The sequence below is a fragment of the Novosphingobium sp. SG751A genome (assembly GCF_013149295.1).
Classification (GTDB): Bacteria; Pseudomonadota; Alphaproteobacteria; order Sphingomonadales; family Sphingomonadaceae; genus Novosphingobium.
The window spans coordinates 56,645-113,346 of the sequence record NZ_JABGCB010000009.1 but is presented as its reverse complement, the minus strand read 5'-3'; the positions used below and the strand labels follow the sequence as shown (position 1 = coordinate 113,346).

53 protein-coding genes (1 of these 53 cut by a window edge) are annotated in these 56,702 nt (G+C 63.7%); 30 read left to right on the top strand and 23 right to left on the bottom strand.

What is annotated here, in order from left to right:
• Positions 1–101: 101 nt before the first annotated feature.
• From FHW96_RS13645 to FHW96_RS13605, 9 genes are all read right to left on the bottom strand, one after another.
• A complete protein-coding gene (locus FHW96_RS13645; RefSeq protein ID WP_172341133.1) occupies positions 102–296 on the bottom strand; it encodes a DUF4169 family protein in 195 nt (64 codons plus the stop codon).
• Between the two features lie 69 nt (positions 297–365).
• Positions 366–920, bottom strand: a complete 555-nt coding sequence (locus tag FHW96_RS13640) for a hypothetical protein (RefSeq protein WP_172341132.1) — start codon at positions 918–920, stop codon at positions 366–368.
• The gene (locus tag FHW96_RS13635) at positions 913–1,404 is read right to left on the bottom strand and encodes an ATPase (RefSeq protein WP_172341131.1); all 492 of its coding nucleotides are present in this window, start codon (positions 1,402–1,404) and stop codon (positions 913–915) included. The genes FHW96_RS13640 and FHW96_RS13635 overlap by 8 nt, the downstream gene beginning before the upstream one ends.
• Before the next feature lie 158 nt (positions 1,405–1,562).
• Positions 1,563–1,790 (bottom strand): F0F1 ATP synthase subunit C, encoded by a 228-nt coding sequence (locus tag FHW96_RS13630; RefSeq protein WP_168603674.1) that lies wholly within the window; start codon positions 1,788–1,790, stop codon positions 1,563–1,565.
• Positions 1,791–1,852: 62 nt separating this feature from the next.
• Entirely contained in the window at positions 1,853–2,611 is a 759-nt protein-coding gene (locus FHW96_RS13625; protein WP_216650904.1) for a F0F1 ATP synthase subunit A, read from the bottom strand.
• A gap of 119 nt (positions 2,612–2,730) precedes the next feature.
• A complete protein-coding gene (locus FHW96_RS13620; protein WP_172341129.1) occupies positions 2,731–3,051 on the bottom strand; it encodes an AtpZ/AtpI family protein in 321 nt (106 codons plus the stop codon).
• 339 nt (positions 3,052–3,390) lie between these two features.
• Positions 3,391–3,786, bottom strand: a complete 396-nt coding sequence (locus FHW96_RS13615; RefSeq protein ID WP_172341128.1) for a YdbL family protein — start codon at positions 3,784–3,786, stop codon at positions 3,391–3,393.
• On the bottom strand, positions 3,786–4,058 hold the full coding sequence (locus tag FHW96_RS13610; RefSeq protein WP_246404147.1) for a YnbE family lipoprotein: 273 nt from the start codon (positions 4,056–4,058) through the stop codon (positions 3,786–3,788). The genes FHW96_RS13615 and FHW96_RS13610 overlap by 1 nt, the downstream gene beginning before the upstream one ends.
• 47 nt (positions 4,059–4,105) lie before the next feature.
• Positions 4,106–7,270, bottom strand: a complete 3,165-nt coding sequence (locus FHW96_RS13605) for a YdbH domain-containing protein (protein ID WP_253950964.1) — start codon at positions 7,268–7,270, stop codon at positions 4,106–4,108.
• A gap of 85 nt (positions 7,271–7,355) precedes the next feature.
• On the opposite strand from FHW96_RS13605, the gene radC reads away from it, so the two are divergent.
• From radC to FHW96_RS13575, 6 genes are all read left to right on the top strand, one after another.
• Positions 7,356–8,165: a DNA repair protein RadC gene (radC, locus tag FHW96_RS13600; protein WP_172341126.1), complete on the top strand. Its 810-nt coding sequence runs from the start codon at positions 7,356–7,358 to the stop codon at positions 8,163–8,165.
• Between the two features lie 92 nt (positions 8,166–8,257).
• A complete protein-coding gene (purB, locus tag FHW96_RS13595) occupies positions 8,258–9,571 on the top strand; it encodes an adenylosuccinate lyase (protein ID WP_172341125.1) in 1,314 nt (437 codons plus the stop codon).
• 73 nt (positions 9,572–9,644) lie between these two features.
• A complete protein-coding gene (locus FHW96_RS13590; protein WP_172341124.1) occupies positions 9,645–9,983 on the top strand; it encodes a lipopolysaccharide assembly protein LapA domain-containing protein in 339 nt (112 codons plus the stop codon).
• Between the two features lie 9 nt (positions 9,984–9,992).
• A complete protein-coding gene (gene pyrF, locus FHW96_RS13585; RefSeq protein ID WP_172341123.1) occupies positions 9,993–10,670 on the top strand; it encodes an orotidine-5'-phosphate decarboxylase in 678 nt (225 codons plus the stop codon).
• A gap of 5 nt (positions 10,671–10,675) precedes the next feature.
• The gene (locus FHW96_RS13580; RefSeq protein WP_172341122.1) at positions 10,676–11,173 is read left to right on the top strand and encodes a GNAT family N-acetyltransferase; all 498 of its coding nucleotides are present in this window, start codon (positions 10,676–10,678) and stop codon (positions 11,171–11,173) included.
• A gap of 4 nt (positions 11,174–11,177) precedes the next feature.
• Entirely contained in the window at positions 11,178–11,822 is a 645-nt protein-coding gene (locus FHW96_RS13575; RefSeq protein WP_172341121.1) for a phosphoribosylanthranilate isomerase, read from the top strand.
• Positions 11,823–11,864: 42 nt separating this feature from the next.
• Here FHW96_RS13575 and FHW96_RS13570 read toward each other — a convergent pair whose 3' ends face one another.
• Positions 11,865–12,332: a hypothetical protein gene (locus tag FHW96_RS13570; protein ID WP_172341120.1), complete on the bottom strand. Its 468-nt coding sequence runs from the start codon at positions 12,330–12,332 to the stop codon at positions 11,865–11,867.
• 164 nt (positions 12,333–12,496) lie between these two features.
• Complete coding sequence (locus tag FHW96_RS13565) at positions 12,497–12,970, bottom strand: outer membrane protein (protein WP_172341119.1); 474 nt, start codon at positions 12,968–12,970, stop codon at positions 12,497–12,499.
• 335 nt (positions 12,971–13,305) lie between these two features.
• Between FHW96_RS13565 and trpB the strand changes: the two genes are divergently transcribed.
• Genes trpB through FHW96_RS13540 form a run of 5 tightly spaced genes read left to right on the top strand, consistent with a single transcriptional unit; the run spans position 13,306 to position 17,714 of the window.
• Complete coding sequence (trpB, locus tag FHW96_RS13560; RefSeq protein WP_172341118.1) at positions 13,306–14,571, top strand: tryptophan synthase subunit beta; 1,266 nt, start codon at positions 13,306–13,308, stop codon at positions 14,569–14,571.
• Positions 14,568–14,720 (top strand): hypothetical protein, encoded by a 153-nt coding sequence (locus tag FHW96_RS13555; protein ID WP_172341117.1) that lies wholly within the window; start codon positions 14,568–14,570, stop codon positions 14,718–14,720. Before trpB ends, FHW96_RS13555 begins: the two co-directional genes overlap by 4 nt.
• 2 nt (positions 14,721–14,722) lie before the next feature.
• Complete coding sequence (gene trpA / locus FHW96_RS13550; protein WP_172341116.1) at positions 14,723–15,523, top strand: tryptophan synthase subunit alpha; 801 nt, start codon at positions 14,723–14,725, stop codon at positions 15,521–15,523.
• Entirely contained in the window at positions 15,520–16,374 is an 855-nt protein-coding gene (gene accD, locus FHW96_RS13545; RefSeq protein WP_172341115.1) for an acetyl-CoA carboxylase, carboxyltransferase subunit beta, read from the top strand. The genes trpA and accD overlap by 4 nt, the downstream gene beginning before the upstream one ends.
• A gap of 23 nt (positions 16,375–16,397) precedes the next feature.
• Positions 16,398–17,714: a bifunctional folylpolyglutamate synthase/dihydrofolate synthase gene (locus FHW96_RS13540; RefSeq protein ID WP_172341114.1), complete on the top strand. Its 1,317-nt coding sequence runs from the start codon at positions 16,398–16,400 to the stop codon at positions 17,712–17,714.
• Positions 17,715–17,926: 212 nt separating this feature from the next.
• Here the strand turns inward: FHW96_RS13540 and FHW96_RS13535 are convergent, their stop codons facing one another.
• Positions 17,927–19,636 (bottom strand): MFS transporter, encoded by a 1,710-nt coding sequence (locus FHW96_RS13535; RefSeq protein WP_172341113.1) that lies wholly within the window; start codon positions 19,634–19,636, stop codon positions 17,927–17,929.
• A gap of 128 nt (positions 19,637–19,764) precedes the next feature.
• Here FHW96_RS13535 and FHW96_RS13530 point away from each other — a divergent pair, with 128 nt between their 5' ends.
• On the top strand, positions 19,765–20,823 hold the full coding sequence (locus FHW96_RS13530; RefSeq protein WP_253950950.1) for a pseudouridine synthase: 1,059 nt from the start codon (positions 19,765–19,767) through the stop codon (positions 20,821–20,823).
• Positions 20,820–21,380, top strand: a complete 561-nt coding sequence (gene rsmD, locus FHW96_RS13525; protein WP_172341112.1) for a 16S rRNA (guanine(966)-N(2))-methyltransferase RsmD — start codon at positions 20,820–20,822, stop codon at positions 21,378–21,380. The genes FHW96_RS13530 and rsmD overlap by 4 nt, the downstream gene beginning before the upstream one ends.
• A 223-nt stretch (positions 21,381–21,603) precedes the next feature.
• Here rsmD and FHW96_RS13520 read toward each other — a convergent pair whose 3' ends face one another.
• On the bottom strand, positions 21,604–22,881 hold the full coding sequence (locus FHW96_RS13520) for an MFS transporter (RefSeq protein ID WP_172341111.1): 1,278 nt from the start codon (positions 22,879–22,881) through the stop codon (positions 21,604–21,606).
• A gap of 106 nt (positions 22,882–22,987) precedes the next feature.
• Between FHW96_RS13520 and FHW96_RS13515 the strand changes: the two genes are divergently transcribed.
• The 5 genes from FHW96_RS13515 (at position 22,988) to FHW96_RS13495 (ending at position 29,898) form a co-directional block, all read left to right on the top strand.
• The gene (locus FHW96_RS13515; RefSeq protein ID WP_172341110.1) at positions 22,988–25,285 is read left to right on the top strand and encodes an ATP-dependent helicase; all 2,298 of its coding nucleotides are present in this window, start codon (positions 22,988–22,990) and stop codon (positions 25,283–25,285) included.
• Between the two features lie 96 nt (positions 25,286–25,381).
• Positions 25,382–25,912, top strand: coding sequence for a flavin reductase family protein (locus FHW96_RS13510; protein WP_253950949.1), 531 nt, complete (start codon positions 25,382–25,384; stop codon positions 25,910–25,912).
• 91 nt (positions 25,913–26,003) lie between these two features.
• Positions 26,004–26,444: a chemotaxis protein CheW gene (locus FHW96_RS13505; RefSeq protein ID WP_172341109.1), complete on the top strand. Its 441-nt coding sequence runs from the start codon at positions 26,004–26,006 to the stop codon at positions 26,442–26,444.
• A 119-nt stretch (positions 26,445–26,563) separates the two neighbouring features.
• The gene (locus FHW96_RS13500; protein WP_253950948.1) at positions 26,564–27,442 is read left to right on the top strand and encodes a CoA ester lyase; all 879 of its coding nucleotides are present in this window, start codon (positions 26,564–26,566) and stop codon (positions 27,440–27,442) included.
• 146 nt (positions 27,443–27,588) lie between these two features.
• Positions 27,589–29,898, top strand: coding sequence for an EAL domain-containing protein (locus tag FHW96_RS13495; RefSeq protein ID WP_172341108.1), 2,310 nt, complete (start codon positions 27,589–27,591; stop codon positions 29,896–29,898).
• On the opposite strand, the gene FHW96_RS13490 is transcribed toward FHW96_RS13495, so the two are convergent.
• A complete protein-coding gene (locus FHW96_RS13490) occupies positions 29,889–30,956 on the bottom strand; it encodes an AI-2E family transporter (RefSeq protein ID WP_172341107.1) in 1,068 nt (355 codons plus the stop codon). The two genes, FHW96_RS13495 and FHW96_RS13490, sit on opposite strands and share 10 nt — an antisense overlap.
• 273 nt (positions 30,957–31,229) lie before the next feature.
• On the opposite strand from FHW96_RS13490, the gene FHW96_RS13485 reads away from it, so the two are divergent.
• On the top strand, positions 31,230–33,686 hold the full coding sequence (locus FHW96_RS13485; RefSeq protein ID WP_172341106.1) for a TonB-dependent receptor: 2,457 nt from the start codon (positions 31,230–31,232) through the stop codon (positions 33,684–33,686).
• Between the two features lie 41 nt (positions 33,687–33,727).
• Here the strand turns inward: FHW96_RS13485 and alr are convergent, their stop codons facing one another.
• A complete protein-coding gene (gene alr, locus FHW96_RS13480) occupies positions 33,728–34,801 on the bottom strand; it encodes an alanine racemase (protein WP_172341105.1) in 1,074 nt (357 codons plus the stop codon).
• A gap of 135 nt (positions 34,802–34,936) precedes the next feature.
• Between alr and FHW96_RS13475 the strand changes: the two genes are divergently transcribed.
• From FHW96_RS13475 to FHW96_RS13450, 6 genes are read left to right on the top strand one after another with little or no spacing between them, the layout of a single operon-like run.
• Positions 34,937–38,293: a DUF2126 domain-containing protein gene (locus FHW96_RS13475; RefSeq protein WP_172341104.1), complete on the top strand. Its 3,357-nt coding sequence runs from the start codon at positions 34,937–34,939 to the stop codon at positions 38,291–38,293.
• A 1-nt stretch (position 38,294) separates the two neighbouring features.
• Positions 38,295–40,778 (top strand): circularly permuted type 2 ATP-grasp protein, encoded by a 2,484-nt coding sequence (locus FHW96_RS13470; RefSeq protein WP_253950947.1) that lies wholly within the window; start codon positions 38,295–38,297, stop codon positions 40,776–40,778.
• Between the two features lie 7 nt (positions 40,779–40,785).
• On the top strand, positions 40,786–41,664 hold the full coding sequence (locus tag FHW96_RS13465) for a transglutaminase family protein (protein ID WP_172341103.1): 879 nt from the start codon (positions 40,786–40,788) through the stop codon (positions 41,662–41,664).
• Between the two features lie 45 nt (positions 41,665–41,709).
• Complete coding sequence (locus FHW96_RS13460; protein ID WP_172341102.1) at positions 41,710–43,326, top strand: SulP family inorganic anion transporter; 1,617 nt, start codon at positions 41,710–41,712, stop codon at positions 43,324–43,326.
• A 19-nt stretch (positions 43,327–43,345) separates the two neighbouring features.
• Positions 43,346–43,963 (top strand): ParB-like protein, encoded by a 618-nt coding sequence (locus FHW96_RS13455; RefSeq protein ID WP_216650895.1) that lies wholly within the window; start codon positions 43,346–43,348, stop codon positions 43,961–43,963.
• Between the two features lie 7 nt (positions 43,964–43,970).
• On the top strand, positions 43,971–44,948 hold the full coding sequence (locus tag FHW96_RS13450) for a quinone oxidoreductase (protein WP_172341101.1): 978 nt from the start codon (positions 43,971–43,973) through the stop codon (positions 44,946–44,948).
• Positions 44,949–45,041: 93 nt separating this feature from the next.
• Here FHW96_RS13450 and FHW96_RS13445 read toward each other — a convergent pair whose 3' ends face one another.
• The 4 genes from FHW96_RS13445 to FHW96_RS13430 form a co-directional block, all read right to left on the bottom strand.
• Positions 45,042–45,674: a LysE family translocator gene (locus FHW96_RS13445; protein WP_172341100.1), complete on the bottom strand. Its 633-nt coding sequence runs from the start codon at positions 45,672–45,674 to the stop codon at positions 45,042–45,044.
• The gene (locus FHW96_RS13440; protein WP_172341099.1) at positions 45,671–46,195 is read right to left on the bottom strand and encodes a DUF4337 family protein; all 525 of its coding nucleotides are present in this window, start codon (positions 46,193–46,195) and stop codon (positions 45,671–45,673) included. The genes FHW96_RS13445 and FHW96_RS13440 overlap by 4 nt, the downstream gene beginning before the upstream one ends.
• A 78-nt stretch (positions 46,196–46,273) precedes the next feature.
• Complete coding sequence (locus FHW96_RS13435) at positions 46,274–47,644, bottom strand: class II 3-deoxy-7-phosphoheptulonate synthase (RefSeq protein WP_172341098.1); 1,371 nt, start codon at positions 47,642–47,644, stop codon at positions 46,274–46,276.
• Positions 47,645–47,889: 245 nt separating this feature from the next.
• Complete coding sequence (locus FHW96_RS13430) at positions 47,890–50,775, bottom strand: pitrilysin family protein (RefSeq protein ID WP_172341097.1); 2,886 nt, start codon at positions 50,773–50,775, stop codon at positions 47,890–47,892.
• Between the two features lie 137 nt (positions 50,776–50,912).
• Between FHW96_RS13430 and FHW96_RS13425 the strand changes: the two genes are divergently transcribed.
• The 5 genes from FHW96_RS13425 to FHW96_RS13405 all read left to right on the top strand — a co-directional run bounded on the left by FHW96_RS13425 (position 50,913) and on the right by FHW96_RS13405 (position 53,824).
• Complete coding sequence (locus FHW96_RS13425) at positions 50,913–51,488, top strand: NifU family protein (RefSeq protein WP_172341095.1); 576 nt, start codon at positions 50,913–50,915, stop codon at positions 51,486–51,488.
• 8 nt (positions 51,489–51,496) lie between these two features.
• Positions 51,497–52,165: a tRNA (adenosine(37)-N6)-threonylcarbamoyltransferase complex dimerization subunit type 1 TsaB gene (gene tsaB / locus FHW96_RS13420; protein ID WP_172341267.1), complete on the top strand. Its 669-nt coding sequence runs from the start codon at positions 51,497–51,499 to the stop codon at positions 52,163–52,165.
• A gap of 51 nt (positions 52,166–52,216) precedes the next feature.
• Complete coding sequence (locus FHW96_RS13415; protein WP_172341094.1) at positions 52,217–52,663, top strand: GNAT family N-acetyltransferase; 447 nt, start codon at positions 52,217–52,219, stop codon at positions 52,661–52,663.
• A 172-nt stretch (positions 52,664–52,835) separates the two neighbouring features.
• A complete protein-coding gene (locus FHW96_RS13410) occupies positions 52,836–53,279 on the top strand; it encodes a MucR family transcriptional regulator (protein ID WP_172341093.1) in 444 nt (147 codons plus the stop codon).
• Between the two features lie 116 nt (positions 53,280–53,395).
• A complete protein-coding gene (locus FHW96_RS13405; RefSeq protein ID WP_172341092.1) occupies positions 53,396–53,824 on the top strand; it encodes a Fur family transcriptional regulator in 429 nt (142 codons plus the stop codon).
• 36 nt (positions 53,825–53,860) lie between these two features.
• Here FHW96_RS13405 and FHW96_RS13400 read toward each other — a convergent pair whose 3' ends face one another.
• The 4 genes from FHW96_RS13400 to FHW96_RS13385 all read right to left on the bottom strand — a co-directional run.
• Positions 53,861–54,853 (bottom strand): aldo/keto reductase, encoded by a 993-nt coding sequence (locus FHW96_RS13400; protein ID WP_172341091.1) that lies wholly within the window; start codon positions 54,851–54,853, stop codon positions 53,861–53,863.
• A gap of 264 nt (positions 54,854–55,117) precedes the next feature.
• On the bottom strand, positions 55,118–56,068 hold the full coding sequence (locus tag FHW96_RS13395) for a Gfo/Idh/MocA family oxidoreductase (protein ID WP_172341090.1): 951 nt from the start codon (positions 56,066–56,068) through the stop codon (positions 55,118–55,120).
• A 42-nt stretch (positions 56,069–56,110) separates the two neighbouring features.
• Positions 56,111–56,503: a hypothetical protein gene (locus tag FHW96_RS13390; protein WP_172341089.1), complete on the bottom strand. Its 393-nt coding sequence runs from the start codon at positions 56,501–56,503 to the stop codon at positions 56,111–56,113.
• A gap of 80 nt (positions 56,504–56,583) precedes the next feature.
• Positions 56,584–56,702 carry the 3' portion of a class III extradiol dioxygenase subunit beta gene (locus tag FHW96_RS13385; protein ID WP_172341088.1) on the bottom strand. 721 nt of this gene lie beyond the right edge of the window, so 119 of the gene's 840 nt are visible here — the last part of the coding sequence; the start codon falls outside the window, past its right edge; it ends in the stop codon at positions 56,584–56,586.

The window sequence follows — 56,702 nt, the reverse complement described above, 5'->3', positions numbered from 1 at the left end:
ACGACGTAGTCCTGCTCATCCCTCCGCCTCAACGATAGCAACCATAAGGCATCGTTGTATTTTTGGCATTAAGTAGTTATTTTATATGAATTTTAAAGGCGTCACGACTTGGGACTGTCCTGCTCTTCCCGCTTAACGCCATCGAGCAAGCGTTCGGCCCGCTCCTTATCGGCCTTGGCGATCGCCCGCGCAGTCTTGGTTTGACCATGCAGGGTGCGGTTGGCCTGCGCCTGCTTTTCCGCCTCGCCGCGCGCCCGCGCCTTGCGCGCCATGCGCAAATTGATGATCTCCGCCATAAACCCGCCTCCAAACGCAAAAAGCCCCGCCGGAGCGGGGCTTTTCACCAGATCCGCCAAGGATCAGGATTACAGACCGGCGATCGCCGCGTCCACCTGAGCCTTGTCGGCATCGACGCCGTAACGGCCAGCGATCAGACCGCGAGCCGCCGTGGCAGCCGCTTCGGCTGCCTTGGCCTGAAGCTCGGCCACAGCCGCGCGTTCCGCCGCCTCAATCTTGTCGCCGGCGATCTTTTCCCGGCGCGCAATCACAGCGGTGGTGTCGGCTTCGGCCTTGGCGATGATCGCCTCGGCTTCATGCTTGGCATGCTCGACCAGTTGCGCGGCTTCCTTTTCGGCACCGGCAATACGGGCGGCATATTCTGCGCGCAGCTTGTCGGCTTCGGCGCGCAGCGCCTTGGCTTCGGCGAGCTGCTTGCGGATTTCGGCAATGCTGCCGTCCAGCCCCTTGGTGATCACCGAGGGAACCTTGAGCACGATGGCGATCAGGATCAGCACCGCCATCGAAGCAGCAACGATCTGCGGCGCCGAGGCAACACCCAGCATCAGCGGTTCGGCAGCTTCGTGCCCGCCATGTTCGGCAGCACCGGCAGCCAGAACGGCCAGAGTAGCAAGATCAGCCATGGAGGACCTCCTTCACGGCGGCGCGGGCAGCATCGCCTTCCACGCTCAGACCGGCAAGGCGGGCGACGATGTCGCTGGCCGCTTCGCTGGCAACGGTTTCGATTTCGGTCAGCGCCTGTGCGCGGGCCGTGGCAAGGCGCGCATCGGCCTCGGCCATACGGGCGTCGATCACAGAGGCAGCCTGAGCCAGACGGGCTTCGCTCGCCTTGGTGCCTTCGGCCTTGGCCTTGGCGATCAGGGCCTGAGCTTCGGCGCGCTGCTTGTTGCTGGTCGCGGCCCAATTGGCCTCTTCCGATTCAGCGGCGCGGCGCGCGGCTTCGGCGGCGGCCAGATCATCAGCGATCTGCTTGTCGCGATTTGCCACCGTTGCCTGAACCTTGGGCACAAAGCCGCGGCCAACAACAAAGAAGACAAATCCGAAGAAGATCAGCGCCCAGAAGATCTGGGACGCATAGGTTGCGGATAGCTGCGCAATCTGAGGCATCACTTAGGTTCCGGTCGCTGTGCGTCGGGCCGGATGGACCCAAACGGTATCACCGCAAGGCCGCGGCATTGCCCCATAAGGCAAGATCCGGGCCGGGAAAATCAAAGGCGATCCCGACCGGGGCAAAGCGCCCCGGCCAGCATCACCTTGGTATTCGTTCAGGCGACGAAGATCAGGATCATCGCCACGACGAACGAGAGCAGACCCAGAAGTTCAGCAGCCGCGAAGCCGATGAACAGACGGCCCTGCTGGCCATCAGCGGCGCCGGGGTTACGCAGAGCGGATTCGAGGAACGAACCGAACACGTTGCCCACGCCCAGAGCAGCGACACCAGCGCCGATAGCAGCCAGACCAGCACCGATGAGCTTTGCGCTTGCAGGTTCCATTTCCATAACTCCTTTTGAACGAATTTCGTTGGTTGAAAGGCTTTGATGTACGTCTTGAAAACTTAGTGCAGGTTTTCGGCGTCGTTGAGATACAGCGAGGTCAACAGAGCGAAAACATAGGCCTGGATGCCAGCCACCAGAATTTCCAGCGCGCAAATGGCGATCATCAACCCAAAGCTGGGCAGGCCGACAACCGCGCCCCACAGCACGCCCGAATTGGCCGAGCTGATGACGAAGCTGGAGAGCACTTCGAGCAGCACGTGGCCCGCCATCATCGCCACGAAAAGACGCAGCGCGAGAGAGAAGGGACGCACGAGGAACGAAATCAGCTCGATAAAGGGAATCAGCCACAGCAGCCATGCAGGCGTGCCATGTGGCACGAACAGGCTGAAAAAGTGCAGGCCATGGCGGGCAAAGCCCACGATCAGCACGATCGAGAAGGACAGGATCGCCAGAACGCCGGTCACCGTAAAGTGGCTGGTCGCGGTGAAAGGATGGATCCCGAACAGGCCCAGCGGCAGCAGGCCCAGAACGTTCGAGAAGAGAATGAAGCTGAACAGCGAGAAGATGTAGGGCACATACTTCTTGCCCTTGGGGCCAACATTGGCGGCCAGCAGGCTGTCAATAAAGCCAACCAGACCTTCAACCATCACCTGCCAGCGGCCGGGAACGGTCTGCCCCTTGGCGCCGCCCGCGACAAACGCGAAAAGCACGCCAACCGAGATCAGCATCCACAGCGCCGAATTGGTGAAAGCAATGTTGTGCCCGGCAATGGTCCACTGATCGGTGCCAAAAAGCGGCTCGATCAAGAACTGGTGCATCGGATCGACTTTGCCCTGTTCGGCCACGCTTTATGCCCCCTTGCCTATGCATCGTAAGCGGCCGTTTAAAACCCCTTCGTTGGGGCGACCTTGTTCAGAGGCCATGCTCTGTTCAAGGATCATTCAGACCGCCGGGTGGAAATCCGGATAATGTTCCTGAAAGCGGCGAAGGTGCCAAGCCCCATCACCACCAACAGACCCCAATGGCCGCGCCCGATCAACTGGTCGATAGTCCAGCCTATGAACGCACCGCCACCGATCCCCGCGATCAGTTCGGCCAGAACCCGGTTGCCCAGACGATAGCTATCGTCAGATTGCGCCCCCGCATTCGGCGTTTTACGCATTTCCTCCCGCTCTCGAACGGCGTTAATCCGTTCATCAAGCGATGCGAGGCGCGCATCCTCACCGCGTTGATCCTGTGCCTCCGGCTCGTCGCTCAACTCTCTCTCCCGCCTACCTGTCCTTTGAACCGGACTGTGGGGCCAAAAAGAGCCTTGTGCAACGGCTGTCCGCTCAGGGCGCCTGCCCCTTAGGCGGGGGGTTAGCCCAAGTCAACCGGTCGCTAGGTAGTAGTAAGGTAGCATAAAGCCGTTCGCGCCATTTTCAGGCGGGTACGTATGCGCAGAAAATGCGGGAACCGGCAAATATCGCGCAATTGTCCGACATCTGCGCGGCCTTGCGCGAATCACCTGTACCAAAGACCGATCCGGCAAAGGGCAAAGAAAAACCGCGCGGGAACCATGCCCCACGCGGTCTATCCTAACAACGGTTATGCCTGTTTACGCAGGACAGCGGCTGTCACGCACCGGCGCGGCCCCGCCCCTCACCTGCCAACTGCCGTCGGGGGTCTGATACTTTTCCCCCGGCTGGGTCTGCATCACCAGCTTGCATCCGGTGGTGAAGGCATATTCCTCGACGGTGGCATGCTGGGCCTGGGCGCGTTCGGCATAGACCGCCTTGCGCTTGATGTTGATGTCATCGACAATCCGCTTGAGATCGGGCGTCGAGGCACCCACGATCCCCAGATAACCGGTGGGCATTTCGCCCACCTGTCCGGCCGAACGCGCGGCGGCATAGGCCGGATCGCGAACCTGCGCCATGGCATCGCCCGCCATTGCCGGAACAAGCAGCGCGGCGGCCAAAAAGGGCGAAACAGAAGCAAAAACGCGCGACATCAGAAGATATCCTTATTGCTATCAATCGTTTTGCCCGCATCAGCGGCCAGACGATAGATGACTTCCTGTTTGATGTTGATGTTCAGCTCGATCACGATCGGCTTATCAGGCGCGCTTACGGTGATACACCCCGAGAGCGCACCGGTCATTCCCAGCAAAAGAGCCGAAACCCCCAGCCGGACGGGTCGTTTGCGCCAGAACACTGGCATTTCTGGCAACAGACGTCCGCCCGGCCCCTGTGCCCTGCCATGTCGTGCTTCCCGCTGGTCCATACGGGAATCTTTTGCCACGGCGGGGCGGTGGGTCAATCTATTACGCTTCATGGACGATGCTCGCTGACTGAAGGCTGAATGGTTGCGGTTTTTGGCAGAGGGTTCTGCGTCGGCATGATCCGCATGGACGGCAGGGTCAGGCCCTTGTCACGCGGATCGCCGATATAGTTCGAATCGTAAAGCGAACGCAGCGACCCGATCAGTTGATAGAAAGGCGCGCGGATGTTCACATTGAATTGCAAAGGCAATTTGGCCACCTGACGAGTCAGGAAATTCTTCGAGGCGCCCTTGCCCTGCCGCAATCCCTTCATGGAAACCCGCGTCACCACCTCGCCGGCCAAATCGCCATCGAGCCCGATTCGCATTTCCTTGAATTGCACATCGCGCAAGGTGCGGAACGCCAGATTCGCCATCGGCGTCAGATCGCGATAGCTCAGCTCGCCCACATAGGACACCGACCCGCCGCCGGGCCGCGAAATCAGCTCGCCGCCCGAAACGCGCCCGCCGTTCTGGTCGAAAACCAAGGGGATGCGCCCGTCGAACAGGCCCGTTGCCGCCAGATTGGACACGTCCATATGCGTGATCAGCTTGGCCGCGTTCACCGACGAAAGCTTCAATTCGAATCGGCGCACCGCCGCCCCGCCCAATTGCAGTTTGGTCGGCAACATCTCCATCTCGCCATCAAGGAAGGGCCAGCGCGCATCCTCGATTTCCAGCAGATAGCCCGGATGCATGGTAAAGCGCATCTTGCCATCGGTGGCCTCGATGCCCGGATTGATCGAACCGATGCGCAAGGTCTGGTGCGGCGCGGTGACAAGGCCCAGCAGATCTGTGAACTCCACCGTCCCGGCCAGGCCCTTGACCGGCCCGGCCATACCCGCAAAATCAAAGCTCTGGGTGGTGATCCTGCCATGGCTTGTCACCTTGCCGTCGGCCCAGTCGATCCGCCCCGTGCCGTCGAATCGCCCGGCCGCATTGGCAATCGTGCCCAGCGCCAGCGCGGTCAGTCGATCAGGCTGCAACCCGGCATCAAAGGTCAGCCCGTCCAGCGTCAGATCGGCAAAACCCTTGGCGCCCGCCAATTCATGCGTGATCGCCACCTGCACGATCTGCCGGTCGCTCTTGGGTTCGCGCAGCACAGCATCGGCGCGAATCATCCCATCCTTCATGGTCAGACTGGCGCCATGCGCGGAAAGCGGGGCAAATCGCGCCTTGGTCGGCGATGGTTCCACATCGCTCACCTGCATCGCCACATCGCTGAGCACCAGCGCGCCGCCAGCATAGCGCCATTGCCCCGCGCCATCCTTGATCAGCATCGGCACCGCAGCCAGCGATCCCTCCAGCCCCTTGAATTCGCCTGCGGCCCCCGCGCCCATCAGCACCGTCACCGAGGCCAGCTTCAGGGCCGTCCCTTCGCCCGCCTTGCCCAGTTGCACGGAAAGCGCCTGGGCGTTGAGCGCCGCGTCACGTCCGGCCCCGGCGCGCAGCTCCAACGGCCCGCTGTTCAGCTTCAACGGCGAATCGCCCAGCCGCCCGTTCAGATCCAGCCCCGCCAGCCTGACGCCCGCGCGCCATCCGCCCCGATCCAGCGCCAGCAAAGGCCCGGACAGCGGACAGGCCGCAACCTTGCCCGCGCTCAGGCTAACCCCATTGGCGTCCAGCCCGGAAAAGCTGAGCGGCACGCAGGACGACCACAGGCGCGCCCCGCCCTTATCGCCCACGCCGTCGAGCGGCAGGCGCAAAGCCGCCACCTTCACCCCCGGCGCCAGCGCGCCCGAGGCCAGAGCCTCGCCCCGCCAGCGGATTTCGCCGCCCTTGGTCGTAATCTCCATCCGGGGCAGCGCCAAAGCCGCGCCATTGTCCGCGCGATATTCAGCCATGCTCAAGCGAATCGGTCCACCATTCTTGGGAATTTCGGCCAGAATGCGTGGCAACCCCGGCGCCGCGCTGCGCAGCGATCCGGTAAAGCGTGGCACCTTTGCCGAATCGCTGATCAGCGTCAGCCGGTCGCCATCAAGCAAGGGCATGCCCGATTCTCCGATCAGCCGCAGCAGCGGCGCGACCAGACTGAAGCGTCCCTCGCCCGCATGGAGGTTGAACCGGCCCTCGATACGGCTGCGCGGAGTTTCCTTGCGCAGGCCCGCCTCGATCCGCGCGATCAGCGGCTCGGCCAGCGTCCCCGCCGCCCCGGCCCGCGCCTTGGCCAGCGCGGCATAGCTGGCCTTGTCGGGTACAATGCCCTGCCCCGAAATCGTGCCGTCGCCATCGATCCGCGCCATGGTCAAAGGCGCGCGCAGGCGACCCTCGATCCCCACTTCGCGCGCAGCAACGCCCGTGGCGGTCAGATCATGCGCGGCGATCCGCCCCATCGCATTGACCGCCGAATCGCGCAGCGCCAGTCGCAAAGGCCCGGTGATCGCCCCGATCCGCGCGCCCGGCATATCCAGCGCGCCGGTCCGCAGCGCCAGATCGACCTGACCGCCATCAAGCAATTCGTCCAGCCTGCCCTTCACCCCAACCTGCGAAGCGCCCAGCCGGATCGCCCCGCAAGAAGCGGGCAGCAGATGCGCCGTGCCGTCCAGCATCGGCGATCCGCCCTTCACGGCGATCCGCCCGATCATCCGCCCGCCGCCCGCGCATCCCCCGCCGCGCAAATGCGGCGCCGACACCACCAGCGCGCCGCCAAAGCCGCCCGCCAGATTGCCCCGGCCCGACACCACCGCGCCCACTCCGCCCGCAGGCGTGGCCAGAGCCATGACCCCATCGGTAATCCGCAGGTCGATCGCGGGCAGGCCCGAAGGCTTGCCACCGCCCTTCATCAAAGTATCGATCACGCCGAAACTGATGCGCCCGTCCTTCATCGCGGCAAAGATGCGCGGCGATGAAACGTCCACCCGCGAAATGCCCGGCGTCAAGCCCACCATCCCGGCCCAGACCTCGATCCGGGGAATCACCGCATCGGGATGACGAGCATCGCCCACCACCACATCGGCCAGCACCGCATGGCGCGTATCAAGATCGACCACCTTATAACTGGCCGCCAGCCCCAGACGCACCAATTCGCGTCGCAGCACCGCATCGGCAATCGACAGCCTTTCGGCCCAGCCCAGACCCAGCGCGAGCGCCACCAATCCCGCCCCGGCAAGGGCCAATTGGCGTCCGCGCCCACGCGGCGGGCTCGTTACTTCATCATCGGTGGGCAATTCATCCATCACCTACAGACTCTTGCGCGAGGGGGCCGGGAAAGGCAATGCTTATACGCAATTGCCGCGATCAGTCGCCGCGAGGGACCGGGGGATGGATGTGACCAGCGATGATGATGCCTTCAACACCCGCCCGTCCCCCGACCGCCTGCGTGAGACGCATCTTGGCACTTTGTTTTCTGCACAGGACCTGAATCCCGCCCCGCCCTCGGGCGAAAAGCTGCAACAGATCGCCCATGGTCCCTCGGGCCACCGCGCGCGTTTGCGCAAGAGATTGCTGGAGGGCGGCGAAGGGGCGCTGGCCGATCATGAGATCGTGGAATATCTTTTGATGACCGCCATTCCCCGCCGCGACACCAAGCCGCTGGCGCGCAGCCTGCTGGCGCGGTTTGGTTCGCTGGCCGGGGTGTTCAATGCCGATTCGGCGGCGCTGGCCGCACATCCCGGCATGGGCGAAACCAGCGCGGCCGCCATCCGCATCGTTGCTCTGGCCACGCGCCGCTTTGCCCGCCATCAGGTCAGCGAGCAGCCGATCTTCAATACGTGGCAGATGCTGATCTCTTATCTGACCGTGGACATGGCGCATTTGAAGGTCGAACGGGTGCGCGCGCTTTATCTGGACACCAAGAACCGCCTGATCCGCGACGAACATCTGGGCGACGGCAGTCTGGACGAAGCGGCGATCCACCCGCGCGAGGTGATCCGCAAGGCGCTGGATCTGGGCGCCGCCTCAATGATTCTGGTCCACAATCACCCCTCCGGATCGCCCGAGCCCAGCCGGGCCGATATCCAGATCACGCAGAAGATTGCCGAGGCGGGCCATCATCTGGGCATTAGCGTGCATGATCATGTCGTGATCGGGCGCGAGGGGCATGTATCGCTCCGCCAACGCGGCCTCTTATAAGGTGCCGGCGGGGGCTTTTGTAACGCAAAACTTGCCTTTCGGCGCATGAGGCCCTAGCGGCGCGAGCAAGAGAATCTGCGCCGGAGACACATATGGTACCCCGTTACGCCCGCCCCGCGATGACCGCGATCTGGGAGCCCGAAGCCCGTTACAAGATCTGGTTCGAGATCGAAGCCCATGCCACGCAAAAGCTGGGCGAGCTGGGCGTTGTGCCCGCAAGCGGCCCCAAGGCGCTGTGGGACTGGTGGGCGACCAATCCGGTGATCGACGTTGCCGCCATCGACGCCAAGGAAGCCATCCTCAAGCATGACGTGATCGCCTTCCTCGACTGGGTTGCCGAACAGGTCGGCCCCGAGGCGCGCTTCATGCATCAGGGCATGACCTCCTCGGACGTGCTGGACACCACGCTTTCGGTGCAGCTGGCCAAGGCCGCCGACATCCTGATCGAGGACATCGACGCGCTGCTGGCCGCGATCAAGCGCCGCGCGTTTGAACACAAATACACCCCCACCATCGGGCGCAGCCACGGCATCCACGCCGAACCGACCACCTTCGGCAAGAAGCTGGCCGAGGCCTATGCCGAATTCACCCGCAACCGTGCGCGTCTGGTTGCTGCGCGTGAAGACATCGCCACCTGCGCGATTTCGGGCGCGGTCGGCACTTTCGCCAACATCGACCCCAGCGTCGAAGTCTATGTGGCCGAACAGATGGGCCTGTCGGTCGAGCCGGTCTCCACGCAGGTCATCCCGCGCGACCGCCATGCGATGTTTTTTGCAACGCTGGGCGTCATCGCCAGCTCCATCGAACGCCTCGCCGTGGAAATCCGCCACCTTCAGCGCACCGAAGTTCTCGAAGCGGAAGAATATTTCTCGCCCGGCCAGAAGGGTTCGAGCGCGATGCCGCACAAGCGCAACCCGGTGCTGACCGAAAACCTGACGGGTCTGGCCCGCGTGGTGCGTTCGGCGGTTACGCCCGCGCTGGAAAACGTGGCGCTCTGGCATGAGCGCGACATTTCGCACTCCTCGGTCGAACGCTACATCGGCCCGGACGCCACGATCACGCTCGACTTTGCCCTCGCCCGTCTGACCGGCGTAGTCGACAAGCTGGTGATTTACCCTGAGCGCATGCAGAAGAACCTCGACCGCATGGGTGGTCTGGTCCATTCGCAGCGCGTGCTGCTGGCCCTGACACAGGCCGGTCTGGAGCGCGATGCTTCCTACCGTCTGGTGCAGCGCAATGCGATGAAGGTGTGGGAATCGGACGGCCAGCTTTCGCTGCTCGAACTGCTCAAGGCCGACCCCGAAGTGGCCGCTGCCCTCACCCCGCAGCAGCTCGAGGACAAGTTCAACCTCGACTATCACTTCAAGGCTGTCGACACGATCTTTGATCGCGTGTTCGGCGCCTGAAACGATCAGGGGGCGCCTTAGATAGGCGCCCCTTTTCATCCGCATCATTACGGCCTAGCATGCTTGTTCATGAATGGCCGCGCAGGAGGGGATGACCTTGCAGATCTTACGGACGGCACTCTGGATCCTGGCGGCGGTGTTGATCTCGTCTTTTTTGGCGATCAACTGGCAAAAGACTTCGATCAATTTGTGGCCGCTGGAAAATAGCTATCTGCATGTTGATTGGCCGGTGGGGCTGATTGCGCTGGCCGCTTTTGTGGCGGGCATGGTGCCGGTGTGGCTTTTGGCCAAGGCGAAGATCTGGCGGTTGAACCGCCGCATCGCGGGGCTTGAAAACACGCTGCGCGCCGCCACCCCCACGCCTCCGATCGCCACCGCAACCCAGCTCGACGCCGCTGCCGAGAAGAATTGAGACGCAAAGATGAACCATAATCCGATCTATGTCGCCCTCGACCTGCCCCGCCTTGACGCCGCCGAAGCGCTGGCGCGGCGGATCAAGGATCATGTGGGCGGGATCAAGTTGGGGCTGGAATTCTTCTGCGCCCATGGCCACCACGGCGTGCATGAATTGGCCAAGGTGGGCCTGCCGATCTTTCTCGACCTGAAGCTGCACGATATTCCCAATACGGTGGCGGGTGCGATGCAGGCGATCCATGTGCTGCAACCGACCATCGTCACGGTCCATGCCTCGGGCGGGCGGGCGATGCTGGAGGACGCCAAGGCGGCCGCGGGCGAGCATACCAAGGTGGTGGCCGTGACCGTGCTGACCAGCCTTGACGATGATGACATGGGCGCCATCGGCTATGCCCATCGTGCCAGCGATCAGGCGCTGCGTCTGGCCGAGCTGGCGCATGGCGCGGGCGTGGACGGCATCGTGTGTTCGGGCCATGAGGTGGGCGATATCCGTCGCCAGTGGAAGGATGGCTTCTTTGTCGTGCCCGGCCTGCGCCCGGCCGATGGCGTTCTGGGCGATCAGAAGCGTTCGGTCACGCCGCGCGCCGCACGCGATGCCGGAGCCAGCGTGCTGGTCATCGGTCGCCCGATCACGCGCGCCGAAGACCCGGTGGCCGCCGCGCGCGCCATCGAAGGCACGCTGTAAAACCCATGGTCCGTCTGGCTCTGCATGACGACCTGTCCGCGCTCCATGCGCTGGTGGAAAGCGCCTATCGCGGCGATTCGGCGCGCGGGGGCTGGACGCATGAGGCCGACCTGCTGGAAGGGCAGCGCACATCGCAGGCCGAACTGGCGCAGGCTCTGGACGATGTGGACAATCGCGTGCTGGTGATGCACCGCGACGGCGCGCTGATCGGCACGGTAACGGTCACGCGGCGCGCGGACGGGATTGCCTATATGGGGATGCTCTGCGTCGATCCTGCCTTGCAGGCGGGCGGCATGGGCCGCAGCCTGATCGCGGCGGCCGAGGAGCAGGCCCGGCGCGATTTTGGCGCGACCATCATGGAAATGACCGTTGTGGCCCCCCGGACCGAACTGATCGCCTATTACGAACGGCGCGGCTATGCGCAAACCGGCGAGATCCGCCCCTTTCCGCTGCCCCGGTTCGACCATCTGACGATGGTGGTGCTGGCCAAGCCGCTGGCGTAAAACCATGGCGCGCATCGGGATCAAGATCTGCGGCATTTCGGATCGCGCCAGTCTGGACGCGGCCATCGGCGCGGGCGCGGATCACATCGGGCTGGTGTTTTTCGCCAAGAGCCCGCGCAATGTCGGCATCGAACAGGCCGCCGCGCTGGCGCATCATGCGGCGGGGCGCGCCAAGATCGTCGGCCTTTTCGTCGATCCCGAGGGTGATTTCCTTGGCCAGATCCGCCAGAATGTCCACCTCGATGTGATCCAGCTTCACGGCAAGGAAAGCCCCGCCCGCGTGGCGCAGGTGATGGCCGCGCAAAGCCTGCCGGTGTGGAAGGCGATTGGCGTGCGCAAGAGCGCCGATCTGGACGCAGCGCGCGATTATCAAGGCGTGGCACGCATCCTGTTCGACGCCAAGCCGCCCGAGGGGGCCGATCTTCCCGGCGGAACAGGCTTGCGAATCGACTGGTCGCTGATGGCCGGCTATCGCCATTCCATCCCGTGGATTCTGGCGGGCGGTCTTGATCCGCGCAATGTGGGCGAGGCCATCCATGCCACGGGGGCCGATTTCGTCGATGTCTCCTCCGGCGTCGAAAGCGCACCCGGCGTCAAGGACGCGGCCCGGATCGCCGCCTTTTGCAAGGCCGTGCGAGCGGCAGGATAATCGCCGTGCGGGCGGCAGGATAATCCCGCCGCCCTCGTTTCATCAGAACTTCACGCCAAAGCCCAGCGTCACCGTATCGCCCGGACGCCATGCGCCCTCGTTGATATAATGGCGATATTCGACCTTGCCATAGACCGGCCCCAGCCCTTGCTGATAACCGGCGCCGATCGAGGTGGCGTTGGGCCCCGAGCCATAGTGATAGCCCGTGATGCCATAGAGCGCGCCCAGCGAGAGCACCTTGATCCCCAGCCGCGCCGAAGTGGCCCAGCGCGTCCCGCTGCCCCCGGCCGAGCGGTCCACCGATTCCTCGATGCCCGCAAAGACCCCGTTGCCCAGCGCGCTGACCGCCGTGTCATAGCCGATGGCCGCGCCCGCCGTGCCCTTGGTCGAGCCATTGCCCTGCCAACTGACTCCGCCGCGCCCTTCTATCCGGATTTCGCCGGCCTGCGCCGCGCCCGAGGCCAGGCAAAGGGCCATCGCGGCCATGATGGGAAGTGTGAGACGAGGCATAGTATTGTTTCCTGTTTATCAAAGCCATCGGCCTTGCAGGATGGTCCCCGTCCTTGTCCAGAGCAAGCCGGTATAAACCGCAAACGCCCCCGCCTGCCGCAAAAAACGGGCGGCCCGCATGATGCAGACCGCCCGCTCTTTATACGTAACCCGTCAGGGCTGGATCAGAAGCGCATACCCACGCCGACCAGCGCAGCATTGCTGTCACGGGCATTGTCTTCGTTGAAGGTGTGACGGTATTCCACCTTGGTGAAATACTGCTGGCCAAGGCTGTGTTCGACGCCCGCACCGATATGCGCACCGTTCGGACCGGCGCCATAGGTGTAGCCGGCAAGGCCATAGACCTTGTCATTGGGGGTAGCCTTGACACCAAGGCGGGCGGTCGTGCTGAAACGAGCCTTGTCCTGGCTGGTCAGCACCTTGTCGACCGATTCTTCGAGGCCGACGAAAGTGTTGCCGCCCGTGGCAATGTCGTAGCCCAGCGTGGCGCCGACGGTGCCCTGGATCGAACGGCCATCATTCCATGCGGCGCCGGTGTGAACGTCAAAACGGGCCCCCATGCCATTGGTTTCGCCCTGGGCCATGGCAGGCGCGGCAACAGCCAGCGACGCGGCGAGCGAGAAAAGAACCAGACGCATAATCGTTACTCCGTTTGTTATCCCTGGGCGCCAAAGAATTTCATCGTTGATCGGCGCCTGCATCCCGTCTGGACCCCTGCGCCTGACGTCCAAGTGAACAGGAAAGTCAGGCAAATGTCAGATTTCGTTCATAAAACTATGCCAGTATGGTTATTCGCCGCAGAAATCCGGCATTGAGGCACCCCCGCGCCGCATTTGTCGCGAAATGTATCGCCATTGGGGCACCCTGCCTTGCCGATGATACATCCATGCCTTTAGGCGGGGGGCCATCCATGCAATTGCCCTTTTGGCGGGACTGGACTTGGAGGGCTCGGCGTGGCAGGCGTTTTTCCACTATGAACACCGCCACCATCCCCAATTCGCCCCTGCCTAATTCATTGCGCACGCAACCTGATGAACGCGGCCATTTCGGCCAGTTCGGCGGGCGCTATGTGGCTGAAACCCTGATGCCGCTGATCCTCGATCTGGAGCGCGAGTATAAGGCCGCCAAGGCTGATCCTGCGTTCAAGGAAGAATTCGACGATCTGATGAAGCATTTTGTGGGCCGCCCCAGCCCGCTCTATTACGCGCCGCGCATGACGGAACATTTCCGCGCAGCAGCAGCAGCGCAGGGCAAGCCGGAGAATGGTGCGCAGGTCTGGTTCAAGCGCGAAGAACTGAACCACACCGGCGCGCACAAGATCAACAATTGCATCGGTCAGATCCTGCTGGCCATCCGCATGGGCAAGACCAAGATCATCGCCGAAACGGGCGCCGGCCAGCATGGCGTGGCGACTGCCACCGTCTGCGCGCGTTTTGGCCTGCCCTGCACGATCTTTATGGGTGCGACCGACGTGGCGCGTCAACAGCCCAACGTGTTCCGCATGAAGCTGCTGGGCGCGGAGGTGATCCCCGTTACCAGCGGGGCGGCCACGCTGAAAGATGCGATGAACGAAGCGCTGCGCCACTGGGTCGCCCATGTGCATGACACGTTCTATATCATCGGCACGGCGGCGGGTCCGCACCCCTATCCCGAGTTGGTGCGCGATTTCCAAAGCGTGATCGGCAAGGAGGCGCGTGCGCAATTGCTCGAACGCACCGGACGCCTGCCCGACCTGCTGATCGCGGCGGTGGGCGGCGGATCGAACGCCATCGGCCTGTTCCACCCCTTCCTTGACGACACCGATGTGCAGATGCTCGGCGTCGAGGCGGGCGGCCATGGGCTGGACAAGGAACATGCCGCATCGCTGACCGGAGGCAAGCCGGGCATCCTGCATGGCAACAAGACCTATCTGCTGCAGGACGAGGACGGCCAGATCACCGAGGCCCACTCGATCAGCGCGGGTCTGGACTATCCCGGCATCGGGCCTGAGCATAGCTGGTTGCATGACATCGGCCGCGCCAAATATCTGCCCATCACCGACGATCAGGCGATGGAAGCCTTCCAGCTGTGCTGTCAGCTTGAAGGGATCATCCCTGCGCTCGAATCGGCCCACGCCCTTGCCGCGCTACCCGAAGTGGCGCCCAAGATGGGCAAGGACCAGATCATCATCGTCAATGTCTCGGGTCGCGGCGACAAGGACATTTTCACCGTGGCCGAAAAGCTGGGCGTGAAATTGTGAGATTGAACCTGCGCCAGGCCGCCACGTCCGCGATTGTGGCCATGGCGGTTTGCGCAGGTATCGACTTTTCGCTGCATAACACGGTTAGCCAGACCGCGCTGATGATCGGTCTTGCCATTGGGGCCTCGCGCCTGATCGAATGGAATTGAGAATGACCCAACGCCTCTCCGCTGCCTTCGCAAAAGGCCGTCCCGCCCTTGTCACCTTCATCACCGGGGGCGATCCCACGCCTGATGCCACGCCTGCCATCCTTGATGCGCTGGTCGCGGGCGGGGCGGATGTGATCGAACTGGGCATGCCCTTTACCGATCCTATGGCCGATGGGCCCGCCATTCAGGCCGCCAATCTGCGCAGCCTGGCTGCGGGCACGCGCACCGCCGACATTTTCCGCATCGCCAAGGATTTCCGCGCGCGGCATCCCGAAACGCCGCTGGTGCTGATGGGCTATGCCAATCCGATGGTGGCGCGGGGCAGCGAGTGGTTTGCCGCGCAATGCGCCGATGCGGGCGTCGATGGCATCATCTGCGTCGATATTCCCAGCGAGGAAGACCCCGAAATCGGCCCCGCCCTGCGCGCCCATGGCATCAGCTTCATCCGCCTTGCCACGCCCACGACCGACACTGCGCGCCTTCCCGCCGTGGTCGATGGTTCGTCGGGCTTCCTTTATTACGTCTCGGTCGCGGGCGTGACGGGCAAGCAGCAGGCTGCCGTGGATTCGATCAAGGAAGCCGTGGCGCGCATCAAGTCGGGCACCGATCTGCCGATCGCGGTGGGCTTTGGCGTGCGCACGCCAGAGCAGGCCGCCGCCTTTGCCGCCCATGCCGAAGGCGTGGTGGTGGGCAGCGCGTTGGTCGATCTGGTGGCCCAGCATGGCGCCGATGCGGCAGGGCCGGTGCGCGAATTGACCGCCGCCTTGGCAGATGCCGTCCATAACGCTAAGGCGCTGGTATGAGCTGGCTTAACAAAGTTCGCAACTCGCTTTCCTCGCTCACCGCGAAGAAGGACGATACGCCCGACAACCTGTGGATCAAGTGCAAGAACTGCAACGAGATGCTGTTCGCTCAGGAATATGAGGCGAATCTCTCGGTCTGTCCGCGCTGTGATCATCATGGCCGCATCGGCACCGACGCGCGTTTCGCGCATCTGCTCGATCCCGGCTTTTCCGTGCTGCCCACGCCCAAGGTCAAGGACGACCCGCTGAAATTCCGCGATACGAAAAAGTATCCGGACCGCATGAAGGCCGCCCGCGCCGCCAATCCGCATCCCGATGCGCTGACCAATGCCCTTGGCAAGATCGAGGGCAACAAGGTCGTGCTGGGGGTTCAGGACTTCGGCTTCATGGGCGGCTCGATGGGCATGGCTGTGGGCGCGGCTTTCGTGGCCGGGGCACAGCGGGCGCTCAAGGAAAAATGCGCCTATGTGATCTGCACGGCGGCGGGCGGCGCGCGGATGCAGGAGGGTATCCTCTCGCTGATGCAGATGCCCAAGACCACGGTTGCGGTGCGCCGGCTCAACAATGCGGGCCTGCCCTATATCGTCGTGCTTACCGATCCGACGACAGGCGGCGTGACGGCCTCCTACGCCATGCTGGGCGATGTGCAGATTGCCGAGCCGGGCTGCCTGATCGGCTTTGCCGGACAGCGTGTGATTCAGGACACAATCCGCGAAAAGCTGCCCGAAGGGTTTCAGCGCGCGGAATATCTGCATGAGCATGGCATGGTCGATATGGTCGTCCACCGTCACGCGCTACGTGAGAAACTGGCGCAGGTGCTCTCCTATCTCAGCCCCGCCAAGGCGGCCTGACACGCGACGAACGGGGTGATTCGGTGAAGGATTTTGCCATCTCGGACCACCCCGGCGTGGCCGCGCAACTGGCTCGTCTGGAGCAGCTTTCCGTGCCGCAGGGGCGGCTGGGGCTGGAAATCATCGAGGGCCTGCTGGCGCGGCTGGGCAATCCGGAACGGCGCCTGCCCTCGGTCTTCCATGTTGCGGGCACCAATGGCAAGGGCAGCACCTGCACCTACCTGCGCATGATGCTGGAGGCACAGGGACTGGTGGTGCACAGCGCCACCAAGCCGCATCTGGTGCGCTATAATGAACGTATCCGGCTGGCCGGGCGGCTGATCGAGGATGATCTGCTGGCGGACCTGCTGGCCGAAGTGCTGGACGCCAATGATGCGGGCGAAGATCTGGGGCCGAGCTTTTTCGAGGTAACGACCGCCGCGATTTTCCTCGCCTTTTCGCGCATTCCGGCTGACGCCTGCGTGATCGAGGTCGGGCTTGGCGGGCGGCTGGACGCCACCAATGTCATCCCCAACCCCGCCGTCACCGGCATTGCCACGCTGGGCATCGACCACGAAGGCTTTCTGCTGCGCCCGGAGGAAGGCGCGCCGGAGGTTCCTCTGGCCCGCATCGCTTGGGAAAAGGGCGGAATCGTGCGCCCCGGTGCGCCGATGGTTACGCTGGACTATCCCGCGCTGGCCGAGGAGCAAATCGCGGCGCTGACCGCAACAGCGGGTGCGCCATGGATTCGGCGCGGGCGCGACTGGTTTGCCGATATTGGCGAGACGATTGAATATCGCGATGCGCGCGGCGAACTGTCGCTGCCCCTGCCGCAGCTTGCCGGGCGGCATCAGGCGGAAAATGCCGCGCTGGCTGTGGCGCTGATCCGGCATCAAACGGCGGTGGTGGTCAGCTCCGAAGCCATGGCCGCAGGCATTCGCGCCGCACGCTGGCCCGCACGGTTGCAGCGCCTTGGCGATGGCCCGTTGACGGCGCTGGTCGGGGGCCGCGCGGTGTGGCTGGACGGCGGACACAATCCCGATGCGGGCCTGGCCATCGCGCGCCACTTTGCCGATGCGCCGCCGTTTCACCTCATCACCGGCATGTTGGCCAATAAAGACCCCAGCGCGATCATCGCCCCGCTGGCGGGCAAGCTGCTCTCGCTCTCGGTCGTCCCCGCGCCTGGCCATGATGCGCATCGGCCTGAGGATTTTGCGCCCTTCACCGCCCTGCCCGCCCGTCCGTTTGTGGATGTGGAGCAGGCGTTGCGGGCGTTGCCGGCACAGGGCGATGTGTTGATTGCCGGGTCGCTGTATCTGGCCGGGGATGTGTTGCGGCGGAATTTGGAGTTTCCGGATTGAGGGTTCGAGGGGTTTAAAATGCCTCCGGCGGGCAAAGGGACTTGTCCCTTTGCAATCCCGTTACTGTCTGCGCGGTGTTGAAATAGTAAAGCCTGCGGCGCCTTCTAACTGCGCTGCAGCGCTTTAATTATTATAATGCAAGGCCGCAAACCTCCCACCACCCCAAAAATGGGATTGCAAAGGGCCCCCGCCCTTTGGCCGACGAAGGCGAACTATGACTTCTTAACCGCCCGAGCCTCCGCCCGGCTCACCCGTACCCATTCCATCAACACAAACGACACACTGACCACGCCCGCCAGCGCGGTGGTGCGAAACACGGGGCCATAGCCATAGGTGTCGAAAGCCTCGCCCGCCACGCCGCGCCCCAGTGTACCCACCAAAAACGTCAGCGAGGAGAGCAGCGCATATTGGATCGCGGTATAGCGCTTGGACACCACGCTGGAGACATAGGCGACGAAGGCGGTGCCCGCCAGGCCGGTGGCGATGTTTTCATAGACGATGGCCAGCAGCAGGCGGAGCATCCGCGCGTCCGCCCCCAGAGCTGCGCCGAGGCGATCGAGCGCGATGGCATGGGCAAAGGCGTCGATCACATGGCCGCCATCGGCAAGATCGGCATAGAGCAGATTGCCCAGCGGCGGCAGCATCGCACCCAGCAGAACGGTGGGGAAACGCCCGATCCTCAGGAAGAGGTATCCGCCCAGCGAAATGCCGAACATCGTCATGATAATGCCGAAGATTTTGGAAGCGAAGGCCACCTGATCCTTGGTGTAATGCAGATAGTCCAGATAGAAGGGAAAAGCGAAGCTGGACCAGATATTGTAGCAGAACGCATAGGTCAGGATGAAGCCGAGCACCACCAGCACACCCGCCCGCAGCCGCCCCGCCAGTTCGGCCAGAGGCGTGACCAGCGCGGCATAGATATGGTTGGCGATGGTGCGCGAGAGGCCATGGGCGTGATCCTCCGCCGCCAGCACGCCCAGCGCGCGGGCCTTCATGTGGTTCGCCACGCTGGCCACGATCAGCGGCACGAACACGGTGGCGGCCACGATCCACGGCCCCTGCGTTTTCGTAAATTCGGCCACCGAGGGCAATTTGCCCCCTGGCGCCACTGGGGCCAGCATGGCGATCATAAAATGGGCAATCGTGGCAATCGCCCAGACCCAGCTGGCCAGCACAATAAAGAGCAGCACGGCCCGCACGCCCGGCGCCAGTTCACCCGGCTGGCCCAGATCGGCGTGCAGGCGCGCGGTGATCGTGCGCTCGGTATCGGGCGCGCGCAAAGTCACCAACGTCATCACCGCCATCAGCCCCGCCATCGCGCCGAACACCTGCGGCCAGGAAACACGTGCCGCCAGCATCAGCGCCAGCGCCCCGCCCACGATCGAGGCCGTGCGATAGCCGAACTGATAAAGCGCGGTCAGCAATTCGAGGCTGGTGTCCTCGTCCGCATTCTCGATTCGCCATGCGTCCAGCGCGATGTCCTGGGTGGCGCTGGCAAAGGCGGCGATGAAGGCGATGATGGCGAAACTGCCGATGGCGCGGGTGGGATCGGTGATGGCCAGCCCGGCAATCGCGCAGGCCAAGACCGCCTGACACAGGATGATCCAGCTGCGCCGCCGCCCCAATGCCTCCAGACCGGGCAGTTTCAGCCGGTCAACCAGCGGCGCCCAGAGGAATTTGAACGAATAGGACAGGCCGATCCATGACAGCACGCCAATCGTCGCCAGCTTGATCCCCACCTCGCCCAGCCATGCGTTAAGCGTGCCGATCAGCAGCGCGAAAGGCAGGCCCGAGGAAAAGCCGAAGCCCAGCATACACCCGGCCTTGCGCGTGGAAAGCGCCACGCGCAGCAACGCCAGCCCCTTGGGCCGGGGCGGCTTTTCCGCATCCGCCGGGGTATTGTTCTGGGCGCTGATGGCCATGCGGGGTGGGTCCTGAATAACGGGAATGAAGCAACGAGATTAGGCGGTATGATGAATAAAAAGAAAGGGCAAATCGCCGCGCATCCCCCGCTTTTGACCTGTGGCCCGAAGAAGAGTAAGGCGGCCCCATGTCTTATACCAAGAATCCCGGTGGCCCCTCGAAAGGTGGCCCTTCTTCGCGCGGCCCCGGCTCGCGCAATGGCCGCGCGTCCGACGCCGCCCCCCGCGGGAAACCGCAATTTGACCGCAGCGGCAAGCCGCAGGCCGAACGGAGCGGTAAGCCCTCGTATGGCGGCAAACCCTCCTATGGCGACAAGCCTTCCTATGGCGACAAATCGAGGGCGGGCGGCAATGCCCAGTCCACCGGCAAGCTCCATCCGCCGCGCATCCCCCGGCCCCCGCGCCCCGCGCCCGAACCAATCAACAAGCTGGAAGGCGAAGGCGAACGTATCGCCAAGCTGCTGGCCCGCGCGGGCGTGGCAAGCCGCCGCGAGGTGGAACGCCTGATCGAGGCGGGTCGGGTGAAGATGGGCGATATCACAATCACCACGCCCGCCACGCTGCTGACCAGCCTTAAGGGCATCACGGTCGACGGCAATCCGGTGAAAGCGCCCGAGGCCGCGCGCCTCTATGCGTTCCACAAGCCCAGCGGGTTGATCACCGCCGAGCGCGACCCGGCAGGGCGTCCAACTATCTATACCGCGCTGCGCAACGCGCTGCCCGAAGGGACGCCGCGTCTGATGCCCATCGGACGGCTCGACCTTAACACCGAAGGTCTGCTGCTGCTGACCAACGATGGAGAGCTCAAGCGCGCGATGGAATTGCCCAGCAGCGGCATCCCGCGCACCTATCGCGCCCGCACCTTTGGCGACATCTCGCAGGACCGGCTTGAAGAGCTGATGGAGGGGATCGAGGTTGACGGCATCCGCTATGGCCGGATTGACGCCAATATGGAGCGCCGCACGGGCCGCAACCAGTGGATCGAACTGACGCTGAGCGAGGGCAAGAACCGCGAAGTGCGCCGTGTGCTGGAGGCTCTTGGGCTTCAGGTCAGCCGTCTGATGCGCACCAAATACGGGCCGTTTGAGCTGCTCGATCTGCCGCGCGGACAGGCGATCCAGATCCCGCAGGTGCAGGTCGAACGCTTCCGCAAGGGGCTGAAATTTGCCAAGGCGCGCGGGGAATGATCCGTATCATTGCCGGCGAATGGCGTGGCCGTAAACTGGCCGCGCCCGAAGGTGACGACACCCGCCCCACCGCCGACCGCACACGCGAGACGCTGTTTTCCATGCTCAACAGCCGCCTTGGCGGGTTTGAGGAGTTGCGCGTGGCCGATCTGTTCGCAGGATCGGGCGCGCTCGGCCTTGAGGCGCTGAGCCGGGGCGCGGCGCATTGCCTGTTTGCCGAACAGGCCGCCCCCGCGATCCGCGCGATCCGCACCAATATCGCCAACCTGAAGGCCCACACCCGCTGCGACGTGCGCGCGGGCAGCGTGATGGCCCTGACCGCCACCAAGGAGCCGCTCGACCTCGTGCTGCTCGACCCGCCCTATAACACCGGTGCGGGACAGGTGGCCATCGACAAGCTGCGCCGCCTTGGCTGGATTGGTGAAGGTACATGGGTTGCGCTGGAAACCGCCGCGACCGAGAACCCGCAGGTGCGCGGGTTTACGGTCGATGCCGAGCGGAAGGTCGGTAAGGCGAAGATTACCTTGTTCAGGATGGAAGAGAAGCAGGAAGGGTAAGATGCGAGGGACTCGTCCCTCGCGCTCCCGTTACTATATAGGTTGCCTGCGCCATCAGCGAAGGCTCCCGACACGCAACGTTGGAAAATTAAAGCCTGCGGCGCAGTTAAATGGCGCCGCAGGCTTTAATTGTTTGGGCTATAGCAAATCGCTTCAAACCTCCCACCACCCCATTAACGGGATTGCAAAGGGCCCCCGCCCTTTGCCCGCCGGAGGCAAACCTTCACTTCACCTTCAACCGCCGCGTCCACCCGATCCCGATCAACGTCACCACACCCGCCACCGCCGGGATAATCCCGATCCAGTTGCCATGCCCCTTTTCGATCAGTCCCTGCGCCAAAACCGGCGTCAACGCGCCGCCAATGATTCCGCCCGCATTAAAGGCCATCGAGATCCCGGAATAGCGCACTTCGACCGGGAAGAGGCCCGAGAGCCAGCCAGAGAGCGGACCATAAGCCATGCCCATGGCGAAGAGCGCGGCCGAGAGGGTGATGAAGACGATGACGAGGCTGCCCGAGGAGAGGCCCGCCCAATAGACCGCCCCGATCACCGCGCCCAGCGATGCGCCCCATGCCAGAATGCGCCCTGAACCGAAGCGGTCGGACCAGACGGCGGCGAAACCGATCCCGGCCGCCAGCATCAGATTGGCCGCCAGTTGCGCGACCATGAAGCCGGTGCGCGGATAGTGGAGCGGCCCGGTGCCCTGCGCCAGCGCGAAGGCGGTGCAAAGGTAAAACAGCGAGAAGCAGGAGACGACGCCCGCGCTACCCGCGATCAACGGCTTCCAGTGTTGCGAGAGCAGCAGGCCCAGAGGCACTTCGGGCGGCTTTTCATGCGCGCGCGCCTCGGCAAAGGCGGCAGTTTCGGTGATTTTCAACCGCACCCACAGGCCCACGCCCACAAGCACGACCGAGAGCAGGAAGGGAATGCGCCAGCCCCATGCCTTGAAATCGGCCTCGGGCATGACAAGGCCGAGGACCAGGAACAGGCCATTGGCCGCCAGAAAGCCCACCGGCGCGCCAAGCTGGGGCGCGCAGCCAAAACGTGCCTCCCAGCCGCGCGGGGCATTTTCCACCGCCAGCAGCGCCGCCCCGCCCCATTCGCCGCCAAGGCCAAAACCCTGACCAAAGCGGCAGACGCACAGCAGGATCGGCGCCAGCACCCCCGCCTGCGCATAGGAAGGCAGGAAGCCCACCGCCAGCGTCGAGCCGCCCATCAGGATCAGCGAGGCCACCAGCGTGGATTTGCGCCCGATCTTGTCGCCGAAATGGCCAAAGGCGATGGCGCCAACGGGCCGCGCGACAAAGGCGATGCCAAGGCTCATGAAAGCCAGCAGCAATTGCCGCCCCGGCGCCGCCTCGGGAAAGAACATCGGACCGAACACCAGCGCGGTGGCCGTGGCAAAGATATAGAAATCGTAGAATTCAACCGAGGTGCCCACAAGGGCGGCGGTCAGAATTCGGGCGTTCTTAATGATGGGGTGCGGATTGTTCTGGCTCATGGGCGCAACGGGTTGATGGCGGATTGGCCTCAGGTCAACCCAAAATGCAGTTTTCCGCCCAAAAGCCCCTCTTGCGCGGGGGCTTCATGTTCTCTAGGCGTTCCAGATGACTATGCCCGAGACCCCTGCTCATGACGCCCCCTGGCTGGCCAAGCTGAACCCGCCTCAGCGCGAAGCGGTGCTGACGACCGAGGGGCCGGTGCTGATGCTGGCGGGCGCCGGCACGGGCAAGACGGCAGCGCTGACCGCGCGTATGGCGCAGATCATTGCGCAAAGGCTGGCTTGGCCGTCGGAAATCCTGTGCGTGACCTTTACGAACAAGGCCGCGCGCGAAATGCGCGAGCGTGTGGGCCATCTGATCGGGCCTGCGGTTGAGGGCATGCCGTGGCTGGGCACGTTTCATGCGATTGCGGCCAAGATGCTGCGCCGCCATGCTGAATTGGCGGGGCTTCAGAGCAATTACACGATCATAGACACCGATGATCAGTTGCGGCTGCTCAAGCAATTGATTCAGGCCGAAGGGCTGGATGAAAAGCGTTGGCCCGCCAAGGCTTTGGCCGGGTGTATCGACCGGTGGAAGAACCGGGGCTTTGGTCCGGGCGATCTGGATGCGGTGGAGAATGAAGCCTATGCCAATGGGCGGGGCGCGCATTTCTATCGGCTGTATCAGGAACGGTTGAAAGCGGTGAACGCCTGCGATTTCGGCGATCTGCTGCTGCATATGCTGGATATTTTCCGTCGCCACCGCGATGTGCTGGAAGAATATCAGCGCCGTTTCAAATATATCATGGTGGACGAATATCAGGACACCAACTCGGTCCAGTATCTCTGGCTTCGCCTGCTGGCACAGGGGATTGAAGGGCGGCGGCACAATATCTGCGTGGTGGGCGACGATGATCAGTCGATCTATTCGTGGCGCGGCGCAGAAGTTGCCAATATCCTGCGCTTTGAAAAGGATTTTCCCGGCGCGAAAGTGATCCGGCTGGAGCAGAATTATCGCTCCACCCCGCATATCCTTGGCGCGGCCAGCGGCCTCATCAAGGAAAACAGCGAACGTTTGGGCAAGCAGCTCTGGACCGAGGCGACCGGCGGCGACAAGGTGCGCGTGATCGGCGTGTGGGACGCGCCCGAGGAAGCGCGGCGCGTGGGCGAGGAAATCGAAAGGCTGGAGCGCGAGGGGCTGCCCCTCGACAAGATCGCCATTCTGGTGCGCGCGCAGTTTCAGACCCGCGAGTTTGAAGACCGGTTTATTTCCATCGGTCTTGCCTATCGCATCATTGGCGGCTTCCGGTTCTATGAACGCGCCGAAATCCGCGATGCGCTGGCTTACCTGCGCATCATCACCCAGCCCGCCGACGATCTGGCGTTCGAGCGGATCTATAACACGCCCAAGCGCGGCCTTGGCGACAAGACGCTGGAAAAGCTGCACCGTTTTGCCCGCGCACATGGTATGCCGCTGGCTGCTGCCGCGCTGGCCATGGCCGATACGGATGAATTGCCGGCCAAGGCGCGCAACACGCTGCTGGCGCTGATGCGCGATATGGCGCGCTGGCGCGAGCTGGCCAAGGCGGCAACGCCCGCCGAACTGGCGCGCGTGATGCTCGACGAATCGGGCTATACCGCCATGCTTCAGGCCGATCGCAGCGCGGAAAGCGCGGGGCGGCTGGAAAATCTTTCCGAACTCGCCCGCGCGATGGAGGATTACGAATCGCTGGGCGATTTCCTTGAGCATGTCTCTCTGGTCATGGACAATGAGGCGAATAATGACGCCGAAAAGGTCACTATCATGACGATCCATGCAGCCAAGGGTCTGGAATTTGATCATATCTTCCTACCCGGATGGGAGGAAGGCGTATTCCCCAGCCAGCGCTCTCTGGACGAAGGGGGCCTTGCCAGTCTGGAGGAGGAGCGGCGTCTGGCCTATGTGGCCATCACGCGGGCGCGGCGCCATTGCACGATTCTGCATGCGGCCAACCGGCGCATCTATGGCCAGTGGACCTCCTCCCTGCCCAGCCGTTTCATCGGCGAATTGCCCCCCGCCCATATTCACAGCGAAAGCACGATGAGCGGCGGGGCTTCGCTCTGGCGCGCGCAATGGAGCGAGCGGGACGACCCCTTTGCCCATGTCGCTCAGAATAAGCCCCAGCGCATGGAAACGCGCGGCCCCGGCTGGCAACGCGCCAGCCAGACCACCTTTGCCCCCGCCCGCAAGATCGCCGAAAGCACCCGCAGCGCGGCAAGTTTCGCCGCCACGCCCCGGCTCGACATCCGCATCGGCGACAAAGTGTTCCACGAAAAATTCGGCAATGGCACGGTCAAAGCGCAGGAAGGCAACAAGCTGGAGATCGAATTCGACAGCGGCGGGTTCAAACGCGTGCTGGACAGTTTCGTAAAACGCGTATGATCTGCGCAATTGGCTATCCGAAGAGCGTCTATAAGTAATTCCCATGAGGCCCTGCCCCATCACGCACTTGCAGCATCGCGCGCGCTCTGGCACGGCATGGCGCAGACTTTCACGGTGGGGACAGGACAGACCATGACGCAAGCGGCCACGGCCATCGAACCGGCAGACTATCGCCGCGTGCTGGGCCATTATCCCACCGGCGTGGCCGCGATCACCTCGACTGGGACGGACGGCGCGCCGCTGGTGCTGGTGGTGGGCACGTTTACCTCGGTTTCGCTTGATCCGCCGCTGGTGGGTTTTCTGCCGACCAGCACTTCGGCCAGTTGGCAGGCGATTGCCGCCACGGGCAAGTTTGCGGTCAATGTGCTGGGCAGCGATCAGGCCGCGCTTTGCGGGCAACTGGCCGGGCGCGGTGACAAATTTGCCGGGGTGGAATACGCGCTTTCGGAGGATGGCCTGCCTTTGCTGACGGGCGCGCTGATCACGATCGAGGCCGATATCAGCGCCACTTTGCCCGCAGGCGATCATGATTTCGTGCTGGGCGCCGTGCGCCGGATGAATGTTGGCCGCGAGGGCGATCCCCTGCTGTTTCATCGCGGAAATTATGGCGGTTTTGCCGCGCTGTAACCGGGAATCGTCAGCGCCAATTTGAACCTATCTGGCGTTGCGCCACGCCGCTCTGATGCGCCAAAGGCTGGTGCGGAAGAGAAAGGGTGGCATGACGCGCGAACTGATAACTTTCGAAGTGTCGCGGCAATTGTTCGGGCTGGATATTGCCGCGATCCGCGAAATCCGCGCCTGGTCGCCGGTCACGCGGATGCCCGGCACGCCGCCCTATATCGCGGGCATGGCCAATCTGCGCGGCACGATCCTGCCGATCATCGACCTGGGCGCGCGGCTGGGCTGGGGCACTACCCAGACCACCGAGCGCCACGCGATTATCGTGGTGCAGATGGACGTGCTGATGGCGGGGCTGATCGTCGAAACAGTATCCGATCTGGTTACCTTGGCCGAAGCCTCGCTGCAACAGCCGCCCTCGTTGGGGGTGGAGGATATGACATCCTTTATCGACGGACTGGCGCCGGTGGGCAATCGTATGTTGCTGGTGCTCAATCTGGCGCAACTGGTGGGGCGCGAATGGTTGCGCGGCGAGGGATAGAACCACGACCTAATGCTGGCTTGACGCATCGGAACGTTGTGAACAAAATCGCGCCTGTTCAGCCCTATCAAGGTCGCGGCGCCCCCCCAAGCCATGGCCGAACCAGCAGAGGATCATCCATGCCCGCCCTTCGCCTCGACCGCCCCCGCCGCAGCGCGCTGTTCATGCCCGCCTCCAACCCCAAAGCGCTGGCCAAGGCGCGCGAGGTGGATGCCGATGTCATCATCCTCGATCTGGAGGATGCCGTCGCGCCCGAGCAGAAGGAGGCTGCGCGCGAGGCGGCGGTCCGGGCGCTCTACACCGGCGGATTTGGCCATCGCGAGGTGGCGGTGCGGGTCAATGGGCTGGACACCGAATGGGGCGCCGATGATCTGGAAGCGCTGGCCCGCGCGGGCGCCGATGCGCTGTTGGTGCCCAAGGTGTCCAGCCCGCAGGATGTGCTGCGCTATCACGAGGCGCTGGTCGATGCGCCTTCGGATCTGCAACTGTGGGCGATGATCGAAACGGCCGGATCGGTGCTACGGCTCGACGCCATTGCCTCGCTGACACGGCAGACGCGGCTGGCGCTCTGGGTGATCGGGCCCAACGATCTGGCCCGGGAATTGCGCGCAAGGCCCGATGCTGCGCGCACGTTCCTGCAGCCCTTCCTGTCGCTGGCCGTAGCGGCTGCGCGGGCGCACGGTCTCTCAATTCTGGATGGTGTCTGCAATGAATTCAAGGATATGGACATTTTCCGTACCGAGGCCGAGCAGGGGTTGATGTTCGGTTTCGACGGCAAGACGCTGATCCATCCGGCCCAGATTGCGCCCTGCAACGAAGTGTTCAGCCCCTCTCCCGCCGAACTGGAATGGGCCGGGCGAGTGATCGCGGCCTTTGCCCTGCCCGAACATGCCGGCAAGGGGGCGATCAAGCTGGACGGGCGGATGGTGGAATTGCTCCACCGAGATCAGGCGCAGGGCCTGCTGGCGCTGGGCCGGCGGATTGCAGCGCGGGGATAAACGGTTCCTTCGCACATGCGTCATCGAAAGCATTCATTGAATTGATAAATTCTTTTTCACCTCCACCTATGTATTAACACTTTGGCGCTAGACTCGCTCAATCTGGATCAACAAGAGTAGGCTTGCCGAGCGTGCCAATACCGAGAGTGACCCATTGGCTGCTTAGCACCAGAGAGCAAGTCTCGGCTTCCATCGCCGCGCAACTGGCCAATGGCTTGTTCGGATCGCTGCCCATTTTCATTGGCGGGGTGATCAACAGCGTGGCCGTGGCGGCCGTGGCGGCGGGGCGGATGCATACCGCTCCCTTCATCGGCTGGCTGGTGTTCGAGGCTTTGCTGGGGTTGGTGCGGATCGGCGTGGTGCAATCCTCGCATAGCGCAACGCCCGAAAGGCTGGAGCGGCTGCGCCATCTGGCCAGCGTGCTGTCGGTGGCATGGGCGACGTCGGTGGGTGTCGGCGCCCTGCTCTGCCTGACCAGCGGCGACTGGGTGCTGGCCACGATTGCCTGCCTTTCAACTGCGGCGATGGTCTGCGGCATCTGCCTGCGCAATTTCGGCACGCCGCGTCTGGCCGCCGTGATGACCTTTGCCGCGCTGGCACCCTGCGCGCTCGGCGGCCTTATGACGCAGGAGCCCTCGCTGCGCATCATCAGCGTGCAATTGCCGATCTTCATGGTCACCATCTTCTCGGCCTCTTTCGGGCTGCACCGGATGCTGGTGTCATGGATGACCACGACGGCGGAACTGGAGCGCAGCAAGGCGCTCAACGAAACGATCCTGCAATCGAACCCCGATCTCACGCTGATTCTGGATGCGGACCATCGGATCGTGTTCAGCAATCGCCAGCCCGAAGAACTGGTGTGTCAATCGGTGTTGACGGGGCGCGATTTCTATTCGGTGCTGGAGGAAAAGGACCGCCCGGCCGCCGCAGCCGCGCTGGCGCGCGCGCAGCGCGGCGAACTGACCAGCTTCACCACCTGCTTCACGCGCCCGACCGGCGAGAAATTGTGGTTTGACACGGTGGTCAACGAAACCTCGGACGCATCGGGGCGGTTCATCGTGGTGGCGCGCGACATCACCCGGCAAAAGCATTCCGAAGAGCGCGCGATCTGGATGGCGCACCATGATACGCTGACCGGCCTGCCCAACCGCGCCGTGCTTCAGGACAGGCTGGACGCCGCGCTGATGCAGGGGGGCGGGCGCATTCTGGCCGTTGATGGCGATGCGCCGGGTCATGCGCTGCTGATCGTGGATGTCGATAATTTCAAGATCATCAATGACACGCTGGGCCATGACGGCGGCGATGTGCTGCTGCGTGCGCTGGCGGCGCGGCTGCGCGCGGCGGTGGGCCATGGCGATCTGGTGGCGCGCACGGGGGGCGATGAATTCGCGCTGATCGTGGCCGCGCGCGACGATGAGGCGCTGCATCGGATCGCGGCGCGGATCTATGAAGAATTACGGGAACCGATCCTTCATGGTGATCGGGTGATGGAATGCGGGGCCAGCATCGGGGCCAGCTTTATCCCGCTGGATGGGCCGGGCCGGTCCGAAGTGATGAAGGCCGCCGACATCGCGCTCTATGCCGCCAAGGCCGCAGGCCGGGCGCAGATGAAGATCTTTGAGCCCGCCATGATGGACGAGGTGGAGCGCCATCAGGCGATGATCACCGCAGCCCGCTTTGCCCTGAAGCGCAAGACCATCTTGCCGCATTACCAGCCCAAGGTCTGTCTGACCGGCGAAGGACGGATCGTTGGCTTTGAGGCGCTGCTGCGCTGGCGCGACCGGGATGGGCATGTGCGCGGCCCCGATACGATCACGGCCGCCTTTAACGATCCGATCTTGAGCGTGGCGATCAGCGATTACATGCTGGAGATGATCCTGAACGATATCGAAGGCTGGGTGGCCGACGGCGTGGCCTTTGGCCATGTCGCGGTGAACGTCACCAGCGGCGATTTCCGCCCGGGCGGGATTGTGGAAACCGTGCTGGATCGCCTCAAGGCGCGCAATCTGCCGGCCTCATGCCTGCAGATCGAGGTGACCGAGGATGTTTTTCTCGACAAGGGGGCACTGGATGTCGAACGCGCGCTCAAGCGACTCAGCCATCACGGGTTGCGCATCGCACTCGACGATTTCGGCACCGGCTATGCCTCGCTCTCGCATCTGACACAGTTCCCGGTGGATCTGCTGAAAATCGACCGTTCGTTTATCGGCCAGATCGGCGCCAAGGGCGATGCCGAGGCGATTTCCTCGATCGTCATCAATCTGGGCCATTGCCTTGGCCTTGAGGTGATTGCCGAAGGTGTCGAAACCGTACAGCAGCAGGAGCATCTGATCGCGATGGGCTGTGATACCGGGCAAGGCTATCTCTATGCCCGTGCCATGCCCGCCGCGGATGTGTCCGGTCATGTGCGCGAGCATGAAGCAGCCCGCGCGCGGCTCCATATGCGTCAGGCCTGATTGCGGCTCTCGCCCACCACCTGCCAGATGGCGATGAAGAGCGCGGCGATCACCGGCCCCATGACAAAGCCGTTGAAACCCATCAGTTCAAAACCGCCCAGCGTGGTGATCAGCACGACATAATCGGGCACCCGCGTATCGCGCCCAACAAGGATCGGCCGCACCAGATTGTCCACGCTGCTGATGACAAAAAAGCCCAGCGCGCCCAGTGCCGCGCCTTGCCACACCGAGCCGGTGGCCAGCAGATAGACCGAAACCGGCACCCAGACAAAGCCTGTGCCCACCGAGGGGAACAGCGAAAACACCCCCATCGCCACGCCCCACAGCAAGGCCCCCGGCAGGCCCAATACCCAGAAGCTGAGCCCGCCAATCGCGCCCTGTAATACGGCCACGATCAGGGTGCCTTTGATGGTGGCGCGGATCGCCTGAAGGAATTTGGCGATCAGCAGGTCGGTCATCGCCCGCTCCAGCGGCACCGCCCGCGCGATCTTTTCGCCCAGCGCCCGGCCGTCGCGTAGCAGGAAATATGCCAGATAGAGCATCACGCCCAATTGCAGGAACAGACCCAGCGTACTCTGCCCCAATTGCAGCAATTGCGGGCCGACATTGCGCAGCAGGTCGCCCATCTCGCGGCTCAGCCAGCCGCGCAGGTCATCCAGACTGGCCAGCCCGGCCACGCCCAATTGCCCTTGAAGCCAATGCGGCATGCGTGTCTGCAACCCGGCCAGAAAGCGCAAGGGGTCGATCTGACCCGATTCGACGCGGGCATAAAGCACCCCGCCCTGCTCGATCAACGCCGCTCCCAGCGCCAGCGCGGGCACCACCACCACCGCCACCACCACCAGCAACGCCATGGCCGCGCAGCGATCCGGATGTCCCGGCATCGACCGCATCAGCCGTTGATAAAGGGGATCGAACAGCACCGCGACGATCATCGCCCACAGCACCGCACCCCAAAAAGGCGCTACCAGCCAGCCGAAAGCCAGCGAAATCGCCGCCACCAGCCCCAACAGAAACATGCGCGCCGGTTGCATCTGGCGGTTCTCCCGATTGACCATGCGCCCATGCATAGCCTGCCCACGCCGCGGGGCAACAGCGGGATGGGCGTTTAGCCAGACTTGGGCGTTCAACAGATTTCCTTGAATGTCTATTTTTAAGATTGAGATTAGAAGCAGGTCAACTCTACCCAATTGATAGAAATTAATAGGACGACCAACAGGGGGGACATTCGCATGAGGCCCGCACCCGGCACAGCCCGGAGCAAACCCATGCGCATTCCCGATCACCATCGCTTGAACGCGCCGCCGCGTTGCAAAGACAAAGGATCGAGTATGAAACTGCGCCAGATTTTCCTCGCCAGCGTGGCCAGCGCCGGATTTTTCGTCAGCCCCGCTTTCGCCGCCGACGAAGCCCCCGCCGCCGAACAGGTGCAGGCCGAAGCTCCCGGCGACATCGTCGTCACCGCTCGCCACCGCACCGAAAGCGCGCAAAGCGTGCCGCTGGCCATTTCCGTGCTGGGCGGGCTGACGCTGGAGCGGACCGGCGCCTTCAATGTCAATCGCCTGCAGCAACTGGCCCCCACCTTGCAGTTCTATTCCTCGAACCCGCGCAATTCGGCGGCCAATCTGCGCGGGCTTGGCGCCCCCTTCGGCCTGACCAACGATGGCATCGAACAGGGCGTGGGCATCTATGTCGATGACGTTTACTTCAGCCGCGCGGCGGCCAGCACCTTCGACTTCCTCGATGCGGGCCAGATCGAAGTGCTGCGCGGGCCGCAGGGCACGCTTTACGGCAAGAACACCACGGCGGGCGCGATCAACATTACCAGCCGCGCGCCCACCTTCAACTTTGAAAGCCGGGGCGAAATCTCTGTCGGCAATTACGGCTATCGCCAGTTGAAGTTGGCCGTGTCGGGGCCTTTGTCGGAAACGGTGGCGGCGCGCATCGCGGTGTCCTCGACCGGGCGCAACGGCACGATCTATAACACCACCACCAAGAGCTGGGTACAGTCGCAGGACAATCTGGGCCTGCGCGGGCAAATCCTGTGGCGCCCCTCGGCCAGCGTCGATGTCACGCTGGCCGCCGATTATAATGAGCAGAACCCCTCATGCTGCGCCACCGTCTATTACGGCTATGGCAGCACCCAGCGCGCATCCGCCCGCCAATTCCCGGCGCTGGCCAATCTGCTCGGCTATACGCCCGCCAGCACCAACCCCTATGCCCGCGTAACCGACCTGGACAGCGAATTGCGCGCCACCAACCGCATCGGCGGCGCCTCGCTCAAGGTCAAGGCGCAGGTCGGCGCAGGCACGTTCACCAGCATCACCGCATGGCGCTTCTGGGACTGGAACCCGTCGAACGACCGCGACTACACCGGCCTGCCGATCACCACGCTGAGCCAGAACCCCACCAAGCAGGAACAATATACGCAGGAATTCCGCTACAGCCTCTCGACCAGCAAGTTCGACTGGAACGTCGGCCTCTTCGCCTTCAATCAGGCCGTCCACACCACCGGCACCCAGCAGCAGGGCAGCGCCGCCAGCCGCTTCCTGCTCTCCAGTGCCCAGATCAACGCGATCTGCCCCAGCGGTTCGTCGGCCACCTGCGTTCCCGACATCCTGAACGGCCTGACCGCCAAGAATGACATCCGCCTTAGCAACACCAGTCTGGCCGCCTTCAGCCAGTTGAGCTGGAAGGTGACGGATCGTTTCACCGTTCAGCCGGGCGTGCGCCTGAATTATGACCAGAAAAAGGGCTGGTACAATTCGGTCGTGACCAATTCGGCAGGCACACAGATCTTCCCCACCTCGGGCACGGGCGCAAACTCGCTGCTGGGCGCGCAGGCGGGCGTGCTGTCCTCGCAGCAATTCCCGGCGCGCTATTCGGCGTGGAATTTCAGCTATGACCTGACGCTCTCCTATGCGCTCTCGCGCGATGTGCGGGCCTATGCCACCTATGCCAAGACCTTCAAGTCGGGCGGGGTCAACCTCAACGGCGTGCCCTCAGACGCCAATGGCCAGCCGATTCTGGCCGCTGCCACGGTTAAGCCCGAAACGGTCAACCATTTCGAACTGGGCTTCAAGAGCCAGTGGCTGGACCGCAAGGTGACGGTCAATCTGGCCGCCTTCCGCACCGATATCGACAATTTCCAGGCGCAGGTCACCAATGGCGCGCTGGGCGTGCTGCGCGGCTATCTGGCCAATGCGGAAAGCGTGCGCACGCAGGGCCTCGAAGGCGATTTCTCGGTGCGCCCCAGCGACCGTTTCAGCGCCTATTTCAATGCCGCACTGACGGATGCGAAATATCGCAAGTTCACCACCGCCCCCTGCCCGCCCGAACTGTCGGGCGGCACCACCGTGACAGGCACCCAGACACCGGGCGCCGCCGGCGTCCCCGGCGCGCTCAGCCCTGCGTCCTGCGACATTTCGGGCCAGCGCCTGCCGGGCGTGTCGAAATATGCGCTGAGCTGGGGCGGCGAATATAACGTGCCCGCCAAATTGTTCGGCAAGGACGGTCAGGTCTATGTCGGCTATGACGCTTCCTATCGCTCCAGCTGGTCGTCCAACGCCTCGGCCTCGATCTACACTTGGGTGAAGGGCTATTCGCTGCACAATTTCCGCGCAGGGTGGCGTCAGGATCGCGGGCTGGACATCTATGGCTGGGTGCGCAACGCCACGGGCACCAATTATGTCGAGATGCTGACCGTGGCCAGCGGCAACACCGGCCTGATCGCGGCCAACCTTGGCGATCCGCGCACCTATGGCGCGACCGTCAAGTTCGAATTCTGATGCCGATTTCCGGCGCGGGCGTCCACCCGCGCCGGAATGCTTCAGGCCAGATAGACCCGCTGATACCGCCCGCCCAACTGGGTCAGGATTTCATAAGCAATCGTGCCCGCCTCCTGCGCCACAGCCTCAATCGGGCGATGCGGGCCGATGATCTCAACCAGATCGCCCTCGGCCAGCGCGCCCATGGGCAGCGCAGAAGCATCGACCACCGTCACATCCATCGACACCCGGCCCACGATGGGCAGAATCGCGCCATGCGCCCAAACCGCGCCGCGCCCCGACAGGCTGCGCGGGAAACCATCGGCATAACCGATCGAGAGCAGCGCCAGCCGCGTTTGGCGCGGGGCATGCCAAGTCTGACCATAGCCCACGCCGGTTCCGGCGGGCACAGTGCGGGTTTGCAGGACGCGGGCCTGTAACCCCACAACCGGGCGGAACGGCTCAGTTCGCCCATCGGCAGGTTCGGCGCCATAAAGGCACAGGCCCGCGCGGACCAGATCGCCGTGGAACCCCGCCCCCAGCAAGACCCCGCCCGAATTGGCAAAACACCGCGCCACGCCCGGAAACAGCGCTGCGGCCGTCTCAAACCGCGCCAGTTGCGCGGCATTTTCCGCCCGGTCGGGTTCATCGGCGCAGGACAGGTGGCTGATCACCGCCAGCAGCGGCACGGCGGCGCGAAAACCCGCATCGGCTGCCAGTTCCGCCGCCTCGTTAAAACCAAGCCCATGGCGCGCCATGCCGGTATCGACCTGAAGCATCGCCGGGCGGCCAAAGGCCTGCCAGCGTCGCGCCTGTCCCATGCTGTTCAAAACCGGCGTGACCCCGGCCTCTGCGGCAAAACCCTCGCCCCCCGGATGCAGTCCGTTGAGCACCGCCAGCACGGCGTCATCCGGCACCAGATCGCGGATCACCAATGCCTCGACCAGATTGGCAACGAAGAAAGCCCGGCATCCCTCCGCCGCCAGCGCCCGCACCACCTGCGCCGCGCCCAAACCATAGGCATCGGCCTTCACCACGGCGGCGGCGCGCGCAGGCGCAACCTCGCGCGATACGCGGCGCCAGTTTTCCACCAATGCGCCAAGGTCGATTGTCAAAACCCCCGGCGCGGGGGCCATTTGCGCCTGCACTTGCCTGTCACTCCAGTTTTACGCGCTCTGCTGGACCACAGGGGTTCAAAGCGCAACCGGCTTTGTTGATAAGCCCCCCAATTCCATATTGCAGCGCACAAACCTTTCGCGCACACTCACCCTATGATCACAGCTGGCTTGCACCACCTCACCCGCTATCGCTACAGCAAACCGATCCGTTTGGGGCCGCAGGTGATCCGCCTTCGCCCCGCGCCGCACAGCCGGACGCAGGTCCCGAACTATTCGCTGAAAATCAGCCCGGAAAACCATTTCCTCAACTGGCAGCAGGACCCGCATGGCAACTGGCTGGCGAGGCTGGTGTTCCCCGACCCGGTCGATCATTTCAGCATCGAGGTCGATCTGCTGGCCGATATGGTGGTGATCAATCCCTTCGACTTCTTTGTCGAGGAATATGCCGAGGAGCGCCCCTTTGCCTATGATCCGGCGCTGAAGGAGGATCTGGCCGCCTATTTCGATGTCGAACCGCAAGGGCCGCTGTTTGAAAAGCTCTACGACCGTTTTGTCGATGTAAAACAGCGCACGGTCGATTTCCTCGTCGATGTAAACATGGCGGTCTATCAGGCGGTGAATTACGTCATCCGCATGGAGGCCGGAGTTCAGGAGCCGGAGGAAACGCTGAAGATCGGATCGGGATCATGCCGTGATTCGGCATGGTTGCTGGTCAATCTGCTGCGACGGCTGGGTTTTGCGGCGCGTTTCGTTTCGGGCTATTCGATCCAGATGACGCCCGATGTGATCCCGGTTGAGGGGCCGAAGGGCGTTTCGCAGGATGTGTGCGACCTGCATGCATGGGCTGAGGCCTATGTGCCGGGCGCAGGCTGGATCGCGATGGACGCCACGTCGGGCATGCTGGCGGGCGAAGGGCATATCCCGCTCTGCGCCACGCCCCATTACCGCTCCGCCGCGCCGATCAGCGGACTGGCCGAACCGGCCGAGGTCGATTTCCATTTCGAGATGGGCGTCCACCGCATCCATGAAGCGGTGCGCATCACCAAGCCCTTTACTGACGAGCGCTGGGACGCCGTGATGGCGCTGGGCGACAAGGTGGATGAGGACATCGTGGCGCAGGATATGCGCATGACGATGGGCGGCGAACCGACCTTTATCGCCGATGGCGATTTCGAGGCCGGCGAATGGAACAGCGATGCCGTCGGTCCCACCAAGGCCGCCTATGCCGACCGCCTGATCCGCCGCCTGCGTGAGGAATTCGCACCCGGATCGCTGCTGCATCACGGGCAAGGCAAGTGGTATCCGGGGGAAAGCCTGCCGCGCTGGGGCTATTCGATCTATTGGCGCAAGGATGGTGTGCCAGTGTGGCGCGATGCCAACCTGATCGCGGGCGAAGTGCTCCCGCGTGAGACGCCCTTGCCCGAGATCACACCTCAAGGTGCCCAGCAGATGATGCGCGGCATTGCCAATACGCTGGGCGTGGACGAGGAATTTGTTCAGCCGGTCTATGAAGATGCGGTGGAATGGATCGTGCGCGAGGCGCAATTGCCCGACAATGTCACGCCCGACGATCCCGAACTGGAAAATCCCGAAGAACGCGCGCGTTACATGCGCACATTCCAGCGCGGCCTGAACAAACCGGTGGGCTATGTCCTGCCGATCCAGCGCTGGCAGGCGAAGCAGTCGCCGATCCAGCGCTGGCGGTCGGAAAAATGGCGGCTGCGGCGCGGGGCGCTCTTTGCTGTGCCGGGCGATGCGGCGCTGGGCTATCGCCTGCCGCTCTCCTCGCTGCCCCATGTCAGCGCCTCGGACTATCCTTTCATCAACCCGCAGGACACCGCCGCACCGCGTGGCCCCCTGCCCGATTTCTACGGTCTGGCGGCCGAGCGCGAGGCCGCCGCGCGCACGCAAGGCGCATTTCAGCGGGTATCGGATGCCTCGCCCCAGCTCGCCGGCAACAACTATGTCGAACAGGTCGCTATCGAGGGCGTGGTACGCACCGCGATCACGGTCGAGGCGCGGCGCGATCACCTCTGCGTCTTCATCCCGCCGGTCGAAACGCTGGAGGATTACCTCGACCTGATCGCCACGGTCGAACATGTGGCGCAGGAAAGCGGGCTTCCGGTGCGGATCGAGGGCTATCCCCCGCCGTCCGACCCGCGCCTGATAGTGCTGAAAGTCACGCCCGACCCCGGGGTGATCGAGGTGAATATCCAGCCCTCGGCCTCATGGCGCGAATCGGTTCATATCACCGAAACGCTCTATGATGTCGCGCGCGAGATCGGGCTGACGGCGGATCGCTTCATGGTCGACGGGCGCGCGGTAGGTACGGGCGGGGGCAACCATATCGTGCTGGGCGGGCCAAGCCTGCTCGACAGCCCGTTCATCCGCCGCCCCGATCTGCTTAAGTCCTTCGTCACCTATTGGCAGCGTCATCCCTCGCTCTCCTATCTGTTCTCCGGCCTGTGCATCGGCCCGACCAGTCAGGCCCCGCGCATCGACGAGGCGCGCCATGACGGGCTGTATGAGCTGGAAATCGCGTTGGCGCAGGTGCCCGGCCCGGATCAGCCGCAGCCCTTGGCATGGGTGGTCGATCGCCTGTTCCGCAACCTGCTGGTTGATGTGACGGGCAATACCCATCGTACCGAAATCTGCATCGACAAATTGTTCAGCCCCGATGGCCCTACGGGCCGCCTTGGCCTAGTCGAATTTCGCGGTTTCGAGATGCCGCCAGACGCGCGGATGAGCCTTGCCCAGCAATTGCTGATCCGGGCGCTGGCCGCATGGTTCTGGCGCGAGCCGCAGGGCGGGCCCCTGGTGCGCTGGGGCACGCAATTGCATGACCGGTTTATGCTGGGCCATTTCGTCTGGGCCGATTTCCTCGATGTACTGTCCGATCTGCGCCGCGCGGGCTATGATTTCGACCCCGTGTGGTTTGAGGCGCAGCGCCAGTTCCGCTTCCCCATCCACGGCACGACCGAGGGCGGCGGGGTTCAACTGGAAATCGCCCATGCACTCGAACCTTGGAACGTGCTGGGCGAAACGGGGGCGATCGGCGGGACGGTGCGCTTTGTCGACAGCTCGACCGAGCGTTTGCAGGTGCGCGCAACCGGTTTGGTGGCCGGACGCCATATCATCACCTGCAACGGTCGCCGCATCCCCATGAACCCCACCGGCACGCCGGGCGAAGGCGTGGGCGGCGTGCGCTATAAGGCGTGGTGGCCGTCCAATTGCCTCCATCCGATGCTGCCGCCCCATGCGCCGCTCACCTTCGACATCTATGACACATGGAACCATCGCAGCCTTGGCGGCGCGGTCTATGAGGTCGCGCATCCGGGCGGGCGCAATTACGATACTGTGCCGGTGAACGCATTCGAGGCCGAGGGGCGGCGCAAGGCGCGCTTCTTCGATATCGGCCATACGCCGGGGTTCCAGCCTATCCCCACGCAGGAATGGCCCGGCGAATTTCCGATGACACTCGACCTGCGCCGCCCCGGCTGGGTGGGGTAATTTGGCCACCCGCGCGCCCCGCAAAACCCAGCCGGTCGACCGGCTGAGGGATTATCCGGTCGACGTGGACGCAGGCGACCTGTTTCGCCATGCCCCGCCCGAGGTTGCCGCCAAATGGCGGCTGATGGCGGGCGGACTCCATACGCTGGCGCAGGATTCAGGCCTGTCGGCGCAGGAATTGCTGGCGCGGCAGATTGCCGACATGGGCATGAGTTTCCGCATGACCGGCGATGCGGAGGAACGCAGTTGGCCTCTGACGCCCATGCCGCTGATCGTCGGCGCGCAGGAATGGGCCAAGGTCGAGGCTGGCCTTGTCCAGCGCGCGCGCCTGCTCGAAGCCGTGGTGGGCGATATTTACGGCCCGCAGGATCTGGTGCGTGAAGGGCATATACCCGCAGCGGTCGTGGCGGGCAGCCGCTATTTTGCCCGCGCGATGGGCGGGGTTTTGCCGCGCCGGGGCCATTATATCCATGTTTATGCGGTCGATCTGGCGCGCGGGCCGCATGGGCAATGGCGTGTGCTGGGCGACCGGCTGCGGCTGGCCAATGGCGTGGGCTATGCGCTGGAAAACCGGCTGGCGCTCTCGCGCGGGACGGGATCGCTGCTCTCGGACATTCACGCGCGGCGGCTGGCGGGTTTCTTTGGGCAATTGCGCCAGGGCCTGTCCGCCGATTGCCCGCGCGAATCGCCGCGCATCGCGCTGCTGACGCCGGGGCGGTTCAATCAATCCTATCCCGAACAGGCGCATCTGGCGCGCTATCTGGGCTTTCCGCTGGTCGAAGGGCGCGACCTGTCGGTAATCGACGGCAAGCTTTATGTCCGCACCATCGGCGGGCCGAAACGGGTCGATGCGCTGTGGCGCTGGATCGACACCAATTCGCTCGATCCGCTCAATTTCGATGCGCGCTCGACGATTGGCGTGCCCGATCTGGCCGATTGCTGGGCGGGCGGACAAGTGGCCATGGCCAACTGGCCTGGCGTCGAGGTGGTCGAGGCGCCCGCCTTTGCCGCCTTCCTGCCGCGCCTGTTCCAGACGCTGCTGGGCGAAGAACCGCTGCTGCCCAATGTCGCGACATGGTGGTGCGGGGGCGAAACCGAGGCGGATCTGGTACGCGGGCGGCTTGATGAATTAATGATCGCCCCGGCCTTTGGGCAAAGGGTCGAAGGGCTGGCCACGGTGCAGCCCGCCCATGGCGCGCAATTGACGCCCGAGGCGCGCGAAGCTTTGCTGGCAACCATGGCGCGCCGCCCGATGGATTATTGCGCGCAGGAAATCATCAACCTGTCCACCACCCCCGCGCTGATCGAGGACCGGTTCGAGCCGCGCCCCTTCACGCTGCGCGCCTTTGTCGCGCGGGGGGCCGATGGCGAATGGGTGGTGATGCCGGGCGGCTTTGCCCGCCTGTCCTCCTCGGGCAAGATCGCCTCGACGCTGATGGGCGAAGGCGATCTGTCGGCCGACGTCTGCGTGGTGGACGAAGCCGACGAGGAACGTTTCAGCCGCGTCACGCTGACGGGTGCACCATCAATCCGGCGCGACGGCGGGGTTCTGGCGGCGCAGGCGGCCGACAATCTGTTCTGGTTCGGCCGCTATGGCGAGCGCGCCGAAATGACGGTGCGCGTGGTCCGCTCGATCCTAGGCGGCGGGATTGAAGTGGACGCGGGCGCCAGCGGCCATCCCGAGGTGCGCGCCAGGCTGATCGAATTGCTGGCCAATTGGGGGGCGCTCGGGCCGGATCATAGCGCGCTTTCGCCCGCCGAAGCGTGCCGCGCGGCGCTGGTCGAGCATGGGCTGCCGGGCGGGGTCGCCGCGTTGCTCAACACCCAGCGCAATGTGGGCCAATCGCTGCGCGACCGTTTCGCGCCCGATTTCTGGCGGATCGCCAGCCGGCCTTTGCCTGCGCTCGATTCGCATCGGCCCGGCGTGCTGCTGCGCGTGGCGCGCGAGCTGATCGAACGTTTCGCCGCACTTTCGGGCCTCGGCGCGGAAGATATGGTGCGCGGCCCGGCTTGGCGCTTTCTTGATCTGGGGCGGCGCATCGAACGCGCGCTTTCGCTGTGCCGCATCGCGCGCCAGTTGGAAGGCGCGGGCGAGGAAAGCGACCGGCTCAACACTCTGCTCGATATTTTCGACAGCCAGATCACCTATCGCTCGCGCTATCTTTCGGCGCCGCTGCGCGATCCGGTCTATGACCTGCTGCTGCTCGACCCCGACAATCCGCGCAGCCTTGTCCATCAGGTGCAGGCCATTGAGCGCCACATCGCCGCCCTGCCTTCGCTGCGCGAGGACGCCCTGCCCGAGGCCCCACTGCGCGAGGTGCGCGCGGTGCTCTCGCCGCTCGTCAGCCTGACCGTCGATCAGTTCGACGAGCCGCGCATGGCCGAGATCGAGATGCGACTTCATGCGCTTTCGGATTCGATTTCCGCGCGCTACTTCCTGCAATTCGACGCGGCGGTCGCGGGCCGCACGCCGCTGCAAGGCTGATCCTTCCATGCGCTATCGCATCCATCATTCGACCAGCCTGCTCTATGACAGCGTGGTGCGACTGGCGCGGCTCAACCTGCGGCTGAAACCGGCGGCATGGCCGGGGCAAAGGGTGGAGAATTTCGCGCTGAAGCTCGATCCACCGCCTGCCGAGATCGAGGCCGGGGACGGCCCGTGGATCGTCCATCGCCACCGCGTGACCCTGCGCGAGGCGCTCTCGGAACTGAGCATAGAAAGCCGGTTCGATATCGAGGTGAACGAACCCGCCGCTGCGCCCGAAGAGGCGCCCGATATTGCCAGTATCCGCGCCGCTGCGCTGGCCCTGCCCGATCTGTCTGCGATGGGCCCGGCCTCCTATCTGTTCGCCTCGCCCATGGCCTCGCCATCGGCCGCGATTGCCGAATGGGCTGCGCCCTTTTTCGCGTCCGGTCAAAGCGTTCTGGCCGCCGGTCATGGTTTGATGGGCGCGATCTACGCCCAATTCGCCTATGACGGGACCGCCACCAATGTGACCACCACCGCACAGGACGCCTTTGAGCAAAAGCGCGGCGTGTGTCAGGATTTCGCCCATGTGATGATCGTGGCCGCGCGCGCGCATGGCATTCCGGCCGCCTATGTCAGCGGCTATCTGCGTACATTGCCCCCGCCGGGCCAGCCGCGTCTGGTCGGTGCCGATGCGATGCACGCATGGGCCGCGCTGTGGTGCGGTCAGGACATCGGCTGGGTGGGCTTTGATCCCACCAACGACGTGCTGGCCGGAACCGACCATATCTTTGTCGCCATGGGCCGCGATTATGCCGATATTGCCCCCATCGACGGCGTGTTCATGGGCGGCGCGGGGCAAAGGTTGTCGGTCTCGGTCGATGTCGAACCGGTGGAAGACTGACGCGCGCGGCTTGACTTGCATCGGGCCGGGTTCATGCATGGCTCGATGGAGAGCTTTCCCAGACGCGATCTGTTGACCGGCCTTGGCCTTGCCGGGTTGCTGCTGCCCGAGGCGGTGGCCTATGCCGGTATGGCGGGGCTGGCGCCGGGGCGGGCGATTGTCGCGGCGGTGGCGGGCGCGCTGGCCTATGCGTTGGTCGGGCGCAGCCGTTATGCGGTGATCGCCCCCACATCCTCTTCGGCGGCCATTCTGGGCGCAGCGCTGATTGGGCTTTCAGCCGAGGGGCTGGCGGACAAAGGCGCGGCGGCCACGGCACTGGTGGTGATGACGGGGCTGATCTTTGCCGCGCTGGGCGCGTTTCGTCTGGGCAGTCTGGCCGGGTTCATTTCGCGCCCTGTGCTGCGCGGCTTTGCGCTGGGGCTGGCCATCACGATCATCGCACGCCAATTACCGCATCTGTTGGGCATCAGCGTGCCGGGTGCACCGATGTGGCGGCTGCTGGGCGAAATCGTCATGGCGCTGCCCCGGACAAACTGGCCCAGCCTGCTGCTCGGACTTGGGGCTTTGGCGGGTCTGCTGGCGTTGCGGCGGGCGCCGCGTTGGCCCGGATCGCTGATGGTGATCGGCGGCGGACTGTTGCTGGGCTGGTGGCTGGATCCGGCGGCTTGGGGCGTGGCGCTGGTGGGACAGGTGGCGCTGACATGGCCCGATTTCGCGCTGCCGCCCCTCGCGCTGCTGCCGCGCCTGGCCCAGATTGCCGCGCCGGTCGCACTCATCCTGTTTGCCGAAAGCTGGGGGACGATGCGGAGCCTTGCCCTGCAAAATGGCGACCGAGTGGATGCCAATCGCGAATTGGGCGCGCTGGGTCTGGCCAATCTGGCCGCAGGGCTGGTGCAGGGAATGCCGGTGGGCGCCGGTTTTTCGGCGGCCAATGCCAATGCCTCGGCGGGCGCGCAAAGCCGATGGGCGGCCATCGTCGCAGCGCTGGCCCTGCTGGGGCTGGCGCTGTTTGCCGCGCCCGCCATTGGGCGCATTCCCGAACCGATCCTTGCCGCCGTGGTGATTGCCGCGCTGACCCATGCGCTCCACCCTGCTCCGATCCGGCGCCTGTTTCAGATCCGGCGCGATGGCTGGGTGGCGGTGGCCGCAGCGGTCGGGGTGCTGGCGCTGGGCGTGCTTAACGGAATGCTGGCGGCGATTGCGCTGTCCGTCGCCATGCTGCTCTATGATCTGGCCCATCCCTCGATCAGCACACTGGGGCAAGTGGGCGACAGTCATGATTTCGTCGATGTCGCTCGCCATGACGATGCCCGCGTGCCAGCCAATATCGTGCTGTTTCGCCCCAATGCGCCGCTGTTTTTCGCCAATGCGGAAAGCGTGCTGAACCTGATCGCCGCGCGCGCTGCGGCCTCGGGCGCGCCGGTGGTGGTGCTCAGCCTTGAGGAATCGAACGATCTGGACGCCACCGCCATCGACGCGCTGGGCGAATTCGTGCTTGATCGCTCGCAACATGGGCAGCGCGTGCTGCTGGCCCGTGCGCATGACCGGGTGCGCGATGTGCTGGTGGTGGCGGGCATGGCGCAACTGGCTCAGGATTCGACATTTTCGGTGGCCGACGCCGTGGCGCGCGCGGGAGCATCGTGGCAGGATAGCGCCATCTGAGGGAAAGGAGAGCCCGTTTATGGCCATGAACCACCCAGTCCAGCCGGTCCTCAATCCGGTCAGGCTGCGCGATCTGCGCCCCACGCAAATGACCGTGGGGCTGGCCGAAGTGCGCGACAAGCAGCAGCACTGGCGCGATCAGAAACAGGGCGGGCAATGGCTGGGCCAGCATCTGATCCCGGTGGTGCATGGGCCGAGCGACACGTGGTGGGTGATCGACCATCACCATCTGGCCCGCGCGCTTTACGAGGAGGGCGTGGAAGAGGTGCTGGTTTCAGTCGAAGCGCGGCTGGGCAAGCTGAGCAAGAAACGATTCTTTTCGGTGATGGACTATTACAACTGGCTCCATCCCTATGATGACAATGGCAAAAAGCATGACTGGGCCGATCTGCCGCGCCATGTGGGTCAATTGGCCGATGATCCGTTCCGCTCGCTGGCGGGCGCGGTCCGGCGCGGCGGCGGCTATGCCAAGACATCGACGCCCTATGCGGAGTTTTTATGGGCCGATTTCTTCCGCGATCATATAAAACGCGACAAACTCGAAGAAAATTTCGCGGCTGCGCTGGCCAAAGCGCTGAAATTGGCCAATAGTCCCAAAGCTGCCTATTTGCCGGGCTTTGCCGGTCCGGAAGGATGATGACACGATGAAAGCTCTCCAAGCCTATTTCGCCCAAACCGGCGGGCCCGAAGTGATCCGCTGGCACGAGGTCGATCTGCACGAACCGGGCCCCGGCGAAATCCGCGTGGTGCATGAGGCGGTGGGGCTGAATTTCATCGACACCTATTATCGCTCGGGCCTCTACCCCTGCCCGCTGCCCTCCGGATTGGGCAGCGAAGCGGCAGGCGTAGTCGAGGCAGTGGGGCCGGATGTCGCCGCCTTTAAGCCGGGCGACCGTGTGGCCACCTTTGGCCCGGCGCTCGGCGCCTATGCCACGGCGCGGATAACGCCTGCCTCGGTATGGTTTCGCATCCCCGATGGCATCAGCGCGCAAACGGCGGCGGCGGCCATGCTCAAGGGCTGTACCGCGGAATTTCTGGTCGAACGCGCGGTGGCCTTAAAGGCGGGCGAATGGGCGCTGGTCCATGCAGCAGCAGGCGGCGTGGGGCAAATCCTTGTGCAATGGCTGAAGGCGCTGGGCGTTCATGTCGTCGCGGTGGTCGGGTCCGAGGGCAAGGTGGCCATGGCCAAGGAGGCCGGAGCCGAGGTTGTCCTCTTGTCGAGCGCGTCCGATGTGGCGGCACAGGTGCGCGAGATCACAGGCGGAGCCGGTGTTACGGCCAGCTTCGACGGCGTGGGGGCGGCGTCATGGCCGGTGTCGCTGGCCAGCGTTCGACCGCGCGGTACGATCCTGTCCTTTGGCAATGCCAGCGGGCCGGTGACAGGTGTGGCTCTCGGGTCCCTGGCCTCGGCAGGTTCGCTCTATGTCACGCGGCCCCGCTTGTGGGACTATTACGCCACCCCTGCGGAGAGTGCGGCCGGTGTGGCCCGCCTGTTCGAGATGCTGGAGAGCGGGGCGGTCAAAGTACCGGTGGGGCAGAGCTTTGCCCTGACCGATGCGGCTGAGGCGCATCGGGCTCTGGAAGGGCGTCAAACGGTGGGGGCGAGTGTGTTGGTGCCTTGATGGGGTGTCCAGGGTTAGGAACATGCCTCCGGCGGGCAAAGGACCCCCGCCCTTTGCCCGCCGGAGGCACCTTCTAAAACCGGCTAAAACCCCTCAAGCCTTCTGCGACCGCAACAACATCGCGCCAAAGCCCATGAACACACCCCCGGTCACGCGATTGAACCAGCGCTGGGCGGCGGGGCGGCGCAGCCATCCGGCAAGGCCCCTGCCACCGACCGCATAGGTAAAGTAGCAGAAGGTTTCGATCACCGCGAAGGTGCTGATGAGGATGGAAAGCTGGATCGCCTTGGGCTGGGCCGGGTCGATGAACTGGGGCAGAAAGGCGGCAGCGAAGAGCAGCGCCTTGGGGTTAGAGATCGCGATGGTGAAGCCCCCGCGATAGACCGCCCAGCGCGAAAGGCCGGGGCGCTCGAACTCGACCGTTTCCTCGGCCTCATCTGCCACAGGCGCGCGCCAAACCTTGATGCCCAGATAGACCAGATAGGCGGTGCCAGCCAAACGCAGCACCTCAAACGCCCCGGGCAGCGCGAAGAGCAACGCGGTCAGCCCCAGCGCGCTGGCCGTCATCATCACCACCAGCGCGCTCATGCAGCCTGCCATGGCCGGAAACGACCCGCGCAGGCCAAGCTCGACACTGCGGCTCATGATATGGAGCATGTTGGGCCCCGGCGAGGCGCTGATAAGCAACACGGTGAAGCAATAAAGACCCCAGAGATGCAGGTTCATGCCAATACTCCCCCAAAAACACCCAAAGCCGCCACAAGGACGCCGACAAGACCGAGACCAGCGCCCAGCCACAGGAAAGGTCGCGTGGCCATGATCTGAGACAAGGCCAGCAGCAAAATGCCCAGCAACAGCGCACTTTCGGCCAGACCAAGCTGGCCGCTGCGCTCCGCCGCAGAGGATGCCTCGGATCGCAGGCCTGCGATCCGGGTGGCGATGGCGTCGATGCCGGGCGCGCGTGGGCCGCCGGGCTGCGCGCTCAGCTTACCCTGACGCAGCAGCGCCGCCTCGCCCAGAGCGCCTGCGCGCACATCGCCGTCCAGCCCGCCCTGATTGGCCTGCGCGATCAGCATCGTCTCGCGCGCCTTCATCGCTTCGACCATCGTGGTGGCATCGGCCGCGGCCAGAGCCGCCTGAATGCTCTCACGCTGGGCCGAAAGCATGGCGATATGGATGATGCCCGAAAGCACCACAGCCAGCACGATCAGCGCCACGCACAAAGGGGAGGATTTCGTCTCTGTCATATCCGTGACTTAGCCGGGTGGCGGAAAAAAGAAAGGGGGCCGTTTTGGCCCCCTCCCCCTTGTTTCAAGCAGACCGGATCAGGCCGCCGCGCGGCGCTCCTGCGCCTCGCTGTTCAGTTCCTCGGCAAGCAGGAAGGCCAACTCGATCGACTGCGCACCATTGAGGCGCGGATCGCAATGCGTGTGATAGCGATCGGCCAGCGCCGCATCGGTCACATCGATCAGGCCCCCGGTGCATTCGGTCACATTCTTGCCGGTCATCTCGATATGGATGCCGCCCGCATGGGTGCCTTCGGCGCGATGCACGGCGAAGAAGTCGCGCACTTCCTTGAGGATACGTTCGAACGGACGAGTCTTGTAGCCGCTGTCCGACTTGACGACATTGCCGTGCATCGGATCGGACGACCACACCACCGGATGGCCCTCGGCCTTCACCGCGCGCACGAGCGCGGGCAGATGGGCCTCGACCTTGTCATGGCCGAAACGGGCGATCAGCGTGATGCGACCGGCCTCACGCGCCGGGTTCAGCTGATCCAGCAAACGCAGCAGCAGTTCGGGCGCCAGCGACGGCCCGCACTTCACGCCGATCGGATTGCCCACGCCGCGCAGGAATTCGACATGTGCCGAATTGTCGAAGCGGGTGCGATCCCCAATCCACAGCATATGCGCCGAACAATCATACCATTCGCCGGTCAGCGAATCCTGACGCGTCAACGCCTGCTCATAAGGCAGCAGCAGCGCCTCATGGCTGGTGTAGAAATTGGTGCCCTGAAGCTGGGGCACGCTTTGCGGATCAACGCCGCAGGCCGCCATGAAGTCCAGCGCCTCGCCGATCTTGTCGGCCATGGCGCTGAAACGTTCGCCCCAGGGGCTGTGGTCGAGATGCTCGAGCGTCCACTTATGCACCTGACGCAGGTTGGCATAACCGCCGCTGGCAAAGGCGCGCAGCAGGTTGAGCGTGGCCGCGCTCTGGCCATAGGCCTGAAGCATGCGGTTCGGGTCATTGCGGCGCGATTCCGGCGTGAAATCGCTGCCGTTGATGATGTCGCCGAAATAGCTGGGCAGCTCCAGATCGCCCAGTTTCTCGGTCGGCGCGCTGCGCGGCTTGGCGAACTGGCCCGCAATGCGGCCCACCTTCACCACCGGCTGCTTGCTGGCAAAGGTCAGCACGACGGCCATTTGCAGCAGCACGCGGAACGTGTCGCGGATCGCGTTGGGGTGGAATTCGGCAAAGCTTTCCGCGCAATCGCCGCCCTGCAGCAGGAAGCCCTTGCCCGCCGACACCTTGGCCAGCTCAGCCTTCAGCGCGCGCGCCTCGCCCGCAAAGACCAAGGGGGGAAAGTTGGCCAGCGTCTGCTCCACCCGACCGAGTTCTTCGGCGTCCTGATACACGGGAAGGTGCCGCGCCTCGCGGGTCTTCCAGCTTTCCGGGGTCCAGTTGCTTGCCACTTTTCCTTACTCCACACGCCGCATCATGTTACGGCCTTGACGAAACTTGTACTGCCTAGTACACAGCATTATGCGATTTTGCTGTCCTTCGAGACAGATGCTTACGCGATTCTGCCCTTAATTAAGCAAGGCTGCTGCCCATACAAGGCTATGCGGCGAATGGATAGCCGCTCTTTTCGATCAGATTGACCGGAATTTCCGTGAATGGGGCCAAGAACGGGGGGCCGCAAAGCCCCCACGCACACTTATTTCCGCTCAGGCACAATCGCCAGACGGAAAGCCCGGTCCTTGACCAGCCAACGCGCCGCCAGCGCCTGCAATTCCTCAGGCTTCACGCTGACATAATCGGCCATCAGCCCGCGCACCTGACTGTAGCGGCGCGGGTCTTGCGTCGCGCCCTCGATCTGGCTCATGAAAAAGGCGGTGCTGGAAGAGGCGCGCGCCACCTGCTGGCGCAAAGGCTCGGTCACCAGCGCCAGTTCGCCGGCCGGGATCTTGCGCGTGGCCAGATCAGCAGCAATCCGGTCCACCGTTTCAAAGAACAGCGGCACCATCTGCGGCGTCACCTGCGCGCTGGCCGAAACCGTCCCCCCGCCCGGCAGATCGATGGGCCAGTCAGCCGAAACTTGCGGCGCATAGGAAGCCCCGCTCTTTTCGCGCATCGCGGCCAGCAGCCGGTTGGCAAAGACCTGACTGAGCACTTCAAGATGGCGGCTTTCGGTCAGCCCCTCGACGCCGCCGCCGGTCGGCCATGTCACTACGGCGGCGGCCTGATTGGCATCGCCGCCGTGGGTCAACGTGACCGGCTGAGCGCCGGGCTGGGCAAATGCATAACCCTTGGTCGTGGCCGGTTGCAAAGGCCCGCGCGCGGCCAGCGCGCCGAAGGTCTTTTGCAGCGCTTCCATGCCCTTGGCGCTGTCAAAATCGCCAAACACCTGCACCTCGATCGGCCCCTGCGCCAAAATCGGCGCCCAGACCAGACGGAAACCCTCGGGCGTCACCTTATCCAGTTGCTGCGGCGTGGGCACGGCAAAACGCTCGTCATTGCCCCGCTGCAGATAGCGCAGATCACGCTCCATCACCCCTTGCGGGCTGGCGGCATAGGAGGAAAACTGGATCTTGCCCGCCGCCCGCGCGCGCAGCAGCGGCCCAGAATCCCAGCGCGGCATCGCGAATTTGGCGGCGAACAGGTAAAGCTGGTCCTCCAGATCCTCGGCTCGCGTTTCGCCGGTAAACTGGAACGAGCCATCATCGATGCGGAAATCGAAGCCCAGCTTGCGCCCGGCCGAAATCCGGTCCAGCTCCTCCTGACCCAGCGACCCCTCGCCCGAACTGACCAGCGCCAGCTGGCCCAGCGTGGCATAGGCATTGTCGGCGGGCTTGAACGCCTGCCACCCGGCGCCAAAGCGGACCTTGACGATCACCCGGCCCGGATCATCCTTGGTAGGCCAGAATTGCGCCTTCACACCATTGGCGAAGGTCAGCTCCTGCACATCGAGCATCCCGGTCGGGCGCACTTCCGGCGGGGCCGAAGGCGCGCCAATGGCGGGCAGCTGCGCAAAGCTGATCGGCTTTTGCGCGGCGCGGGCGCGTTCATCGGGCACCGCCTTGGTCAGCAAGGCGGCGCGCAGATCCTCCGGGCTGGCCTCGCCCTTTTCGGGCGTGACATAGAGCGAGCGGATCACCTTACCGGCAAACAGGCTGCGCACATGTTGCTGCACCGCCTGCGGGGTGAAAAGCGGCATGGATTGTTTGAAAATATCCTGAACCACGGCGGGCGAAGCCACCGTCTCGTGAATATCGACCGCCTGCACCAGATCGTCGGCCAGCTTGCCGCCGGGCAGCAAGGCACGCTGCTGGACCTGCGATTCGAAGACGACATTCATCTCGGCTGCCTCACGCGCGATATCCTCGACGCTGGGCGGGCGGTCGAGCATATCGGCGATGATCCCGCGCACCTCGGCCAGCGCCCCGCGCCAATTGCCGTCAAGCGGCGAAACGGTAACAAAAGTGCCGTCGACCGAGCGCGATTCGTTCTCCTGATCGACCCGCGCCGAGAGGAAATTGCCCCCCGACCGCGCCCGCGCCTCCAACCGACGGTTGAGGATCGAGAGCGCCAGTTGGTCCAGCATCAAGCCCTGATTATAGACCACCGTATCCTGCTTCTCATGCCAGGGGCGCAGCACGGCGTAGATCAGCGAACGCGGCACGGTCGGCTCGATCAACACCTGCGCGGCGCCCACCGGATTGGCCGGATCGGCGCCGGGGGGCGTGGCGGGCGCGCCGAAATCGGGATCAGGCGTGGCGGGCCCTGCGCCCTTCCATTCGCCAAACCATTTGGTCACCAGCGCGGCGGTCAGGCGCGGATCGGCGTCGCCCGCCACCACCACCGTCACCTTTTCCGGGCGATACCAGCGCTGGTGAAAAGCGCGCAGCGTGGTCTGGCGTGCACCATTGATCGTTTCGACATCGCCCACCGTAACATGCGAGGCCAAAGGCTGCCCCTCGGCCATCATCTTGCGCATGGCGATCATCAGGCGTTCAGCCGTCCCGCCCCTTTCGCGCTTTTCGGCCAGGACGATGGGGGCCTCGATACGAATATCGCTGTCCGACAGGTTGGGCGCGAAAACCATGCCCGAAATCAGCTTCATGCTCTCATCCAGCGTGGCGGGCGAGGCATCGGGCAGGTCGATCTTGTAGGTGGTCGCGGTGGGCGTGGTTTCGGCGTTGGTGTCGCTGCCAAAGGTTGCGCCAAGGCGCTGCCAAGTGGGGATCGCCGCGCCTTGCGGCAAATAGCGGCTCTGGCGGAACACCAGATGTTCGATCAGATGAGCAAAGCCGGCCTCCTGGGGCTTTTCATGCATCGCGCCCACATCGACGCGCACGCGGATCGACACCTGCCCCGGCGGCACCTGATTGTTGCGAACAGCCCAGCGCACGCCATTGTCCAGCACGCCGAAATACCATTCGCGGTCATGGGGCACATCGCTGCCCTTATAAAGCCATGGCGCATCCTGAGACGGCAGCGGCGGCAAAGGCGAAGCGGTGCGGGCGGAGCTTGTCTGAGCGCCGATCAGCGCCAGCGAGATGACAAGCGAAAGCAGGCGAGGCGCGCGGGAGAAATGGCTCATAATCCAAGCTATAGGGAGCGCTTCGATTAAAGGCCAGTGAACAGCGGCCACTTTACGTCGCCAAAACTGCAACATTTGCCTGACAAATGGCTTTTCCACCCTTGTAGCAGGCGGGCAAGGCTCCTAAATCAGCAACCATGTTTATCGAGACGGAAACCACGCCCAATCCCGCCACGCTCAAATTCCTGCCCGGGCGGCAGGTCATGGTGGCCGGCACCCGCGAATTTGTCGATGAGGAGCAGGCTGAAGCCTCGCCTCTGGCCGCTGCGCTGTTCAGCCTTGGCGATGTGACGGGCGTGTTCTTCGGCCGCGATTTCATCTCGGTCACCGCCGGGCAAGGCGCGGGATGGAGCGATCTGAAACCGCAGGTCGTGGCCATGCTGCTCGATCATTTCATTTCCGAAGCCCCCCTGTTCGCCGCCGGCACCGCCGCGGGCATCAGTGTCCCGGCCGAAGAGGACTTTCCCGGCGACCGCGAAGAGGATGCCGACATCATCGACCAGATCAAGGATCTGATCGAAACCCGCATCCGCCCCGCCGTTGCCAATGATGGCGGTGACGTGGCCTATCGCGGTTTCCGCGATGGCGTGGTGTTCCTCCAGATGCAGGGCGCCTGTTCGGGCTGCCCCTCGTCCTCGGCCACGCTGAAGAACGGGATCGAGAGCCTGATCAAATATTACGTACCCGAGGTGACCGAGGTTCGCGCCGCGTGACCTTGGCGATGCCGGGGCCTGATCCGCGCATCGCGCGCTGGCTGGCGATTGAATGCACGACCGAGGCCTGTTCGGTGGCGCTGTTTCAGGACGGCGCGCTGGTGGCGGGCGAATACCGGCAATTGGGGCGCGGTCATGCCGAGGCGCTGGTGCCGATGATCGCGGCCCTGCCCGAACGCGGGCGGGCGCAGGTGATTGCCGTGGGACGCGGACCGGGCAGTTTTACCGGATTGCGCATCGGCCTTGCGGCGGCGCGGGCGCTTGGGTTGGCGTGGAACGCGCCGGTTTATGGCTATCCCACATTGGCGCTGATCGCGGCCATGGCGCTTGGGCGCGAGAATGGCCCTGTACGCGTGGCCACCACAGGCGGCCACGGCGAATGGTTCACGCAGAGCTTTGACGGCAAGGGAATCGCGCTAGATGCGCTGCTCTCGCAAAAGCCGCAGGACGCGATGGCCTATGGTGAAGCGCTGATCGCGGGCAGTCAGGCCGAGGCGCTGATCGCCGGGCGGCAGGCTGCGGGCGGCCCTGAAGGGCTGGCGCTGGCGCTATGGCCCGATGCGCGCGCGGTGGCGGGCTTGAACCCGGCGCATTTCAGCGCCGATCTTAGCCCGCTTTACGGTCGCGCGCCTGATGCCCGGCTGCCGGGTGGGCGCCTGCTCGATGCACCCGCCTGATTCGCAGGATTTGCTAAAACCATGATGCCCAGAGACGATGTTGACCGCATCATGGAAGTCATGGACGCCGCCTTTGACCCATTCTGGGGCGAGGCGTGGAACCGGATGCAGATCGAAAGTGCGCTCGCGATCGGCAACACGCATTACTGGCTGATCGCGCCCCACGGCGGCGAGCCCGATGAAGGCCAGGAGGCCGCCGGTTTCGCGCTGGTCCGCCAGATTTTCGACGAGGCCGAACTGCTGCTTTTTGCCGTGTCGCCGCAATGGCGCTGCCGAGGCCTTGGCGCAAGATTATTAGGCAGAACATTAGACGACATGAAAAGATCGGGCGTCTGCAAGGTGATGCTTGAAATGCGGCGCGGCAATCCGGCCGAATCCCTTTATCGTGCCACCGGCTTCGTTCCCGTGGGACTCAGGCCCAAGTATTACCGCTGCGCCAATGGCGACAGGATTGATGCAGTGACCCTTTCCTTTCCCGCAGATGAACAGAACAACTGATTGAGACGAAAAAAGGCGTCATTCCAATGTATGTTCAATTTTTCTAATTCTGCATCTTGAATAATTCTTGAAATCGTCGCAATAGAGCCTGGTGCAGCTGGGATGGAGCTGCATAAACAAAACAAACAAAAACAGACAATCGGGTCATAAGCAAAAGAGAAGGCTACATCCCATGAGCACGATCGAAGTCGATTCCAAGGAAACCCTCATCACCCTGACGTCGGACATTGTTGCCGCCCATGTCAGCAACAACAACGTCACGGTGGACGAAGTTACCGCCCTCATCACCAATGTTTTCAATGCCCTGTCCAGCCTTGGTCAGGCTTCGGCTCCGGTGGAAACGCCGCCCGAACCGGCTGTTTCGATCCGCGCCTCGGTCAAGCCCGATCACATTGTGTGTCTTGAGGATGGCAAGAAGCTCAAGATGCTCAAGCGCCATCTGGCGACTCACTATAACCTGACCCCGGAACAGTATCGCGCGCGCTGGAACCTGCCCGCCGACTATCCGATGGTTGCCCCCAACTATGCCGAAAAGCGTCGCGAACTGGCCAAGTCGATCGGCCTTGGCCGCAAGCCCAGCGTCAAGCGCGGCCGCAAGCCCAAGGCTGCCGCCTGAGCCAGCGTGAAAGGCGGCGGTTTTGCCCCCGCTTTATCTCGGCATAGCAGGTTGAAGTTTTGCCCTGTCGGCTCCATAGTCGGCAGGGCAAACCTTTTCTAAGACACGGACCCCCAGTGCACCAGCAAATCGACATCGAAACCCTTTGCCAGCAGCGTGGCCTGCGCATCACCGAGCAACGCCGCGTGATCGCCAAAGTGCTGTCGGAGAGCGACGATCACCCCGATGTGGACCAGTTGCACGCGCGCGCAACGGCAGTCGATCCGGGCATTTCGATCGCCACGGTCTATCGCACCGTGCGCCTGTTCGAAGAAGCGGGCATTCTGGACCGCCACGATTTCGGCGATGGCCGCGCTCGTTATGAGGCTGCGCCTGAGGCCCATCATGACCATCTGATTGACGTGGAAACCGGCCATGTGATCGAATTCGTCGATCCCGAACTGGAGGCTTTGCAGCGCCAGATCGCCGAAAGGCTGGGCTATCGCCTGGTTGACCACCGATTGGAACTGTTCGGGGTCAAGCTGGAACGCGAAGCCAAGAAGTGAAGAAAGGGCGGGGTCTGATCCCCGCCCTTTCTTTATTCAGGCAAATTCCTCGGTATCCATCGTCGCCTGCATCGCGGCAGGATAGCGCGGGCCAGACACCGTGCGCTGGTTGATCAGCGCGTCCAGCTCGGCCAGCGTGGCATCCGAAGGGCGCCAATCCGGGCATTCGATATTCTCGCGCAAGTGGTCCGGGTTGGTCGTGCCGGGGATCACATGCACATGATCGCCGCGCGAGAGCACCCATGCCAGCGACAATTGCGCGGGGCTGGCCCCTTCCCGCTCGGCAATGGCGTTGAACGCATCGACCAGCGCGAGGTTGGTCGGCCAGTTGGCGCTGTTGAAACGCGGATGGGTTCGGCGCAGGTCCTTCTCCTCCAGCTTCACCGGATTGCGAACGCCATTGGCCAGCACGCCGCGCGCCAACGGGCTGAACGCCACCAGCGCCACGCCCAACTCGCCACAAGCCTGCAACACGCCCAGTTCGGGGTTGCGGGTCCACAGCGAATATTCGGTCTGAACGGCGGTGACGGGACAGGCCGCATGGGCCTTGCGCAGCGTATCCGCGCTCATCTCCGACAAGCCATAGCCGCCGATCTTGCCCTCACGGATCAGATCGGCCATCGCGCCTGCGCTTTCCTCGATGGGAACGGTGAAGTCGCGACGATGCATGTAATACAGGTCGATGTGGTCGGTCTGGAGCGCCTTCAGGCTCTTTTCGACCTCGACCTTGATCGTTTCCGGCTTGCAATCGACATAGCGGCGCGGGCCGTCGGCAATCAGGCCCATCTTGCTGGCAAGGAAGAACTCGTTCCGGCGACCCTTGAGCGTTGCGCCGATCAGTTCCTCATTCTTGCCGCCGCCATAAAGCCGCGCGGTGTCGAGATGCTGATAACCCAGATCAAGGGCCAGATGCAGCAGCTTGGCGGATTCTTCGGGCGGCGGCGGCGCGGCATAGGCCCAACTGACATTCATGCAGCCAAGGCCGATGGGGTTCACAACCTTGCCACCAAGTTTGCGGGTGATGGGCATTGGGGGGTCCTCGTTTTTAAAGCGGGTTTTATGCCTCCGGCGGGCAAAGGGACTCGTCCCTTTGCAATCCCATTACCGGGTTTGTCGATGGAGGCATCATCGGAAGTGACATGAACATGATAAAAGCCTGCGGCGCGGCGAGGCTATCCTCTTTGGCGTCGCAGGCTTTCAAATTCAACGTTGCGTCCGACAATCAAGGCCGAAGCTAAATTGCAACAAACATAGTAATGGGAGCGCGAGGGACAAGTCCCTCGCATAATTCCCTTACTTCTTCATCGCATTCAACTGCACTTCCAATTCACCCAGCACGCGATAGCAATCGAGCACCTTGCCTACCGACGAGTTAGGCTCACGCCCTTCGCGGATGGCGGCGATGAATTCGCGGTCCTGCAATTCGATGCCGTTCATCGACACGTCCACCTTCGACACGTCGATGGCGTTCTCGCGGCCATCGACCAGATCGTCATAGCGCGCGATATAGGTGCCGGTGTCGCCGATATAGCGGAAGAAAGTGCCCAGCGGCCCATCATTATTGAAGGACAGCGAGAGGGTGCAGATCGCGCCCGACTCAGCCTTCAACTGGATCGACATGTCCATCGCGATGCCCAGCGTGGGGTGATAGGGCCCCTCGATGGCATTGGCGGCGACGATCTTGCCCGCCTGATAGGCAAACAGGTCAACCGTATGCGCGGCGTGGTGCCACAGCAGATGGTCGGTCCACGAGCGCGCTTCGCCCTTGGCGTTCATGTTGGTGCGGCGGAAGAAATAGGTCTGCACATCCATCTGCTGGATGTTAAACTCGCCCGCCGTGATCTTGTTATGCACATACTGGTGGCTGGGGTTGAAGCGGCGCGTGTGACCAACCATGCAGGTCTTGCCCGTTTGCTGACTGACCTTCAGCACTTCCTGCGCATCGGCCCAGCTGTCGGCCAGCGGGATTTCGACCTGCACATGCTTGCCCGCCTTCATCGCGGCAATGGCCTGCGCGGCGTGCATCTGGGTGGGGGTGCAAAGGATCACCGCGTCCACATCGTCGCGGGCCAGCGCATCGGCCAGCTCGGTCGAGCTGTGCTTGGCGCCGTACTTGGCGGCAACCGCGGCGGCCTGTTCGCCGGTGCGGCTGATGATCGAGGTGATTTCCACGCCATCGATGTTTTTCAGACCATCAAGGTGCTTTTCGCCAAAGGCGCCGGCGCCGGCAAGGGCAATACGCATATCTGTACTCCTGTTCGTATCACGGGCGACCGTAGGGCCGCCCTAGGTGTCTTCTTCCTGAATATGATAGCGCTCGATCAGCCCGTACATGACGGCCTTGAAGGCAGTAGAAGCCTTGCGCAGAGTCTGAAAGGATTGCACGTAAAGCGGATCGGCCAGATCAATGCGCTCCACCGGCCAGCGCTCCTGGTGCCGGACGGTCTGATCGTGAAATGCGTCGGACACCTCACGCAGGCGCTGCGTATCCTTTTCGCTCATGTCCAGATCGTCATGCGCCAGTTTGGCCAGTTCGGCGATGCACAGTTTGATCTGGCGGCGGGTGGCGGCATAAATTTCCTGCCAGTCCTCGGGCCGCTTTTCAAACAATGCTCCCAGTTTAATCTCCAGCTTCTCCATCTCTTCCAGAACAGCGATAAGCAAAACGTGCTTAATCATCGCAGCCTCCCTTTTTAGGTTGCCCGGCGGCCGTCCGGCCTACCGCTGTTCCTGATCGCTCGTCAGGCTGTAAAAAAGCCCTAAGCCGGTTCTAAGACAATATGACCAATTGCCGTGTTCGAACATGGAATATGGTAATGGCGGTGCAAGGTTTTCACCTTCTTGCCCATCGCGCCGCGCATAATCAGCCACATCACCA

What these genes read in the sequence shown, in the direction of transcription:
- FHW96_RS13430 (WP_172341097.1), bottom strand. Translation starts at nt 50,775, where the DNA reads ATGAGCCATTTCTCCCGCGCGCCTCGCCTGCTTTCGCTTGTCATCTCG.
- FHW96_RS13445 (WP_172341100.1), bottom strand. Translation starts at nt 45,674, where the DNA reads ATGAACCTGCATCTCTGGGGTCTTTATTGCTTCACCGTGTTGCTTATC.
- FHW96_RS13465 (WP_172341103.1), top strand. Translation starts at nt 40,786, where the DNA reads ATGCGCTATCGCATCCATCATTCGACCAGCCTGCTCTATGACAGCGTG.
- FHW96_RS13395 (WP_172341090.1), bottom strand. Translation starts at nt 56,068, where the DNA reads ATGCGTATTGCCCTTGCCGGCGCCGGCGCCTTTGGCGAAAAGCACCTT.
- FHW96_RS13460 (WP_172341102.1), top strand. Translation starts at nt 41,710, where the DNA reads ATGGAGAGCTTTCCCAGACGCGATCTGTTGACCGGCCTTGGCCTTGCC.
- FHW96_RS13515 (WP_172341110.1), top strand. Translation starts at nt 22,988, where the DNA reads ATGACTATGCCCGAGACCCCTGCTCATGACGCCCCCTGGCTGGCCAAG.
- FHW96_RS13455 (WP_216650895.1), top strand. Translation starts at nt 43,346, where the DNA reads ATGGCCATGAACCACCCAGTCCAGCCGGTCCTCAATCCGGTCAGGCTG.
- trpA (WP_172341116.1), top strand. Translation starts at nt 14,723, where the DNA reads ATGACCCAACGCCTCTCCGCTGCCTTCGCAAAAGGCCGTCCCGCCCTT.
- FHW96_RS13530 (WP_253950950.1), top strand. Translation starts at nt 19,765, where the DNA reads ATGTCTTATACCAAGAATCCCGGTGGCCCCTCGAAAGGTGGCCCTTCT.
- FHW96_RS13475 (WP_172341104.1), top strand. Translation starts at nt 34,937, where the DNA reads ATGATCACAGCTGGCTTGCACCACCTCACCCGCTATCGCTACAGCAAA.
- tsaB (WP_172341267.1), top strand. Translation starts at nt 51,497, where the DNA reads ATGCCGGGGCCTGATCCGCGCATCGCGCGCTGGCTGGCGATTGAATGC.
- rsmD (WP_172341112.1), top strand. Translation starts at nt 20,820, where the DNA reads ATGATCCGTATCATTGCCGGCGAATGGCGTGGCCGTAAACTGGCCGCG.
- FHW96_RS13590 (WP_172341124.1), top strand. Translation starts at nt 9,645, where the DNA reads ATGGCCGCGCAGGAGGGGATGACCTTGCAGATCTTACGGACGGCACTC.
- FHW96_RS13635 (WP_172341131.1), bottom strand. Translation starts at nt 1,404, where the DNA reads ATGCCTCAGATTGCGCAGCTATCCGCAACCTATGCGTCCCAGATCTTC.
- FHW96_RS13535 (WP_172341113.1), bottom strand. Translation starts at nt 19,636, where the DNA reads ATGGCCATCAGCGCCCAGAACAATACCCCGGCGGATGCGGAAAAGCCG.
- FHW96_RS13625 (WP_216650904.1), bottom strand. Translation starts at nt 2,611, where the DNA reads ATGCACCAGTTCTTGATCGAGCCGCTTTTTGGCACCGATCAGTGGACC.
- FHW96_RS13400 (WP_172341091.1), bottom strand. Translation starts at nt 54,853, where the DNA reads ATGCCCATCACCCGCAAACTTGGTGGCAAGGTTGTGAACCCCATCGGC.
- FHW96_RS13610 (WP_246404147.1), bottom strand. Translation starts at nt 4,058, where the DNA reads ATGGACCAGCGGGAAGCACGACATGGCAGGGCACAGGGGCCGGGCGGA.
- FHW96_RS13520 (WP_172341111.1), bottom strand. Translation starts at nt 22,881, where the DNA reads ATGAGCCAGAACAATCCGCACCCCATCATTAAGAACGCCCGAATTCTG.
- FHW96_RS13505 (WP_172341109.1), top strand. Translation starts at nt 26,004, where the DNA reads ATGACGCGCGAACTGATAACTTTCGAAGTGTCGCGGCAATTGTTCGGG.
- FHW96_RS13575 (WP_172341121.1), top strand. Translation starts at nt 11,178, where the DNA reads ATGGCGCGCATCGGGATCAAGATCTGCGGCATTTCGGATCGCGCCAGT.
- FHW96_RS13640 (WP_172341132.1), bottom strand. Translation starts at nt 920, where the DNA reads ATGGCTGATCTTGCTACTCTGGCCGTTCTGGCTGCCGGTGCTGCCGAA.
- FHW96_RS13440 (WP_172341099.1), bottom strand. Translation starts at nt 46,195, where the DNA reads ATGACAGAGACGAAATCCTCCCCTTTGTGCGTGGCGCTGATCGTGCTG.
- FHW96_RS13570 (WP_172341120.1), bottom strand. Translation starts at nt 12,332, where the DNA reads ATGCCTCGTCTCACACTTCCCATCATGGCCGCGATGGCCCTTTGCCTG.
- FHW96_RS13565 (WP_172341119.1), bottom strand. Translation starts at nt 12,970, where the DNA reads ATGCGTCTGGTTCTTTTCTCGCTCGCCGCGTCGCTGGCTGTTGCCGCG.
- FHW96_RS13500 (WP_253950948.1), top strand. Translation starts at nt 26,564, where the DNA reads ATGCCCGCCCTTCGCCTCGACCGCCCCCGCCGCAGCGCGCTGTTCATG.
- FHW96_RS13645 (WP_172341133.1), bottom strand. Translation starts at nt 296, where the DNA reads ATGGCGGAGATCATCAATTTGCGCATGGCGCGCAAGGCGCGGGCGCGC.
- FHW96_RS13510 (WP_253950949.1), top strand. Translation starts at nt 25,382, where the DNA reads ATGGCGCAGACTTTCACGGTGGGGACAGGACAGACCATGACGCAAGCG.
- radC (WP_172341126.1), top strand. Translation starts at nt 7,356, where the DNA reads ATGGATGTGACCAGCGATGATGATGCCTTCAACACCCGCCCGTCCCCC.
- accD (WP_172341115.1), top strand. Translation starts at nt 15,520, where the DNA reads ATGAGCTGGCTTAACAAAGTTCGCAACTCGCTTTCCTCGCTCACCGCG.
- FHW96_RS13580 (WP_172341122.1), top strand. Translation starts at nt 10,676, where the DNA reads ATGGTCCGTCTGGCTCTGCATGACGACCTGTCCGCGCTCCATGCGCTG.
- alr (WP_172341105.1), bottom strand. Translation starts at nt 34,801, where the DNA reads ATGGCCCCCGCGCCGGGGGTTTTGACAATCGACCTTGGCGCATTGGTG.
- FHW96_RS13390 (WP_172341089.1), bottom strand. Translation starts at nt 56,503, where the DNA reads ATGATTAAGCACGTTTTGCTTATCGCTGTTCTGGAAGAGATGGAGAAG.
- pyrF (WP_172341123.1), top strand. Translation starts at nt 9,993, where the DNA reads ATGAACCATAATCCGATCTATGTCGCCCTCGACCTGCCCCGCCTTGAC.
- FHW96_RS13425 (WP_172341095.1), top strand. Translation starts at nt 50,913, where the DNA reads ATGTTTATCGAGACGGAAACCACGCCCAATCCCGCCACGCTCAAATTC.
- FHW96_RS13415 (WP_172341094.1), top strand. Translation starts at nt 52,217, where the DNA reads ATGGAAGTCATGGACGCCGCCTTTGACCCATTCTGGGGCGAGGCGTGG.
- FHW96_RS13410 (WP_172341093.1), top strand. Translation starts at nt 52,836, where the DNA reads ATGAGCACGATCGAAGTCGATTCCAAGGAAACCCTCATCACCCTGACG.
- FHW96_RS13450 (WP_172341101.1), top strand. Translation starts at nt 43,971, where the DNA reads ATGAAAGCTCTCCAAGCCTATTTCGCCCAAACCGGCGGGCCCGAAGTG.
- FHW96_RS13630 (WP_168603674.1), bottom strand. Translation starts at nt 1,790, where the DNA reads ATGGAACCTGCAAGCGCAAAGCTCATCGGTGCTGGTCTGGCTGCTATC.
- FHW96_RS13605 (WP_253950964.1), bottom strand. Translation starts at nt 7,270, where the DNA reads ATGGATGAATTGCCCACCGATGATGAAGTAACGAGCCCGCCGCGTGGG.
- trpB (WP_172341118.1), top strand. Translation starts at nt 13,306, where the DNA reads ATGAACACCGCCACCATCCCCAATTCGCCCCTGCCTAATTCATTGCGC.
- purB (WP_172341125.1), top strand. Translation starts at nt 8,258, where the DNA reads ATGGTACCCCGTTACGCCCGCCCCGCGATGACCGCGATCTGGGAGCCC.
- FHW96_RS13485 (WP_172341106.1), top strand. Translation starts at nt 31,230, where the DNA reads ATGAAACTGCGCCAGATTTTCCTCGCCAGCGTGGCCAGCGCCGGATTT.
- FHW96_RS13490 (WP_172341107.1), bottom strand. Translation starts at nt 30,956, where the DNA reads ATGGTCAATCGGGAGAACCGCCAGATGCAACCGGCGCGCATGTTTCTG.
- FHW96_RS13615 (WP_172341128.1), bottom strand. Translation starts at nt 3,786, where the DNA reads ATGTCGCGCGTTTTTGCTTCTGTTTCGCCCTTTTTGGCCGCCGCGCTG.